Origin of the sequence: Chitinophaga chungangae (assembly GCF_017742215.1) — a bacterium.
Taxonomy (GTDB): domain Bacteria; phylum Bacteroidota; class Bacteroidia; order Chitinophagales; family Chitinophagaceae; genus Chitinophaga; species Chitinophaga chungangae.
On the sequence record NZ_JAGHKP010000003.1, the window covers coordinates 230,687 to 288,357 of the forward strand.

At 53.8% G+C, this 57,671-nt stretch carries 41 protein-coding genes (2 of these 41 running past the window's edge); 38 read left to right on the forward strand and 3 right to left on the reverse strand.

The window, feature by feature from the left end; genetic code table 11:
• From J7I43_RS15285 to J7I43_RS15355, 15 genes are all read left to right on the forward strand, one after another.
• Window positions 1-1,694 carry the 3' portion of a hypothetical protein gene (locus J7I43_RS15285; RefSeq protein ID WP_209146593.1) on the forward strand. It extends 163 nt beyond the left edge of the window, so only the last 1,694 of its 1,857 coding nucleotides appear in the window; its start codon lies beyond the left edge, outside the window; it ends in the stop codon at window positions 1,692-1,694.
• Window positions 1,695-1,709: 15 nt separating this feature from the next.
• Window positions 1,710-2,588: a hypothetical protein gene (locus J7I43_RS15290; protein WP_209146594.1), complete on the forward strand. Its 879-nt coding sequence runs from the start codon at window positions 1,710-1,712 to the stop codon at window positions 2,586-2,588.
• A 55-nt stretch (window positions 2,589-2,643) separates the two neighbouring features.
• Window positions 2,644-3,558: a hypothetical protein gene (locus J7I43_RS15295; RefSeq protein WP_209146595.1), complete on the forward strand. Its 915-nt coding sequence runs from the start codon at window positions 2,644-2,646 to the stop codon at window positions 3,556-3,558.
• A gap of 6 nt (window positions 3,559-3,564) precedes the next feature.
• Window positions 3,565-4,440, forward strand: coding sequence for a hypothetical protein (locus tag J7I43_RS15300; RefSeq protein WP_209146596.1), 876 nt, complete (start codon window positions 3,565-3,567; stop codon window positions 4,438-4,440).
• A complete protein-coding gene (locus J7I43_RS15305) occupies window positions 4,427-5,380 on the forward strand; it encodes a hypothetical protein (protein ID WP_209146597.1) in 954 nt (317 codons plus the stop codon). Before J7I43_RS15300 ends, J7I43_RS15305 begins: the two co-directional genes overlap by 14 nt.
• 9 nt (window positions 5,381-5,389) lie before the next feature.
• Window positions 5,390-6,289 carry a hypothetical protein gene (locus J7I43_RS15310; RefSeq protein WP_209146598.1) on the forward strand — a complete coding sequence of 300 codons (900 nt, stop codon included), beginning with the start codon at window positions 5,390-5,392 and terminating at the stop codon, window positions 6,287-6,289.
• Window positions 6,290-6,689: 400 nt separating this feature from the next.
• A complete protein-coding gene (locus J7I43_RS15315) occupies window positions 6,690-7,292 on the forward strand; it encodes an RNA polymerase sigma factor (RefSeq protein ID WP_209146599.1) in 603 nt (200 codons plus the stop codon).
• Between the two features lie 61 nt (window positions 7,293-7,353).
• A complete protein-coding gene (locus J7I43_RS15320; protein WP_209146600.1) occupies window positions 7,354-8,547 on the forward strand; it encodes a FecR family protein in 1,194 nt (397 codons plus the stop codon).
• 228 nt (window positions 8,548-8,775) lie between these two features.
• On the forward strand, window positions 8,776-12,426 hold the full coding sequence (locus tag J7I43_RS15325) for a SusC/RagA family TonB-linked outer membrane protein (RefSeq protein ID WP_209146601.1): 3,651 nt from the start codon (window positions 8,776-8,778) through the stop codon (window positions 12,424-12,426).
• An 11-nt stretch (window positions 12,427-12,437) separates the two neighbouring features.
• Window positions 12,438-13,874, forward strand: a complete 1,437-nt coding sequence (locus tag J7I43_RS15330) for a RagB/SusD family nutrient uptake outer membrane protein (RefSeq protein WP_209146602.1) — start codon at window positions 12,438-12,440, stop codon at window positions 13,872-13,874.
• A 12-nt stretch (window positions 13,875-13,886) separates the two neighbouring features.
• A complete protein-coding gene (locus J7I43_RS15335) occupies window positions 13,887-14,840 on the forward strand; it encodes a hypothetical protein (RefSeq protein WP_209146603.1) in 954 nt (317 codons plus the stop codon).
• A gap of 312 nt (window positions 14,841-15,152) precedes the next feature.
• Entirely contained in the window at window positions 15,153-16,082 is a 930-nt protein-coding gene (locus J7I43_RS15340; protein WP_209146604.1) for an ABC transporter ATP-binding protein, read from the forward strand.
• Window positions 16,083-16,106: 24 nt separating this feature from the next.
• Window positions 16,107-18,407, forward strand: a complete 2,301-nt coding sequence (locus J7I43_RS15345; protein ID WP_209146605.1) for a Gldg family protein — start codon at window positions 16,107-16,109, stop codon at window positions 18,405-18,407.
• Window positions 18,408-18,417: 10 nt separating this feature from the next.
• The gene (locus J7I43_RS15350) at window positions 18,418-19,761 is read left to right on the forward strand and encodes a MutS-related protein (protein WP_209146606.1); all 1,344 of its coding nucleotides are present in this window, start codon (window positions 18,418-18,420) and stop codon (window positions 19,759-19,761) included.
• Complete coding sequence (locus J7I43_RS15355; protein WP_209146607.1) at window positions 19,758-21,080, forward strand: MutS-related protein; 1,323 nt, start codon at window positions 19,758-19,760, stop codon at window positions 21,078-21,080. Before J7I43_RS15350 ends, J7I43_RS15355 begins: the two co-directional genes overlap by 4 nt.
• 115 nt (window positions 21,081-21,195) lie before the next feature.
• Here J7I43_RS15355 and J7I43_RS15360 read toward each other — a convergent pair whose 3' ends face one another.
• On the reverse strand, window positions 21,196-21,945 hold the full coding sequence (locus J7I43_RS15360; RefSeq protein WP_209146608.1) for a DeoR/GlpR family DNA-binding transcription regulator: 750 nt from the start codon (window positions 21,943-21,945) through the stop codon (window positions 21,196-21,198).
• A gap of 414 nt (window positions 21,946-22,359) precedes the next feature.
• On the opposite strand from J7I43_RS15360, the gene J7I43_RS15365 reads away from it, so the two are divergent.
• The 10 genes from J7I43_RS15365 (at window position 22,360) to J7I43_RS15410 (ending at window position 37,892) form a co-directional block, all read left to right on the forward strand.
• Window positions 22,360-25,602 (forward strand): SusC/RagA family TonB-linked outer membrane protein, encoded by a 3,243-nt coding sequence (locus tag J7I43_RS15365; protein WP_209146609.1) that lies wholly within the window; start codon window positions 22,360-22,362, stop codon window positions 25,600-25,602.
• A 10-nt stretch (window positions 25,603-25,612) separates the two neighbouring features.
• The gene (locus tag J7I43_RS15370) at window positions 25,613-27,352 is read left to right on the forward strand and encodes a RagB/SusD family nutrient uptake outer membrane protein (protein ID WP_209146610.1); all 1,740 of its coding nucleotides are present in this window, start codon (window positions 25,613-25,615) and stop codon (window positions 27,350-27,352) included.
• Window positions 27,353-27,357: 5 nt separating this feature from the next.
• Window positions 27,358-28,581 carry a YdcF family protein gene (locus J7I43_RS15375; RefSeq protein WP_209146611.1) on the forward strand — a complete coding sequence of 408 codons (1,224 nt, stop codon included), beginning with the start codon at window positions 27,358-27,360 and terminating at the stop codon, window positions 28,579-28,581.
• A 46-nt stretch (window positions 28,582-28,627) separates the two neighbouring features.
• On the forward strand, window positions 28,628-30,211 hold the full coding sequence (locus J7I43_RS15380) for an endonuclease/exonuclease/phosphatase family protein (RefSeq protein WP_209146612.1): 1,584 nt from the start codon (window positions 28,628-28,630) through the stop codon (window positions 30,209-30,211).
• 26 nt (window positions 30,212-30,237) lie between these two features.
• The gene (locus J7I43_RS15385; protein ID WP_209146613.1) at window positions 30,238-31,059 is read left to right on the forward strand and encodes an N-acetylmuramic acid 6-phosphate etherase; all 822 of its coding nucleotides are present in this window, start codon (window positions 30,238-30,240) and stop codon (window positions 31,057-31,059) included.
• 6 nt (window positions 31,060-31,065) lie between these two features.
• Window positions 31,066-32,997 carry a hypothetical protein gene (locus J7I43_RS15390; protein WP_209146614.1) on the forward strand — a complete coding sequence of 644 codons (1,932 nt, stop codon included), beginning with the start codon at window positions 31,066-31,068 and terminating at the stop codon, window positions 32,995-32,997.
• Window positions 32,998-33,003: 6 nt separating this feature from the next.
• Entirely contained in the window at window positions 33,004-34,284 is a 1,281-nt protein-coding gene (locus J7I43_RS15395) for a sugar MFS transporter (RefSeq protein WP_209146615.1), read from the forward strand.
• A gap of 24 nt (window positions 34,285-34,308) precedes the next feature.
• A complete protein-coding gene (locus J7I43_RS15400) occupies window positions 34,309-35,163 on the forward strand; it encodes a hypothetical protein (protein WP_209146616.1) in 855 nt (284 codons plus the stop codon).
• A gap of 150 nt (window positions 35,164-35,313) precedes the next feature.
• Window positions 35,314-36,171: an AraC family transcriptional regulator gene (locus J7I43_RS15405; protein ID WP_209146617.1), complete on the forward strand. Its 858-nt coding sequence runs from the start codon at window positions 35,314-35,316 to the stop codon at window positions 36,169-36,171.
• Window positions 36,172-36,257: 86 nt separating this feature from the next.
• Complete coding sequence (locus J7I43_RS15410) at window positions 36,258-37,892, forward strand: alpha-L-fucosidase (protein WP_209146618.1); 1,635 nt, start codon at window positions 36,258-36,260, stop codon at window positions 37,890-37,892.
• A gap of 4 nt (window positions 37,893-37,896) precedes the next feature.
• Here J7I43_RS15410 and J7I43_RS15415 read toward each other — a convergent pair whose 3' ends face one another.
• Window positions 37,897-39,045 (reverse strand): purple acid phosphatase family protein, encoded by a 1,149-nt coding sequence (locus tag J7I43_RS15415; protein WP_209146619.1) that lies wholly within the window; start codon window positions 39,043-39,045, stop codon window positions 37,897-37,899.
• A gap of 217 nt (window positions 39,046-39,262) precedes the next feature.
• Here J7I43_RS15415 and J7I43_RS15420 point away from each other — a divergent pair, with 217 nt between their 5' ends.
• The 9 genes from J7I43_RS15420 (at window position 39,263) to J7I43_RS15460 (ending at window position 50,732) form a co-directional block, all read left to right on the forward strand.
• A complete protein-coding gene (locus J7I43_RS15420; RefSeq protein WP_209146620.1) occupies window positions 39,263-41,875 on the forward strand; it encodes a DUF7133 domain-containing protein in 2,613 nt (870 codons plus the stop codon).
• A gap of 111 nt (window positions 41,876-41,986) precedes the next feature.
• Window positions 41,987-42,604, forward strand: coding sequence for a hypothetical protein (locus J7I43_RS15425; protein WP_209146621.1), 618 nt, complete (start codon window positions 41,987-41,989; stop codon window positions 42,602-42,604).
• Window positions 42,605-42,669: 65 nt separating this feature from the next.
• Window positions 42,670-44,211, forward strand: a complete 1,542-nt coding sequence (locus J7I43_RS15430) for an MFS transporter (protein WP_209146622.1) — start codon at window positions 42,670-42,672, stop codon at window positions 44,209-44,211.
• Between the two features lie 69 nt (window positions 44,212-44,280).
• Window positions 44,281-45,423, forward strand: coding sequence for a glycoside hydrolase family 43 protein (locus tag J7I43_RS15435; protein ID WP_209146623.1), 1,143 nt, complete (start codon window positions 44,281-44,283; stop codon window positions 45,421-45,423).
• A 35-nt stretch (window positions 45,424-45,458) separates the two neighbouring features.
• Window positions 45,459-46,454: a phytanoyl-CoA dioxygenase family protein gene (locus J7I43_RS15440; RefSeq protein WP_209146624.1), complete on the forward strand. Its 996-nt coding sequence runs from the start codon at window positions 45,459-45,461 to the stop codon at window positions 46,452-46,454.
• A 205-nt stretch (window positions 46,455-46,659) separates the two neighbouring features.
• Window positions 46,660-47,553 (forward strand): aldo/keto reductase, encoded by an 894-nt coding sequence (locus J7I43_RS15445; RefSeq protein ID WP_209146625.1) that lies wholly within the window; start codon window positions 46,660-46,662, stop codon window positions 47,551-47,553.
• A complete protein-coding gene (locus J7I43_RS15450; protein WP_209146626.1) occupies window positions 47,550-48,722 on the forward strand; it encodes an enolase C-terminal domain-like protein in 1,173 nt (390 codons plus the stop codon). The genes J7I43_RS15445 and J7I43_RS15450 overlap by 4 nt, the downstream gene beginning before the upstream one ends.
• Window positions 48,723-48,742: 20 nt before the next feature.
• On the forward strand, window positions 48,743-50,305 hold the full coding sequence (locus J7I43_RS15455; protein WP_209146627.1) for a sodium:solute symporter family transporter: 1,563 nt from the start codon (window positions 48,743-48,745) through the stop codon (window positions 50,303-50,305).
• Between the two features lie 16 nt (window positions 50,306-50,321).
• On the forward strand, window positions 50,322-50,732 hold the full coding sequence (locus J7I43_RS15460; RefSeq protein ID WP_209146628.1) for an L-rhamnose mutarotase: 411 nt from the start codon (window positions 50,322-50,324) through the stop codon (window positions 50,730-50,732).
• Between the two features lie 6 nt (window positions 50,733-50,738).
• Here the strand turns inward: J7I43_RS15460 and J7I43_RS15465 are convergent, their stop codons facing one another.
• Window positions 50,739-51,611, reverse strand: coding sequence for an AraC family transcriptional regulator (locus tag J7I43_RS15465; RefSeq protein WP_209146629.1), 873 nt, complete (start codon window positions 51,609-51,611; stop codon window positions 50,739-50,741).
• Between the two features lie 291 nt (window positions 51,612-51,902).
• Between J7I43_RS15465 and J7I43_RS15470 the strand changes: the two genes are divergently transcribed.
• From J7I43_RS15470 to J7I43_RS15485, 4 genes are all read left to right on the forward strand, one after another.
• Window positions 51,903-54,497 (forward strand): DUF7133 domain-containing protein, encoded by a 2,595-nt coding sequence (locus J7I43_RS15470; protein ID WP_209146630.1) that lies wholly within the window; start codon window positions 51,903-51,905, stop codon window positions 54,495-54,497.
• Window positions 54,498-54,815: 318 nt separating this feature from the next.
• On the forward strand, window positions 54,816-55,367 hold the full coding sequence (locus J7I43_RS15475; RefSeq protein WP_209146631.1) for a sigma-70 family RNA polymerase sigma factor: 552 nt from the start codon (window positions 54,816-54,818) through the stop codon (window positions 55,365-55,367).
• A 61-nt stretch (window positions 55,368-55,428) separates the two neighbouring features.
• On the forward strand, window positions 55,429-56,577 hold the full coding sequence (locus J7I43_RS15480) for a FecR family protein (protein ID WP_209146632.1): 1,149 nt from the start codon (window positions 55,429-55,431) through the stop codon (window positions 56,575-56,577).
• A gap of 282 nt (window positions 56,578-56,859) precedes the next feature.
• Window positions 56,860-57,671, forward strand: the beginning of a protein-coding gene (locus J7I43_RS15485; protein WP_209146633.1) for a SusC/RagA family TonB-linked outer membrane protein. Its footprint extends 2,389 nt past the window's final position; 812 of the gene's 3,201 nt are visible here — the first part of the coding sequence; it begins with the start codon at window positions 56,860-56,862; the stop codon falls past the right edge of the window.

A 57,671-nucleotide genomic window follows, 5' to 3' on the forward strand; every position in this document is an offset into this window, starting at 1 on the left:
CCCCTAATTCCATCGAGAACGGGAAAAGGGTGACCATCGGAGACGGAGACCATGCTGAAGTGGGCATGGTGGGGGAAAACACCATCCTGGACCACCTGTCGCTAAATCTCGTGTCTTCGCGGTTGGTATTCCTGAACTGGGAAGGGTCCCCTGTGATCGAAAGCAGGATACTGGCCATGGCGAAAGCGGCGAAAGACAAAACAGCTTATCAGCAAACGATCAACGAGGCCGATGCCGCTTTTAACGCAAAAAACTGGAGCGGGGCGCGCTCGTTGTATGGGAAGGCGGCCGTACTGATGAGCAAAGAACAATATCCCAAAGACCAGATCGCCAAAATCGATAAAATACTCGCGGAAGAAAAACAAACGAAAAACACAGCGGCCAACGCAGGCGCCGCTCAAAAATCCCAGGAAAACACGGCTTCCGCGAAAAACAACAACGACGACGATTACTGGGGGGCCGGGAAAAAGAGCGCTTCGGCTTCCGCCGCCACGCAAAACAACAGGCAGGCCGCCGCTTCGGAAAACTCCCAGCCCATGGCGGTAGATAAAGAGGGGAATTATTATGTGAAAGACAATTCCGGCAATTATTACAAAACCAGCAAAGAACATTTCGACCGGGTAAAAAACGATTACAACGAACAAAGGAACAAACCCGCGAGAGACGCTTACCTGGCGCAAAAGGCGCAAAACGAGCGGGAACTTATGGGGCGCCTCGATTCTACCATGAACAGTTTTACGAACCATATGAACGCGCAGCGGCAGAAAGACGAACGCGACGGAGAGCTGGCGGCCAGCAGTTTTTATGCACGGCGGGCGGTAACGGAAGCAAGGTCAGGCATGCAGGAGCTTTCTCATCTCGAGGGCACGTTTGAATCGCTGGAAGAACTGGAAAATGCGTTCAGCCAGCAATATGCCGCCATCAGCGGTCAGCGGGAGCAAATGGCCAGTGCGAGCCGGAACCATAATGCCGCAGCGATGGATTATGCTTTTAAGGATGCGAATGCCAATGTTGCCGCCTTCAAAGGGGCCGCTACCGCCGTGAGCAACTGGGCGACGGATGCCGCGGCCGCGCGCCGCGCCCGTGAAGCGCGCGAGCAGCTGGCACGGGAAAGGGCAGCTGAAGAAAGGCGCATCAGGGAACGGAAATGGCAGGCTTTGCTCACGTTGCGCAAAGGATTGCTGAAAAATTTCCCCGAAGGCGGCGTGCCGCTGTCGTCGCACAAGGTGACGGCAGACAATCTCTATTTCTTCGGCTACGTAATGGATTCGGCGGCGGTTACTGAACAACGGCCCACCATGCTGATTAGCAATGTTTATAGGATACAGCGGTATGGCGACGGCTCCTGGCCGTTCAAAAATTCGATCCTCAGCGAGTTGAAAAAAGCTTCCGGCGCGCAGAAAAATATCGTAATGGTGGGTTATTACACAGACGAAAATCAGGCTGTAAAAATGCAGGAAGCATTCGTGTCTATCGCAGCAAAGTCTGAAATGAACACCCAAACATTCACTTACAAAGGAAAAAAATCATCTGGAAGCGGCGGTAACGCCAATTTCTGGGGCACCGGAAAGGAGGATAAAGCCACTCAGCCGGCCGGCAAAACCGTCAAAAACGAGGATGATTTCTGGGGCAAGCCCGCTGAAAAAGAACCGGTGAAAGACAGCACGGCCAAAAAGAACGATTACTGGGATTAAACTCAAATGCAGTTAATGAAAAAATTTTTATTGCTGGTTTGCCTGGGCATGGCTCTTTCCGCCATATCCTTCGCCCAGTTGGGCAAAATGCAGTACGAAGATGCGGAAGAACAATTCGCGGCGGGAAAATTCAAAGAAGCGCTCAGCCTGCTGGATGAATCCGAAAAAACGATGGGCAAAAGCAACCCGATGATCGATTACCTGCGCATCATGGCGCGCACGGAATTGTTGAAGAAAGACCTGAAAGCTAATATCGGCCAGCTGGAGACCGCGCAGAACGAAGCAAAGGCCTTTCTGGCGAAATACGACAGCGATGCGCGGGTCGAAGAGAAATACCGCGAGGTGTACAAAGCCTCCAAAACGCTGGCGGCATTTCCGACCAGGGAAAAACTGGAAAAACAGGCGGCTGAAGAAAAACGAAAAAAAGAAGAGGAAGAACTGCGAAAGAAAGAAGAAGCGGCTACGAATTTTTTGCCTGGTTACAGGGACGGAATGAGTGCGGAAGAAACCAAAAAGGAGATCGCCGGGTTCCAGGCCCAGCAAGCCGCGACCACTGCGCAATTGCTTTATTTCAATAATTATCAGCATGTGGTGTTCATATCCCCGAAAACCGGCCACAGTTTCGGTTATACGGTGAGTTATTCGTTTCTTAAATCCGATAAGGAATGTACCGACGCATGGTCTACCTACGATGAGAAAAAAAAGGAGATCACGCGGGTGTTAGGTGTAGAGCCGGTTGAGGAACCCGGGCAAAAAAGAGCAGGCAGGAACACGCTTTCCTCTAAATGGACGAAGGGGACAAAAACCGTTACGCTTACGCTGGTTTGCATCACGATCAGGCGTTCTACCACTGCTACCGTCATGCTTCTCAGCGATAACGCTCAATACAGATAACAGTATGCTGCTGCCGGTGTTCAGCAGCTGAAATTCCAGATACAAATAAACGAACATGAAGAATCTATTACTGATAGTTATGCTGATGACCTGTTTTTCGGCCGTTTCTTTCGCTCAACTTGGTAAAATGCAGTACGAAGACGCGGAGGAACAGTTCGCCGCAGGGAAATTCAAAGAAGCGCTCAGCCTGCTCGATGAATCCGAAAAAACGATGGGTAAAAGCAACCCGATGATCGATCACCTGCGCATCATGGCGCGTACGGAGCTGCTGAAGAAAGATCTCGCGGCTAATATCGGCCAGCTGGAGATCGCGCAGAATGAAGCCAAGGCGTTCCTGGCCAGGTACGACGGCGATACGCGGGTCGAAGATAAATACCGCGAGGTGTACAAAGCTTCCAAAACGCTGGCGGCATTCCCTTCGCCGGAAGAACTGGAGAAAAAGATCGCGGAAGCGAAGCAAATAGAGGAGGAAAAAAAGCGCGACGAGGCGGCGAATTTTCTGCCTGGTTATAAAGATGGCATGACCGCCGCGGATGCAAAAAAGATCCCCGGTTTTATGACGCAGCATTCCTCGGATACATTACAAACGCTGTTCTTCAATAATTACCGTGATGTGGTATTTGTATCCCCCAAAACCGGGCTATGTTTCGGATATATGGTGCATCATCAATATCCCAAAACCGATAAAGCATGCACAGGGGCGATGTCCAAATACCACGAAAGAAAAGCCGAGGTCACGCGGGTGCTGGGCGTGGAACCTTTCGAGAAAAAGCCCTCCCAGACCACGCCCTCTCAGGCCGGCGCCGGCGGCTTAACGGCGCTCGTCACGGCGATGGCGGAGCGGAACACGTATGTCTGTAAATGGACGAAGGGAACGAAAACCATCACCCTGACTATGATCTGCCAGCAGTTAAAACGTTCTACCAATGCTTCTGTTATGCTTATCAGCGACAATAACAAATTCAGATAAAGAAATATGAAAAATCTGCTACTGTTTGTCATCATAATGACCTGCTCGGCGGCATCTTTCGCGCAACTCGCCAAAATGCAGTTTGAAGATGCGGAAGCCGCCTACGGCGAAGGGAAATTCGCCGAAGCCGTGAAATTGCTTGACGAAGCGGAACAGTCGAACAAAGGCGCGAACCCGCCTATCATGCACCTGCGCATCCTTGCGCGTGTCGAACTGATCAAACAAAACCCGGATAGCGATTTTGATATCATCGACAAGGCGAGGAAAGAAACCGGTCTTTTTCTTAAACAATACAACGGCAACGCGCAACTGGAGGATAAATACCGCGAAGTGTACCAGGCGTCGAAAGTATTGAAAGATCTACCGCTTACGCGGGAGGCATTCGAGGAAGTACGCGCAAAAGAAAAGAAGGCCAATGCGGAAGCCGAGCTGGCAAAGAACGAAAAGAAGAAGCAGTTTTTGCTGTATAGCCTTATCGGGGAATTTCCCAAAGGCACTACCCTGGAAGCATTTAGGAAAAAACACAAGTTAAAAGACTGGCGGTTTACAACCGAACCGAACGGAGACAGAAGGATTGGCATGGGGGAGTACAGCCTGGTATTCCGCGGAGGGAAGATAATAGGGTACGTAATAGGGGAATTGGGGGAGAACGATCAGGGACATGAAGACGCAAAAGCGGACCTTGCCAATAAGGTGGCTTATTTTACGAACCTTTTTGGATTTGAACCGGAAGTAAAAGACGCGAAATACACTGCTCCCGCTTCAGGCACCTTTTATACCTGGGCGTACGAAAAGAAAACATTTATCGTCGAATCCAGTTTTACCCTCAGTGGAAACATGTACAAATGGTTTTTTTATTACTACGACTATGATGAAAGCTAAGCTGAACGATCTTTTTCAAAAACGCCGGGATATTTTTCGTGGAAAAGGCAATTGCCTTTTGCTGTTTATCCTGCTGTCAACATTTTTTGTAAAAACATCTTTCGCGCAACTCGCGAAAATGCAGTTCGAGGACGCGGAAGCCGCTTACAACGAAGGCAAATACGCCGAAGCCGTGAAGTTACTGGACGAAGCGGAACGGTCGAATAAAGGGGCAAACCCGCCCATCATGTACCTGCGCATCCTTTCGAGAGTGGAACTGATCAAACAAAACCCGGAAAAAGATTTCGACCTCATCGACAAAGCAAGGAAAGAGAGCAATCTTTTTCTGAAAACATACAACGGCAACGCGCAGTTGGAAGATAAATACCGCGAGGTGTACCAGGCGTCGAAAGTATTGAAAGATCTGCCGCTTACACGTGAAGCGTTCGAAGAATCGCTGGTAAACAAGAAGCAGGCTGCGGCGGAAGCGGAGCGTATCAGGAAAGAGAAGCTGCGGCTTTTCCATTCCGATGATCTCACGCAAGGCTTTAAGAAAGGGTCACTGGAAGAGTACAGGAAGATCTATCAGGTAAAAAAAGCATCAGTATTCAAAATGCCGAACGGCGACAGGCAGATCTACGTTAGACACGAAGGCCGGTACTATTACATATATTTCCGGAATGGGGAAGCTTACGGCTACTCTACAACAGAAGAATTTAAGGATGACGAAGCTCACCAGGCGGGGAAGCGCATTCAAGCCAAAAAGATAGCGCATTTCAATAACGCGTTTGGTTTTGCACCGGAGAGCGAAGTACAGAAGTATGTAAAATCCACGACAACCGGTACGAAATACAAATGGGCACACGGGAATACCGTTTTTTATATGGAGGTTGTGTTTTATGTATCCGGCGGAGCGTACAAATGCTCTATAGACTACTATAATTTCGATAAACGGGATTAAGCAAAGAATATGAAAAACATACTGCTTTTTACGCTACTGATAATCTTTTCCATCCCCGCATCTTTCGCACAGCTTGCCAAAATGCAGTTTGAAGACGCTGAAGCGGCTTACAGCGAGGGTAAATTCGCCGAAACCGTTAAATTGCTGGACGAAGCGGAACAGTCGAACAAAGGCGTAAATCCGGCCATCACGCACCTGCGCATCCTCGCCCGAACAGAACTGATCAAACAAAACCCGGACAAGGATTTCGATATCATCGACAAAGCAAGGAAAGAAGCGGAGCTTTTTCTTAAACAATACGACGGTAACGAGGAGCTGGAGGATAAATACCGCGAAGTATACCAGGCATCGAAATTGTTGAAAGACCTGCCGCTTACCCGGGCTCAGTTCGACGAAAACATCCGGGGAAAGAAAGAAGCTTCGGAGAAGATCCGGATGGAAAAGATGCGTAAGTTCTTTTCATATGGTTTTATTAAAGACTTCGAAAAAGGATATACACTGGAATCGTTTAGAAAGAAAAGCAAGGCGAAGGATAAATACTTTGATTTGTTAGACAACGGGGATAAGCAGTATCGTGCCGACAACGTTCATGTTGATCCTCATTACATCATTTTCCGTAAGGATATTGCCATCGGGTACAGAACCTGGGATTCGTTTTTTGATAACCAGGCGCATGAAAAGGGAAAGCGTTTGCTAACCGAAAAAATAGAAGCTTTTAAAGACCTGTTTGGTTTTGATCCGGAAATTGAAGAAAATAAATATAGTGTATCCACGTCCAGCGGCACTACGTATACATGGAAGCTTCAGCATAAAACGATTATAGTACAGTCGGAATTTTATATTTCCAGGGGTTATTATTCCACGATCATTTATTACATTGATTATGACGAAAGTTTTATTCAGATGTAGACGGAACCCATAACCCATAACATAAAGCCCGCCCTTACCAGCGGTTTTTTTATTATTTTCTCAAAACCATCGCAAACAATAAACACATCCCCGCCAGGTTCAACACCGGCCTCGCCATATGCGAATACTCCCACCGCGCTCTTAACATTTGCCAGTTATCCGGCAGGAATGTCCAGTTGCGCGTAGCCTGGTTCGCCGGGAACGTATATAGAAAAAACAGCAGCAAACTTACAGTTGCAGGATAATATCCTCAAAAATTATACAAATCCCGTATGAGTATTATTGGTAATATTTCTTATGGGAAGAATCCCCGCAAATCCTCTCTCCGCGCCGCCTGTGGCCTTCGCCTTTTTAATTTCTGCCAGATTGTTTACATTTACCGGCATTGGAATCAACGAATTTGTCAACCGATCCGTCATACGAGGACGCCGAACTGATCATTTTATTTCAGCGGGGAGAACGGGTAGCCCTGCATGCGGCCTACGAACGTTTTTTCCGTCCCCTGTGTTATTTTGCCGATCAGATGGTGGAAAACACCATGGCGTCCGAAGACATCGTTTCCGAATGTTTCATCCAGGCTTTCAAAAGAAAGGAAGATTTCCCCTCCATAGCTCATCTGAAATCATTTTTATATACGTCTGCCCGCAACGCCGCCCTCAACCATCTGAAGGCGCAAAAACGGCACGGTGATGTTCATCACTCGCTGGAAAACGCTGCGGAGCGGCTGGACACGGACGTGGAAAAAGCATACATCAAGACCGAGGTGATGCAGCTGATCTTTTCCGAGATCGAAAAGCTGCCGCCCCGTTGCCGCGACGTGGTGCGCCTCGCAGTAATCGACGGTAAAAGCGCCCAGGAGATCGCCACGGAGCTGAATATAGCCTACCAGACGGTCTTAAATCAGAAAACAAAAGGAGTGGGGCTGCTGCGCGTCGCCCTGCTGAAAAATGAACTCATTTCCCTGCCCGTGCTCATCGCAGCCCTTTCGTTGCTGCGTACCTGAAATTTTTTTTCGAGACGGCCGGTAGAATTTGACGCGTTAGTTGTTTTAGGGGTATATGGGCATGATAGAGAACAATGACCAGATCATCCGGCTGATAGGTAAATACCTGGAAACCAGCCTGGATGACGGAGAGCGACGCATATTGGACGAATGGCTGAACGCTGCCGAAGATAACCGCAGGCTGTTTCGGGAACTCACCGATCCGCAACAGGTATCGCGGGAGCTGCGCCGTTTTTATGCCTATAACTCTGAACGCATTGCCCAAAAGATCGGGGGAGAAATACCGGCATTCGCCGCTCCCGCACCCGCACCGGTGCACCGCCTGCATTTCCTGCGCCGCTGGGGATGGGCCGCCGCCGCGGTGTTGCTCCTGGGCGCCGGTACCTGGTATTTTACCACGCAACAACAAACAAATCCTTCTCCTGCAACCGTAGCGGCAGCTGAAATTTCTCCCGGCCGCGAAGGCGCCATCCTCACCCTGTCAGACGGCCGCCAGGTGGTGCTGGACAGTCTTGCCAACGGTACCATCGCGCAGCAGCAGGGCACCGATGTAGTGCTTTCCAACGGACAGCTTACCTATAACGACGATCGCAGCGATGCTCCCGGCATCGCGTACAATACGATGACCACGCCCCGCGGGCGGCAGTTCCGGATCACGCTTCCGGACGGCACGAGGGTCTGGCTGAACGCCGCCAGTTCCATCCGTTACCCCGTCGCTTTTACAGGTAAAGAGCGCAAAGTGGACATTACCGGCGAAGTATTTTTTGAAGTGTCGAAAGACGCTTCAAAGCCGTTCCTGGTGAACGCCACGGATGAAGTCTCCATTTCCGTGCTCGGCACCTCTTTCAACATCAATGCTTACGACAACGAAAAAAATATAGCCGCCACGCTGCTGACAGGCGCAGTGAAAGTAACCGTACCGGGAAACAGCAAAGCGCCCGTGCTCCGGCCCGGCCAGCAGGCCAGCATAAACAGGGCCAGCGGCCAGATGCAGGTGCTTCAGGCGGAGCCTGATAGGATCATGGCCTGGAAAAACGGTCTATTCAATTTCGAAGGGGCCGGTATCGAAGACGTGATGCGCCAGCTGGAACGCTGGTACGACATCCGCGTCGTTTACGAAAACGGCATACCAGACATTACATTCCTCGGGGAAATAGACAGGCAGATCGCATTGCCCGACCTGCTGGAAATATTAAGAAGAACAGACGTGGACTTTAGAATTGAGGGGCGCACATTGATCGTGCTCAACAACTAGCATACATAGGCATAACTATAGGCTAAAAGAAATCGAATTAAGAACCAGCCAAAAAAGAGAACCGTCACGGGTTGCAGCCGTGACGGTCTCACATGATCCGGTTGAGGCTTAAACGGACTTGCTATTCTCATTTATTAACAACCAAATCGCTTGCAATTTATGCAAAAAAAATGCTATTGGCCGCCCGGTGACCGGGGAAAAAACGGCCTGACCAAAATCACCCTGGCTATGGGACCGACCAAAGGAAGATCCCGTCACGCCAACCTAAAAATGATCATAAACGCGATGAAACTGACTGCGATCCTTATGGTGGCCGCAATTTTACAGGCATCCGCTTCCGGCCATGCACAAACTGTCACCCTGTCTGCTAAGACTATACCTTTAAAGAACGTATTTGCGGCTATCAAGGCGCAAACCGGCTACGTGGTGTTCAGCAATGCCAATACCATCAACGAAAACCAGCAGGTTTCGCTGTCTGTGAAAGACATGCCGCTGGAAGACCTGATGGACCTGGTGCTGAGAGACCTTCCGGTTACTTTCCTGATCAGGGGCAAAACTATCGTATTGTCGCGCAAAGCGCCGGTGGCAGAGCAACCGTCTGCCCCGCCGCCCGTTTCCGTGAGCGGCAGCATCCGTTCCCGGTCGGGAGAGCCTTTGCCGGGCGTGTCTATCCGTGTGAAAGGCACCAATATCGGCACCGTTGCCGCTAACAACGGGAATTTTTCCCTCCCCAATATCCCGGAGAATGCCGTGCTGGTGATCTCCATGATCGGTTTTGAGCCGGTAGAGATCCGCATCAGGCAGGCCGCCAACGGGTATACCGCTTCCACCGTCAAAACCGATCAGGCCGGCCTTGTGCATGTGATCGACGGCGGCGCGCCCGTACTGAACATCACCATGCGCCCCCGCGACCTTTCCATCAACGACGTGGTGGTGACCGGCTATTCCACCGTCAATAAAGGCAGCTACGTGGGCGCTGTATACAGTACGCGCGCAGACGATATCAAGATCGCCGGCGAAACCAGCATCGACCAGATGCTGCAGGGCGTGGTGCCGGGCATGAACGTAATGGTACAGTCCGGCCAGGTGGGCGCAACGCCCAAGATCCGCATCCGTGGTACTTCTACGCTGCTGGGCAACCAGGAACCTGTGTGGGTGGTAGACGGCATCATCCAGCGCAATCCGCTGCCATTGCCGCCAAACAGCGGCAGTCTTGCAGGCGATCTGAACGACCTGCGCCTCATTGCGTCCAACGCCATCTCCTGGCTGAACCCGAACGATATCGAAACGATCACTGTATTGAAAGACGCTTCCGCTACCGCCATCTACGGTTCGCAGGCGGCCAACGGCGTGATCGTGCTCACCACTAAAAAAGGAAAGCCGGGCCAGATAGCCGTTTCTTACAGCACCAATCTTTCCATCGGCCAGCGCCCCAAATATTCACAATATGATCTCATGAATTCCCAGGAGCTCATGAAGTTCTCCAAAGAAGTGTACGAAGCCCGCGACGCCTATACGCAGAGCGTGATGCCTATCGGCTACGGAGAGCTGATCCAGCAGCTGCAGAACAAAGAGATCACCGAAGCGCAATACGAAGCAGGTTTCCGCAAGCTGGAAAACCAGAATACGGACTGGTTCAAATATCTTTTCCGCAATTCTTTCAGCCAGAACCATAGCGTGAGCATTTCCGGCGGTACGGAAAGACTGATGAACCGCACTTCGCTGAACATGCAGCGGCAGATGGGCGAAGCGAAAGGTAACGAGGTGAGCAATTTTTCCGCTACTTCCAACACCACGCTCCGCCTGGGAAGCCGCCTTACGGTGAACCTGCTGCTGAACGGGAGCGTGAACAATACCGAAGGTTTCGCTTACGGCGCAAGCCCTTTCGATTACGCCTACAACACATCCCGCACAATTCCGGCGTATAATGAAGACGGTACTTTATTCTACCACGAAAAACGGGGTACCACCAGCACCGCCCTTCCCGGTGTGATGAGCTATCATTACAATGTGCTGAACGAACTGGAAAACACCGGCAGCCGCAATACCAACAGCACCCTCAGCACGACGGCAGACGTGCGTTTGCAGCTGGCGAAAGGGCTGGAATACCAGGGCCTGCTGTCTTATTCCTCCGCTACAACCGGGCAGAAGTCGTATGCAACGGAATTGTCCTGGTACGTTACCAACATCCGCGGCTACGAGTTCGGCAGCGTGCCTTCCAACTCCCCGCAGGAAAAGAGCAGCCGCCTGCCTTTCGGCGGCCTGGCGGCACTGGAGAGCTCTTCCAACAAAAGTTATACTTTCCGGAACAGCCTCGTATTTAACCGCACTTTTAATAAAAAACACTCCGTAACCGCGCAGGCCGGTATCGAAGCGCGCTCCTCCAACCTGGAAGGCGACCTCGCCACCCGCTTCGGTTACCTGCGTTACCGCGGCGAAAGTTATGCGCCCGTGCCGCTGAAACCGGTACTGACCAACAACGGCAACGTCGAAGACCTGCACGAAGCCATGCGCCTGAACTCCCGCATCATCACGCAGCAAAGCAATTACCTGAGCGAATACTTTTCCGCATTTTACAACTACGACCAGCGTTACGTATTTAATTTTAACGCGCGCGTAGACGCCTCCAACCGCTTCGGCCAGGACAAAAACAAACGTTTCCAGCCTACGTGGTCCGTTGGCGGTAAATGGCGCGTTGCGAACGAAAAATGGTTCGGCAACGTGGCCTGGCTGAACAACCTGGACCTGTCCGCCACCTATGGCTACCAGGGTAACGCGGTGGAAGAAGTATCGCCTTATCTCATTGCCACCGATGGCGGCCTGAGCAGCGAGTACAATCAGTACATCCTCAACATCAAATCGCTGCCTTATTTCGACCTGGGCTGGGAAAAGACCCGGAGCTGGAACGTCGGCATGGACCTTTCGCTGTTCAACGGCAGGGTGAACGCCACGGCCAACTATTTCAGGAAAGTGAGCAATGTGCTGGCGCCGAGGGACGTGCCGGTGGAAAACGGGATGGACGCGGCGATCGTGTTCGGTTCGCAGATGGAGAACTACGGCTACGACTTCATCGTGAACATAGTGCCCATCCGCACGAAAGACTTCACCTGGCAGCTGTCGGTTAACAGCGGCCGCACGCGCAACGTGGTGAAGGATAACCAGAAGGTGAACCTGTTGGAAGATTACCTGAACGGCACCGCGGTGCTCAACGGCAAGCCGTACTCCACTTTCTATTCTTATTCCTTCGCAGGCCTGAACCACAGCAACGGCGTGCCTTTGTTCAATAACCTGGACGGCAAGCCGAGCGACGACTATACGAACTTTCTGGTGGAAACCGGTAAACTGGAGCCGGACTTTACGGGCGGTTTCAACACTTCGTTGCGTTACAAAAACTTCTCGTTCTCCGCCATGTTCTCCCTGGCATTCGGGGCAGACAAACGCCTGCCTGTGTATTACAGCACGTCCGGCGCGCCCACGCCCGAGCAGAATGCGCCGCGCATACTGGACCAACGCTGGAAACAGCCGGGAGACGAACAGTATACGAACATTCCGGCCGTGCCGCCGGGCAATCCGCGCAGGTTCGAGATCGAGCTGCCGCTGCTGACGAGCAGGCTGCCGGTATCGCCTTACGATCTGTATAATGTTTCGGATTACATGGTGGCCGGCGGCGATTTTATCCGTTGCCGTTCGCTGGCGCTCAACTACCAGTTCGGGCCGTCTGTGCTGAGAGCCCTGCATGTGAGGAACCTTTCTTCCTCCTTCAGCCTCACCAATCCTTTCTTTATCGCCTTCGACAAGGCCTGGAGGGGTTACGATCCTGAAACAGCGGGCTGGCCTGCACGCCGGGTAACTTCCATATCATTTAACATGACCTTCTAACACTGACGCGCATGAAATATAAATTCTTTGCAATACCGATGATCGCCGCCACCCTTGCGCTGGGCGGATGCTCTAAGTTCCTGGAGGAAAAATCACAGAGCGATGTGATACCGAAAACCGTGGTGGATTTCCGCGAGCTGCTGCTGGGGTCGGGTTATCCCGGTAAAACCAACCCGGCGGCGATGGTGTATCTCATGGACGACGACGTGGACCTTAACTGCGAATCCGGCGTAAGCTCGGGATACCCGATCGTGGGTACGGACCCGGTAAAGGAAGACTACCTGCTGTATACCTGGCAGCCCCGCCAGGCGGAAGAAAATGGCCTCGGCATCCGTATCGGCGACCAGGCCGGCAGTACCGCCTATTTTAAGGTATACGAACGCATCAAAGGCTGCAACGCGGTGCTGGATTATGTAGACGATGCCATCGGCACGCGGGAGGAAAAAGACCGTGTAAAAGCGGAAGCGCTTGCGGTGCGTGCGTTCCACTATTTCACATTGGTGAACCTGTACGGCGATCCTTACAACCAGAACCCAACCGGGCCGGGCGTGCCGCTGAAGATGACCTCCAGCGTGGAGGCCGATTCTCCCGCGCGCAATACCGTGGCGGAAGTATATGACGCCATCGTGAAAGACCTGGACGAAGCCGCGCGGCTGATGGACCCTTTGCCTATCGTGCGCAAAGATTTCCATATCAACCAGCCTGCTATTCACATCCTGCTGTCCAGGGTATATCTCCATATGGAAAAATGGGAAGACTGCGTGGCGGAAGCCGACAAAGCGTTTGCGTTGGGGGCTACCGTGCCGGACCTTACCAACATCACCGCCGGGCGGTGGATCAGCTACGACAACGCGGAGGTGGAATGGATGACCGGCAGCACTTACCAGGAATACAACCAGACCGATTACGCACCCTCCCGTCAGTTTATGGCGAGCTTCGGGGCAGACGACGTCCGCGGAAAATTCGGTTTCTCCAGGCCGTCTAACAGCGAAAACTCACCGCTGCTGACAAAGTTTTTGACCAACGGCACGGAAGCCATCTCCCAGGCCGTGCGCGCCTCCGAAGCAATGATGAACCGCGCGGAAGCATATGTGCAGCTGAATAAGCTGGGCGATGCGCTGAAAGACCTCAACGCGATGCGCCGCCGCCGCATTATCGGTTACGCGGACGTGAGCATCGGCGACAAAGCCGTATTGCTCGCGGAAGTACGCGAAGAGCGCCGCAAGGAGTTCTGCTACGAAGGTTTCCGCTGGTTCGACCTGCGCCGCTACGGCAGGCCGTCTATCACGCACCGTTACCAGCACGAGCCAACCGAGCAGATATTGCAGTATACCCTGAAGGAAAAAGACCCGGCGTACACGCTGCCTTTCCCTTCGAGCCTGCTGCTGCGCAACCCGAAACTTACCCAAAACCCTTCGGCGTCTATACCGAACCGCGTTGGACAATAAATTTCTGAACTCATGATACGCATTCACATGAAATATATTTTCTTCCTGGCCATCGCCGGCAGCCTGTTCCTGGCCGCCTGCAAAAAGGATACGCCCATTGGGCCGCCGATAAAGCTTGAACCGGACTATGCGCTGCCGCAGGGCAACGCGCCGAAAGAAGCGAACGACAAGATCCAGCAGCTGTACGACAAGTACGGTTCCTATTTCCTGTACAACTTCACCCAGAAGGATTTTGAATGGATACAATCCTCCGGCAACAGCAACAGCAAGATCGATACCGCCGTGCTGGGCAACCCGGAGTATACTATGGATATGCTCGCTTTGCTGGAGGATGTATGGCTGAAATTCCTGCCGGAAGACTTCAAGAAAAAAGGCGGCATTCCTTACCGCGTATTCATCATGGACAGCATCAAGCAGTTCCGCGGCGCCGGTTACCCGCCCGGATTTGAATACCTGAACTTCGAGTATAAAGTGATCGGGAAAGCCATTGCCTTCAGCGGCATGAACGCCAACCTGCGAACGATGACGCCCGCGCAGAAACTTGCGAAAAAGAACCTGATCATCGGCGTGATGTGGAACTATTATGTGAACAGCGGTTTCCTGGACGTTCCGGCCGCCTTTTATAACGTTTCCGACTATGTGAACCAGCCGCAAATGCCCATCAACGCCGCCAACCCGGCGAACGTGGAGGCGTACCGCCAGCGCGGGTTCCTGCCCGAATCGTACAACATCGTTACCGGCGCGCCCAGCGAATGGCTAAAAAGCGCGTATTTCTGGACCAGCACGCCGAAGAACTACGACCTCAGCTCGTATATCTATCACATGCTGCAATGCTCAGACGAGAAGATCGCGCCGCTGGTGAACGACAATTACCCGCTGATCAAACAAAAGTTCGACATACTGGTGAAACACTTCAGGGATAAATACGGCATTGACGTGAGGGCGATCGCCAACGCCACCTATTGATCCATGTTTACGGCTGCTCTCCGGCAAACCGGCGAAGGGCGGCTGTTTTCACCCTGTTACCGTTTGTAACGCAAACAAACCGCCGCCGCTCCTTCCGCCAATGTAGCAGCAAAAAAAATCAGGCAACAATGTCCTCGTCATAAGCATCAAACAAGGCCCCGATGTTCATCGGGGCTTTTGTTTCGCTTTGTCCCGGCCGTTCGCGGGCCGCATTTGCCTTTCATCAATAATCGGGTCGGAGGCAGGTAGAAGAGAGCGGGTTGGTTGTTTCAGAGAAGGCCTTCAAACAATTATGAAAACAATACTTACTGAATGGAAAACGCCATTGTAAAAGTTGAAAATCTGTCTCACCGCTACACCTCGCAATGGGCGGTCAGGGATATCAGTTTCGAGATACGCAGCCAGGGAGTGGTAGGGCTGCTCGGCTCCAATGGGGCCGGTAAATCCACCACCATGAACATTATCTGCGGCGTGCTGAAACAAACCAAAGGCAAGGTGTTCATCAACGGCATCGACCTGGATAAAAATCCCGTGGAAGCGAAAAAGAACATCGGTTTTATGCCGCAAAAACTGCCGCTTCACCTCGATTTTACCGTAGAGGAATACCTGACCTATTGCGCCGACCTGCGGCTGGTAGATAAATCGCAGGTGAAAAACGCCGTGACCGCGGCCGCCGAAAGATGCGGCGTGCTGCATTTCAGGGACCGGCTGCTGCGCAATCTTTCCGGCGGTTACCAGCAACGCGTGGGCATCGCCCAGGCTATCGTGCACAGCCCGCGGTTCGTGGTGCTCGACGAGCCCACCAACGGCCTCGATCCCAACCAGATCGTGGAAGTGCGCCACCTGATCCGCGAAATAGCGAAAGACAGGTCGGTGCTTCTGTCTACCCACATCCTCTCCGAAGTACAGGCCACCTGCCAGGAGATCAAGATGATAGACCAGGGGCAGCTCGTGTTTTCCGGCACCATGGACATGTTCGATAATTACATCGAGCCGAACAGCCTCATTCTTTCGCTGGACGAGCCGCCCGGCGAAGAAGAACTGATGCGGCTGGAAGGCGTGCGCTCCGTGGAACAGATCGGGCCGTACCGCTTCCGCCTCGGGTACGACGGCGATAAAGGCACCACCCGGCGCGTAGCCGCCACCAGCGTGGAACGCGGCTGGGGCCTGATGGAGCTGGTAGTTGAAAAAAGCTCGCTGGACGCAGTGTTCGCAAGACTGTCCGGGAAGGCCGGCAAATAATGCACTTTAAAAAGACATCAATCAATGAGACAAATATATAAGATCGCGAAAGCGGAGCTCTATACGTTATTTTATTCGCCCATTGCCTGGATGATCCTGGTGATCTTCGCCTTCCAGACCGCCTTTGTATTCAGCGGCGTTTTGCAGGAGCTGACGCGTTACCAGGAACTGGTAGACGGCGTAGGCGCGGGCACTTACGGCCTTTTCGGCTCGCAGGTCGCGCTGTTCCCCGCCGTGCAGGGTTACCTGTACCTCTACATGCCTTTGCTCACTATGGGCCTGATGAGCCGCGAGCTGAGCAGCGGCTCCGTGAAACTGCTTTATTCCTCACCGCTCACTTCCTCGCAGATCATCGCCGGGAAATTCCTGGCCATGATGTTGTACAGCCTGCTGATGATCGGCATTTTGCTGGTGTACGTCGTGTTTGCGGGAACCAGGGTGGAGAACTTCAGCTGGCAGGAAGCGTCTTCCGGTTTGCTGGGCCTTTACATGCTGATGTGCGCGTATTCGGCCATCGGCCTGTTTATGTCCTGCCTCACCGGTTACCCTGTGGTGGCCGCGCTCGGCACGCTGGTGCTGCTGGCCCTGCTGAACTACATCGGCAAAGTATGGCAGAGCGTTGAATTCGTGCGCGACCTCACGTACTGGCTGTCTATCTCCGGCCGCTCCGGCACGCTCATCGCGGGGCTGATCGGTTCGGAAGACGTGCTGTATTTCCTGATCATCATGGGATTGTTCCTCAGCCTCGCCGTGCTGCGCCTGCAGGCCAGCCGCGCACACGCTTCCTTTGCGTCTGTATGGAGCAAATATTCGCTGGTGTTGGTCATTGCGCTCGCGCTCGGGTATCTTACTTCCCGGCCGGTGATGAAAGTGTATTACGACGCCACCGAAACGAAAAGGAACACGCTCACGCCTAACAGCCAGGACGTGGTGCGGAAAATGACCGGCGGGCTCACCATCACCACTTACGTGAACCTGCTGGACCGCGAAGCCTTTAACGGCCTTCCCGCGCAGGTGAACGAAGACAAAGACCGCTTCAGTCATTACCTGCGTTTTAAACCGGAAACCAAATTCCGTTACGTATACTATTACGATCAATCCGTCAACCCTGCCTTCAGAAGCCCGAAAGAGCCGAAAGACCAGCCGTTGGCCGAGCAGGCGAAGAAAAGAGCCGAAGTGATGGACATTGATGTTGACATGTTCCTCACACCGGAAGAGATCAAAAAGAAGATCGACCTCAGCGCCGAAGGCAATACTTTCGTGCGCGTGATCGAAAGGGAAAACGGCCAGAAATCTTTCCTGCGCCTGTACAACGACATGATGAAATTCCCCAACGAAGGAGAGATCACCGCCGCGTTCAAACGGATGGTGATGAAACTCCCCCGCATCGGCTTCCTGGAAGGCGGCCGCAGGCTGGAAGGCGACCGGGCGAAGGATTACACGCTTTTCTCTTCCGAAAGGACCTTCCGTTATTCGCTCACCAACCAGGGCTCAGACGTGGAAACGCTCGACCTTTCCGGCGATAAACAGATCCCGGAGGATATGGACATCATCGTGATCGCCGATCTGAAAGAAGCCCCGGATTCCAACGTCCGCAAAAAGATCGACGCCTACATCGCCGCGGGCGGCAACCTGGTGGTAACGCTGAAACCCGGCTCGGAAGTGATGGAAGACTTCATCGCGCAGTTCGGCCTCAAAACCGTTCCCGGCCAACTCGTACAGCCGAAGCTGGACGTAGCCGGCAACGTGGTGATCTGCGTGCCGACCAAAGAAGGCAAAGCCATGGCGGAGATATTCGACAACATGGACAAACGCGGGCAATGGGTAGGCATGGTCAATTCCGCCGGTCTCGAAAAAGCGGAAGACAAAGGATTTAAATTCACGCCGATCATTTCCAGCAGGGACACGATGAAGACCTGGAACGAACTGCAAACGATCGATTTCGTGAACGATTCCGCCACGCTGGACCCCGCCACCGGTGAGCATCAGGGCACATTCGTGACCATGATGGGCCTTTCCCGCCAGGTGGGTAAAAAAGAACAGCGCATCGTGGTGCTGGGCGACGCGGATTGTATCAGCAACGCCGGTATGACCCCGCCGATCCGCCGCTACGGCGCTTCCAACTTCACGCTCATCCCCGGTATGTTCCACTGGCTGTCTTACGGCACCGTACCGGTAGACGTAAGCCGTCCCGCGCCGACGGACAACCAGCTGCATATGAAGAAAAACGGCGCGAAAGCCGCCAAAACGATATTGATGTGGGTATGGCCCGGCATCATCCTGCTCGCGGGCGCCATCCTGCTGATCAGGCGCCGGAGAAAATAAAAGAAGTGTTATGATCCTGATGACCGATAAACAAACGATCAATGACCTTAACCTCTTTGGTAAGGGAGGTAATGATGGCATCTATGCGCTGTTTAACCGCACGCATACGAAAGGCGGCTCGGAACTGTTGGAACACATGTTCCGGCGCCCGCTGTCGGACGAGCGGATGATCAACGCGCGCAGCTCCGTGATCCGGTATTTCGCCGGCAACGAAGTGCGTTTCCCCTACGAAAGTTACTGGTTCGACGCCGCGGAGCAATACCTGTCCGATACGGACGAGCGCACGCAGCTCAGCCGGCAGGAAGACAACCTGGCCCGGAAATTCAACCAGCTGATCGCGGCGGATACCGTTTATAAAACGGTGGAAAAAGGCGTTGCCAGCCTCATCGGCATCCTGCAGGCGACGCGCGGTTTTGTGAACGCCACACGCGGCAAGGTGGCTGAAATCCCTTACAGCGCGGAAATTTCCGCGATGGAGCAATTGCTAGCCCATCCCGCATTTCAGCCGGTGTTGGCGGAAAATTCGAAACAGAAATTATCTTTCGCCACGCTTTCCGCATACGACCAGTTGCTTCGTTTCCGCGAGCGTGATAAGCTCCGGCAATTGCTGGACCATATCTATCTCGCCGATGTGTACCTGTCCGTCGCCAAAACGGGCCGGGAGCGGGGTTACGCTTTCCCTCACGCCGTGGCGCGGGAATTGCAAACGGTGTCGCTGGAAAATTTCTGGCATCCTTCACTGGAAAAACCAATAAAAAATTCGCTGGAGATCACGCGGGAAGGCAATGTGCTGTTCCTGACCGGCGCGAACATGGCCGGCAAATCCACTTTTATGAAATCCCTCGGCATTGCGATGTACCTCGGGCATATGGGTTTTCCCGTACCTGCGTCGAAGATGGAATTTGCAGTGAGGGACGGTATTTATACCACCATCAACCTGCCCGATAACCTCAGCCAGGGCGCCAGCCATTTCTACGCGGAAGTGCTGCGCATAAAAAACGTGGCACGCGAGCTGAGCCGCGACAAATACCTGTTCGTGATCTTCGACGAACTGTTCCGCGGCACGAACGTAAAAGACGCCTACGAAGCCACCATCGCCGTTACATCGGCTATCGCGCGGAGGAAGAACTGCATGTTCGTCGTGTCTACGCACATCATTGAAGCGGGAGAAGTGCTGAAGGAAAAATGCGCGAACATCCGTTTTATGTACCTGCCCACTTTGCTGGATAACGGCAAACCCGTATACACGCACAAGCTCAGGGAAGGCATTACAGCAGACAGGCACGGCATGGTGATCATCAAAAACGAGGGCATCCTGGATATTTTGTCCAGAAAAAAAACAAAAACGACATGAGTTTTATTGCCGATAAACAAACGCTCGACGACCTGCAGCTGCTGGGGAAATTCAACAGCAGCTCGATATTCAGCCTGTTTAACCGCGTGAAGACAAAAGGGGGCGAGCAGGTGCTGGACCAGATGTTCCTCCGCCCGATGACGGAGGTAGGGGCCATCAACGCCAGGAGCGAAGTGTTCCGTTATTTCCGCGACCATGCGGCGGAGTTTCCGTTCCGGAACGATGCCATCGCCGCGATGGTGGCTTACCTGGAGGAAAACAGGGAACAAAGCGCCGGTCTTTCTTTCTTCAGGATGGCGCGGAACAAGACCATGGCTTCCATCACGCGCGATGAAACGTACGAACGCGAGCAGCAGGGTTTGCAGGCATGCCTGGTGATCCTGCGCGAATGCGGCGCGTTATTGCGCCGGCTGGAACAGGATGGCCTGCATACCGGCACGCCCTGGGCGGCCTGGGCGCAACAGGCGGGGCTGGTGCTGCGTCACCCGCAGGCGGCGGCTTTCCTGGAGATGCCGGCGAACGAAGAGCTGTCGCTTTCGCAGTCGGCGAAGCTGCGCCACCTGGTGGCAGGCGTTTGGAAAGAACAATTGCTGGCGCTTATTATGGCGACCTACGAGCTGGACGTATACATTGCCGTGGGAACGGTGGCGCGGGAAAAGAATTTTTCATTTGCGGTCGCGCGGCCGCGCAGCGCCAATATGCTGCATGCGGTAGACGTAAAACATCCGCGGCTGGACAAAGGCGTGACCAATTCTTTTTCTTTCAGCAAGGAAGGAAATGTGCTGTTCCTCACCGGCGCGAATATGGCGGGAAAATCCACGCTGATGAAATCTTCCGGGATTCTGCTCTATCTCGCGCACATGGGCTTTCCCGTGGCTGCGGGCGAGCTGGAATTTTCCGTCATGGATGGCATTTATTCCTCCGTGAACGTGCCAGACGATCTCAACAAAGGATACAGTCACTTTTATGCGGAAGTGCTGCGCGTGAAAAAAGTCGCGGAAGAAGTGAGCGAAGAAAAAAAACTGTTCGTCATTTTCGACGAGCTTTTTAAAGGCACGAACGTTAAAGACGCGTACGACGCCACGTTGTCCGTCACTGCAGCGTTTGCCGGGTTTACGGATTGTTTCTTCATTATCTCCACGCATATTTTTGAAGTGGGAGAAGCGTTGCGGGAAGAACCTTCCGTGCGTTTTGTGTTCCTGCCGACGGTGATGGAAGGGCATGTGCCGAGATATACCTACAAACTGCAGGAGGGCATAACAACAGACCGCCAGGGGATGATCATTATCGAGAATGAAGGGATATTGGACATGTTGTAAAATTGCTATAAATCCTAACCAACCCATAAAGACCTGCCGTGTTTTGCGGCGGGTCTTTTTTTCTTTCCAGACTACATCGTGACCAGGTGTTACCTACATCGGAATTTCCCGGTTCCTACAAAACTGTCAGCCCTTCTTTATTGTAAGCCGCCATCATAGGATGATTGGGGGCAAGCTCCGTAACAAGGTAATCCACCTGGTTCACGTCGCAGATCTTTAACCGGCGGCTGCTGTTCAGTTTTTCGCTGATGCAGAGCACGGCGGTTTTGCGCGCGGAGCGTACGATCGCTTTTTTTACCTGCACGATCTCCCAGTCTACGTCCGTCAACCCCTCTTCCGCGGAAAAACCGTTGGCGCCCAGCAGGCAGAGGTCGGCTTTGATCTCGGACAGCTGGTTGATCACGCTGGAGCCGGTATGGAGATTGGCGTTCTTGCATAATTTCCCGCCGATGGTGATCACTTCCAGGTTGCTTTTTTCGGAGAGGGTAATGGCTACCTGCGGGCTGATGGTAAAAAAGGTGACCGTGAGGTGCTCCGGGATGGCTTTGGCTACCTCGAGCATGGTGGTGCCGCCTTCCGTGAGTATCACCATATCTTTTTTGATGAGCGACAAAGTTTTTTCAGCGATCGTTTGTTTGTAATCCTGCGCATACACGGTGCTGTCTTTCATGAACGGGGTGGCGAGCGATTTGCTGATAGCCCCGCCATGCACTTTGATGATATACCCTTCTTCCACGAGCTCTTTCAGATCGCGGCGCACCGTGTCTTCGGACACGTCCAGCAATATGCTGAGGTCGTTGGATAAAACCTTGTTGTGCAGGTTGATCTCCCGCATGATGAGCTTTTGGCGTTCTTCTTTGATCATTTTTGCGCGTATAAACCAGTTCGAAATTAACCCAAAAAGCAATTGCCGGTATGCTGCTATTTGCGTTTTTGTGCCGAAATTGGAATAAACCCGCAAATCGGCATCAATGGAACGTTAAGAGATGGTTATGTTATTGTTAAGTTGGTGCAAAAATACGATTTATAGTCTATTTATGAACATTTTGTTGTGAAAATAGTGCAATTATCCCGGAAAACTTAATTAATGAAGATTTTCGTTCATGTGTTTATTTGCGGGTTTTTATTTAAAAAAAATGCAGAAAAATTTTGAATTTGCGTTTTTGTGCCGTTATATTTGTTCTGATAATCGACCAAAAACGCAAGTTTGCAATCTTCAGGCTTTCCAAAAACAGGCAAATACGCAGCATTTATCATTAGACAATTTTAAACCGGAAATATGCAAAAGACATTTCTTGTATCTATGACAGCTCCGGCCCACAGGCTGTGTTTTATCGCAGGTGTCCTTTGCCTGCTGGTATGCAACTCTATCTATGCCGCAGCCGCCAGCCCCGCCGGTAAGTTCTCCGCCGAACGGCCCGCGGACATCATCGTCCGCGGAACGGTCACCGACAGCGACAACGGCGCCGCATTGCCCGGCGCACAAGTGCGGCTCAAAGGCTCCAAAACGGGCGCCGCATCAGACGGCGAAGGCCGCTTCACGCTCACCGTGCCGGACAACGGCGGCACGCTCATCGTCAGTTTTATGGGGTATACCACGCAGGAAGTGGATATCGCCGGGCGCACGGAGATCAACATCCAGCTGAAACCCGACGCCCAGAAACTCCAGGACGTGGTGGTGGTGGGCTACGGCACGCAGTCCAAAACAAAAGTGACCGGCTCCGTGGCGCAGGTGGGCGAAGAGGTGTTCAAAAACCGCCCCATCGTTAACATCGCGCAGGGCCTGCAGGGCGCCATCCCTAACCTCAACATCTCCTTCGGCGACGGCCAGCTCAACCGCGGCGGCACTTTCAACATCCGCGGTTTTACGTCCATCAACGGCGGCGCCCCGCTGATCCTGATAGACGGCACGCCCGGGGAGATCAACCTCATTAACCCGGAAGACGTGGAAAGCGTGACCGTGCTCAAAGACGCCGCTTCCGCCGCCATTTACGGCGCCCGCGCCGCCTTCGGCGTGATATTGGTCACCACCAAAAAAGGCAAAGAAGGCAGACCGCTCGTGCGTTATACGAGCAATTTCGGATTTGGCAAACCGATCGGTATCCCCAGCGTAGTGAACGACGCGCTGGAAGCCGCTACCGTGCAAAATGAAGCCTACCGCGGATATGCCGGCACCGACGCACCCGGCATGCCCGCCATTATCGATTATCTCAAACAGCGCCGCGACGATCCTTCGCTGCCCGAACTGGGCACAGACGCCAGCGGCAACTTCATCCGCGGCGCGAATACCGACTGGTACGATGAATTTTACCGCGACAAGGCGCCCTTCTCCAAAAACTACATCAGCATTTCCAATTCTAAGAATAATACTTCGTATTATCTCTCGCTGGGTTACGAAAAACAGAAGGGTATTTTTGAACAGGCCACCGATTCGTACCAGCGCATCAGCTCCCGCCTCAAAGTGGATACCCGCGTTTGGGAATGGCTGCAGGTGTTCGACAACATCGAGTTTAACCAGGGCCTGTACGATGCGCCCAATAAGTTCGTGACAGACGGCGGCTACAACGTGTACCGTTATCTTTCCCTCTACGCCAACCCCTACGAAGCGATCAAAACCGCCAATGGCAATTATACGCTCGCGGGCATGTCTGTTTTCGGACAGCTGAACGACGCGGGCCGCACTAAAAACAAAGACCAGGTGTTTAAAAACACGATCGGTTTCCGCACGAATTTCTTTGGCAACCGCTTGCGGCTGAACGGCGATTACACCTACTTCCTCACGCAAACCCGCGACGACATCCAGTATTTCCGGATGAAGTACGAGAACAGGCCCAACAGCATCGTGAATTTCACGAACCCCGATTATTATTCTTCCGGCGCCGCGGACAGGGCGCATCACATCATCAACCTGTACGCAGAATACGAAGAACGTTTCGGCAAACATCACCTGAAAGGCATGGCGGGCTTCAACCGCGAGCTGAACCAGCTCAGTTCCTTTATCGCGCGCAGGGATGAGAATATCACTTCCAGCCTCGGCTCCGTCAACCTCACCAACGGCATCCCGACTTTGTCCGCCAATAAATCCGAATGGGCATTGCAGGGCATTTTCGGCCGCGTGAACTACGATTTCGATAATAAATACCTGCTGGAATTCAACGGCCGCTACGATGGCACTTCCCGCTTCGCGAAGAACGACCGCTTCGGTTTTTTCCCTTCTGTTTCCGCGGGATGGGTGTTGTCTAACGAGGCATTTTTCAGTCCGCTGAAAAGAACTGTCAACAGTTTCAAGATCCGCGGCTCTTACGGCTCGCTGGGCAACCAGCTGGTGAGCAACTATGCTTACATCAGCACCATGTCTCCCTATTCCGCCTCCGATCTGCTCGACCTGAACGGCCAGTTGCCGCTCGCGGTGCGCGCTCCCAACCTGGTGCCTTTTAATCTTACCTGGGAAACGGCCAGCACGCTGAACCTCGGTTTTGATATGGCTTTGCTGAAAAACAGACTGAACGTGGGTTTTGACTGGTACGACCGGCAGACCAAAAACATGCTCACCAAAGGCAGAACATTGCCCGCGGTATTGGGTACCGCCGAACCAAAAGAAAACGCGGCCGATCTTTCTACCAAAGGATGGGAGCTGTCGCTGAAATGGAACGACGAAACGCAGCTGGCGGGCAAACCGTTCTCATATTATGTTTCGGTGGTATTGTCAGACAGCCGTTCGTTCATCACGCGTTTCAACAATCCCAGCAGGTTGCTGACCGATTTTTACGAAGGAATGGAAGTGGGAGAGATCTGGGGATACACCACCCTGGGCTTTTTCAAAACAGACGACGAATCCGCCACACATGCCGATCAGTCGAGGCTGCACCTGTTCCCCGGCCTGCCTAAAGCGGGAGACATCAAGTTTGAAGATACGAACGGCGACAAGGTGATTAACTTCGGGAAAAACACCGTAGACGATCCGGGCGATCTCTGCAAGATCGGCAACACCACGCCGCGTTACGCATATGGCGTGAACATGGGTTTTAACTGGTACAACTTTTCGCTGGACGTGTTCCTGCAGGGCGTTGGCAAACGCGACTTCTGGCCGGGCACCGAAGCTGCAGTGTTCTGGGGTTTCTACAACCGCTGGAACCAGCCGGTATACGATCATATCTACGGCAATTACTGGACGCCCGAAAATCCCGATGCGTATTTCCCGCGCCTGCGCGCTTACGAAGCGCTCACGACAGACCGTTCACTGGGCGCCGTGCAAACGCGGTACCTGCAAAATGCGGCATACCTGCGCCTGAAGAACCTGAGCGTTGGTTATACCATTCCGCGCGCCGTTACCGATAAAGCGAAGATCTCGCTGGCAAGGGTGTTCTTCTCCGGGCAAAACCTGTATGAATGGACGCGCCTGTCCAAAGCATTCGATCCCGAAGGGCTGAATGACGAAGTGGACGCTTCCCGCTCAAACGGCGCCGGTTTCGTTTACCCGCTGCAACGTACGTTCACATTTGGTGTAGAGCTCAACTTCTAAAAATTATTTTATGCAAATAAGATCACTTTTATTGCTGTTGCTGACAGGTTGCTGTTTTGTCGCCTGTAAAGATGATTTCCTGGAGCGTTACCCGCAAAGCGAGATCAGCCCGCAGCAGTTCTTTAATACGGAAAAAGACCTGGAATTGTATACCAACGGCTTTTACGCCAGCCTGCCCGGCGAAGGCGTTTTTACGGCGGATTTTTCCAGCGATAACGTAGACGTTTCCGCGATCGACGAAGTGGTGACCGGAAGAAGGAGGGTGTTCACGGACGCGGCTTCCGCCGGCTGGACCTGGACGGCGCTGTACAATATCAATTATTTCCTGGAACAATACGACAAACCGGTGATCCCCGCCGAAGCGAAAAATCATTATGCCGGTGTGGCAAGGTTTTTCCGCGCATGGTTCTATTTCGATAAGCTGAAACGTTTCGGCGACCTGCCCTGGTACAGCCAATCGCTCAACGCGGGCAGCCCCGGCCTCTACAAAGCGCGCGACCCGCGCACGCTGATCGTGGATTCCATTATTGCCGACCTCGATTTCGCGGCCGCCAACCTGCGCCCGGCCAAAACGCCCGCGCGCATCAACAAATGGACGGCGCTTTCTTTCAAATCTACCGTTTGTCTTTTTGAAGGCACTTTCCGCAAATATCATCCCGAGCTCCAGTTAACGGCCTCGGCGGACGGACTGCTGCAGGAAGCCGCGGAAGCGGCGGATGCGGTGATGAAAAGCGGGCAGTACAAACTGGCCACAGGAGACGCCAGTAATGTGTACCTGAATCTTTTCGCTGCGCAAACGCCCAATGCGAACGAGTTTATCCTTAGCCGTTTGTACGGCCTGGCAGTGAATAAATCGCACGCCGCCAACCAGATCTTCACCTCGCCCACGCGCGGCAATCCCGGGCTGACCAAATCGCTGATCGAATCTTACCTGATGGCGGACGGCTCGCGTTTCTCCGCCGCGCCGGGATCGGCTACCATGCCTTTCTGGGAGGAAGTGCGGAACAGGGACCCTCGCCTGGCGCAAACCATCCGCACGCCGGGTTACCGCCGCATCGGCGCCACGGTGAACCTTGTGCCCGATTACGCCAATGCTTTCACGGGTTACCAGAATATAAAATTTGTGTCCACCCCCGACCAGGACGCCGCTGCTTACACGCCGATGCCCATTATCCGCTACGCGGAAGTGCTGCTGAACTATGCGGAAGCCATGGCGGAGCGGAACCAGCTCACGCAGGAAGAAGCGGACCGTTCCATCAACCTGCTGCGGGCGAGGGTGAACATGCCGAAGCTGACGATCGCGGGCCTGACGGCCGATCCGTTCCTGCTGGCGCAATATCAGCATACTTCTAACGCCGTGGTGCTGGAAGTGCGCCGCGAGCGCCGCGTTGAGCTGGCAATGGAAGGTTTCCGTTTTAACGACCTGATGCGCTGGAAAGAAGGGCATTTGCTGAAAGAAGTTTTCTATGGCGCGTATTATCCCGCCAAAGGCACGTACGACCTCGACCAGGACGGGAAAGACGATGTAGCCGTTGTAGACGTGAAACCTTCGCCTTCCGTACCCGGCCTGCAATACCTCGTATTGGCGCCGGATAAGGCGCTGAGCGAAGGCGACAAAGGAAAGATCATCATTCACAGCAAAGTGACGAAAACGTTCGACGAGGAAAAGGATTACCTGTACCCGCTTCCGCTCAGTGAACTGTTGCTGAACCCGCAACTGAAGCAGAATAATAAATGGCCCGAACAATAAGGAATATGATGAAATACCGTGGATGGATATACGTTTTCGCATGGGTGCTGTTTGTTTCGGCCATACCGCCGAAAGGAGACCCGGCTGTGCTGCGCAGCAAGCTGTTTTACCTGCCTGTTCAATTGGATGCGCATGCCGGCACACGGCACGCATTAACGAACGACGCCGCACTGCGGCAGCTGGGCCGTTCTTACCAGGAACGTGTGCGGGGGGCGCGCAGCGAATGTAAAACCATGGCCTGTTATGCAGCGGCGCTGCACCTGCGCGAAGACGAAGTGCGCCAGGCCGGCGACCGCCTGGTGGCTGCTTACGGGCAAAATAACGAGATGAAGAACGTGGTAAATGCGGTGAAAGCGGCGGGGTATTACGACAGGAATATCCCGCTCGCCGACACCGCATTGCTCCGCTTCGCATGGGAACGCACCGCCGAAGGAATGAATTACATTTTCGATACCTATCTCGCCGGCAAACGGCCGCGATATGCCATCATCGATTCCATTTCCTTTAACGTAAACGATCCCGCTTTTAAAGCGGCCACGGAAAAAATGCTGGACGGGCTGCTGAAAAAACAAAAAATTTCCGGCCCGTATTACGCACTGCCGCTGGATGCAGCCATCGAAACGCTGCTGCTCAACGGCCGCGACGAGGCAGCCCGCTACGAACCGCTTACGGCCGGGCAGAACGCCGCCGCTTATGCCGCAGTGGCCCGCACCGAATGGGAGAAATATCCTTACACTGCCCTGCTGGTGCCCGGTTTCGGGCCGGATTCACCAGGCGTGCGCATCGATCACCGTGGCGTGGCGAGATGTAAGATGGCCGCCGAAAGGTTCAACCGGAAAATGGCGCCTTTCATCATCGTGTCAGGCGGGCATGTGTACCCGCACCGCACGCCTTACAGCGAAGCGGTGGAAATGAAAAGATATCTCACGGAGGAATTGAATATTCCCGCATCGGCCGTCATTATCGAGCCGCACGCAAGGCATACCACCACCAACATGCGCAACGCCGGAAGATTGTTGTACCGCTTCCACATGCCGGTGAACAAACCGTCGCTCGTGGTAACAGATTCCGCGCAGATACTGATGGTCGCCAATCTCGACCAGCGCTGCATGCGGGAGCTGGGAATCGTGCCGTACCGCAACGTGAGAATATTGACCGGGAACGAAGCGGAGTTTTATCCCGTGAAACATTGTTTTTATATCAACGTGCAGGATATTTCAGATCCCTGATAATTATAGTGGAGGATGGGTTTAATCAAAACTTAAAATCATTACCATGAAACACACCGTTCACCGTTCGTTTATTTTGCTGGTTTTCCTCTGCGGCGCCAGCCTGCTATTCTCCTGCCACAAAGTGAAAGAGATAACGGAAAAGCCCGCCAAAGCCGGTCTGGAAAGCAATATGCAGCTCTCTTCGCTGGCAGATTTCAGGGTGATGCAATACAATATCCACGGCGGCATTAACACTGCCGGCTTTTACAACCTGGACAGCATCGCGGAAGTGATCAGGCAGGCCGATCCGGATGTGGTGAGCCTGAACGAAGTGCAAAAGAACTACGAAGCCGCCACGAATTACGACGACCAGGTGGCCCTGCTGGCCGATGCGCTGGATATGCACGCCGTGTTCCTGAAAACTACCTGGAAATCGCCAGTTCCCGAAAACGGCAACAAACCGCGCGAGTTCGGTCATGCGATACTCAGCAAATACCCGATAGAATTGCTCAATGCCCGGCTGTACGACGATCATGACAGTCACTACTTTGGCCTGCTGGAAACGCGCATCGTGATAAACGGTCACCCCGTACTTTTCTACGGCACGCATCTCGCGGCGGACACCGCGGTTTTAAGAAAACAGCGGCAACAGCTGAGAGCGTGGATGGACCAGACCTACGGCACCAAAATACTCATGGGCGACCTCAACGAGATCCCCAATAATTTTAATATCGAAGCGATCAAAGAAACGATGGTGGATGCGTTTGAAGGGCAGGATACCGCGTATACTTTCAAATCCACCAATCCCACCAAACGTATCGATTACATCCTGGGTACTTCCAACATCACGTTTAGCAATACCGATGTAAAACGGAACCGGCATTCCGATCATCACGCTATCGTGGCGGATGCTTCCGTGGGCACTTCCAAACTGAAACTGATGCAATACAACATCCGTCATGGCGAGGGAACGGACGGGGTGGTGGACCTGCAGCGCATTGCCGGTGTGATCCGGGCATCCAAAGCCCAAGTGGTGGTATTGAACGAAGTGGACAGGAATTACGACGCGCGCAGCAACTACGTCGACCAGCTGCAGTGGCTGGCAGACGAACTGGGCATGTACTGGGAGTTTCAGAAAACCACCTGGAAGTCTGCCATTCCTGAATCGGGCAACAAACCCAGGGAATTCGGGCATGCCATCCTGAGCAAGTATCCCATCACAAAGTCATCTACTGAAAGCTGGCTATACGCCAGTTACACCACGCATTACATGGGGCTGCTGAAAGCGAGGATCAGCGTGAACGCGAACCCATTGTACGTGTATGTCACCAACTTTGGGCCCACGGCGGCGGAACGTTTGTCACAGGCGCAGGAAGCGGATTCGCTGGCCGGTCTTGGCAACCATACCTGGAAAGTATTTGCCGGCACGCTGGCCGATATACCGGGCAGCGCTCCCGTCAACACCATGCTTACCAGCTTCACGGACGTTTTTTCCGGGCAAACGGCCTACACCGTTCCGGCGAACGCGCCGACATCGCGGGAGGATTATATTTTAGTGAAAAGTCCTGTAGCGGCGGGAAATACGGCCGTCATTTCCTCGACCGCGTCCACGCACAGGCCCATTGTTTGCGACATCGATATGCAATAAAACCAGGATCATAATAAAACAAAAACATGAACATGTTAAAAGTAACGGAAGAGCCGTCCAGGTACAGGCATCTTGAGAAAATGACCATTGAAGAGATCACGGCCAGCATTAACCAGGAAGACCAGCTGGTAGCGCTGGCGGTGGAAAAAGCATTGCCGCGTCTCAACCAGCTGATCGGCGCCGCGGTAGGAAAATTGCGGCAAAGCGGAAGGTTGTTTTATCTTGGGGCGGGCAGCGGCGGCCGTTTGTCCGTGCTCGACGTGATTGAAATGCCCACTACCTACGGCGTGCCGAAAGGAATGCTGAATGCGGTGCTGGCGGGCGGTACAGACCATCTCGTGGAAGCGTTGGAAGAAAAAGAAGACGATACGGAAGACGCATGGAAGCAGTTGCAGGAACTTCAGATCGGCAAAGGCGATATCGTGATCGGTATTTCGGCGAGCGGTACCACACCCTTTGTGCTGGCGGGTTTGCAGGCATGCCGCAGGCACGGGATCACTACCGGCTGCATCGTGAGCAATCCGGGTTCGCCCATTGCGGCGGAAGCAGACTTCCCGGTGGAAGTGATCACCGGGCCGGAATTCGTTTCCGGCAGCACGCGCATGAAATGCGGCACTGCGCAAAAAATGATCTTCGATATGATCAGCACTACCACCATGATCCAGCTGGGAAGGGTGGAAGACAACCGCATGGTGAACGTGGCATTGATCAACAACAAGATCATCGACCGGGCGGTGAAAATGCTGATGTCGAAAGCAGGCATCACAGATTATGAGAACGCGAAGGAACTGCTTATCGCTCACGGCAGCGTCAGGAAAGCGCTGGACCATCTTTCAGAAAGAATATAAGACCATATGAAAATGCGCTTCATTACCGGGCTGGCTTTGCTTTTTAGTACTACGGGCTTCGCACAGAACGGGTTCAAAACAGGAACGGCCACCGTGCACATCGATCCGGATACCAATGCCGTGTATTCCGCCGCATTGGCGGGTTACGGCGTGCCCAGGGAAGGGCGTTTCAGCCTCACCTGGCAACCGGTGCAACCGCTTGCGGACATTACCGCGCTTACCTCGGCGAACGGCAGATTGTATGCCGCCACTTCGCGGGGCGAATGGATCACGGCGGCTCCCGCGGCGGATACCTTTCAGTGGAAAGCCGCGGGCAAAACCCCGGTGCTGAAAGCCCTCACGGCTATGAACGGGAAGTTTTACGCGGCGGACGCCGCCGGTGAAATATTCGAAGGCGCCCCGTGCAAAACCGGCGTACGCTGGAAAAAACGCGGCAACGCCGGCCCGGTAACCGCGCTTGCTTATCTGAACGGCAAACTATACGCCTCTGTTGGGAATACTTTGACGGAAGGAACCATTACCGCGGGGAAGATCAGCTGGCGGACATTGGATAACGCGCCTGCTTTCATCAGTATGACCAGCAACGGCCGCGAACTGTACGGCGCAAACAGCGGCGACAGCCTGTGGACGGGCGTTCCAGGCCCGAAAGGGGTTACCTGGCGCCAGATCGGCCGGAAGAACGACATCACGTACAAGGTCGCCGTCAGGCAAATGGCGGTACTCGGTCATGTTTTATACGCGGCAGACGATGCCAATGTATTGCATAAAGGCAGCCACAAAACGATGAACAACCTCACGGCCCGCGCCCTTGCCATCAGCAGGAACGGTAAAACGGCGGTGATCGTCGGCATAGACGTGTGCGGCTTTAACGCTACACTGGGCACTGCGGTAAAAGAAGCGGTTTCCAAAAGCAGGAACATACCGCCATCCGCCATCCTGCTCAACGCATCGCACACGCATTTTGCGCCGGTTACCCAAACCTGGATCACCTGGGGCGATTTTTATCATTTCCCCGATAGCAATTATCTCAACAAAGTCGTAAAACCCGGCATCGTCCGCGCGATCGAAGAAGCGGTGGACAATCTATCGCCGTCAAACCTTTACTTCGGCCGTGGCTTCACCAACATCGGGCATAACCGGAGAGCGGGCGCCAATGCGGAAAAACCCTACGACAATGTGGTCGATGTATTAAAGGTCACCGATGCGCAGGACAAGCTGAAGAATGTGCTGTTCCTCACCGGCTGCCATCCCGTATTTAAAAATGCGGACGAAGAATCGTTCACGCTCAGCGCCAATTACCCGGCTGTAGCGAGAAAGCTCGTGGAAGAGCGCACCGGATCGGACAACGCGGTGTTTATACAGGGTTGCGGCGGAGATATCAATCCCCGCAGCGCCGATCACCGGGAAACGGGAGCGGAGCTGGCGGCGGACGTGATACATGTGCTGGATGCAGGGCTGCAGCGCATCGAAGGCGATATCAGCTTTTTTATGGACACGGTGAACATTCCCGTGCAGCCCTGGAGCGTGGACAGCATCGTCCGTTTCAGAACGGCGAATGAAGGGAAGCCCGGCGACGTGGAAGCGGAAAAAAATGTGCGGTGGGCCAACCTGATGCTGCAACGGTATAAAAATAACACGGTGGAAAACATTCTCCCGGAATACGTGCAAACGATCAACATCGGCGACTGGAAATTCGTGGGCATTTCCCGCGAAGCGGTTACCGAATACGGCAAAGGCATCCGCGGCATATGGCCGGGGAAACGTGTGTCCGTAGCCGCGTATTGCAACGATGTGGCCAGCTATTTGCCGGTGGCCTGGCACATTCGCGCGGGCGTGTACGAGGGTTTCGGCTCTTTTCTCTGGTATGGCCAGCCGGGCATTCCCCCGCTGGATGTTTATGAACGGCTGATCGAATCCATCAGGGCGAAAAACAGGTAGTGCATTATGACAGAACGGAACCATCCGAAGGCCGCCGATACCGGCAGGGCCATCGTTATCATCGGGATATTATTTTTCGTATTCGGCTTTGTGACCTGGCTGGGATCGGTGTTGATCCCGTACCTGCGCATCGCCTGCCAGCTGACCAATTTTGAATCTTACCTCGTCACTTTCGCTTTTTATATTTCTTACCTGGTAATGGCATTGCCGGCGGCGGGCGTTTTAAAAATCACCGGCTTCAAAAAAGGAATGGCGGCGGGTTTGCTCATTATGGCGCTGGGAACGTTGCTGTTTATCCCTGCCGCTTTAAGCCGGACTTACGGGCTTTTCCTCGCAGGGCTGTTCGTGCAGGGCACCGGCCTTTCCATCCTGCAAAGCGCATCCAACCCCTACATCACGATCCTCGGCCCGAGAGAAAGCGCGGCCCGGCGCATCAGCATCATGGGCATCTGCAACGGCGTGGCGGGCATTATCGCGCCTATTGTGCTGGGCATGATGGTGCTGCAGGATGCGGACGCGCTGCAGGGGAACCTTAAAACCATGAGCACCGCCGCGCGCGAAACCGCGCTGGACGGACTGGCGCATAAAGTGATCGGCCCCTACGGCCTGATGGCGGCAGTGCTGGCGATCCTGGCCGTCGTGATCTATTTTTCTTCCCTGCCGGAGGTGGATGCGGAAGAAGAGGCAACAACAGGCGGAGAGCTGCCGGAAAAGAACAGCATCTTCCGGTTTTCGCACCTGCTGCTCGGCGTGGTGGCTTTGTTCCTGTATGTGGGCGTGGAAGTGATCGCGGCGGACACGATCATCAGTTACGGCGCATCGCAGGGCATTGTATTGTCTACCGCGAAATTTTTCACCAGTCTTACGTTGAGCGGTATGCTGGTCGGTTACCTGGTCGGGATCATCTGTATTCCCCGGTACATCAGCCAGCGGCAGGCGTTGGTCATTTCTTCCTTTTTAGGGATCGCGTTCGCCCTGGCAGCGCTGTTCCTGGAAAACACGGTATCGGTATTTTTTATCGCCATGCTCGGTATCGCCAATTCGCTGATGTGGCCTTCTATCTGGCCGCTGGCCATTCACGGCCTGGGCCGGTTCACACGCATCGGTTCGTCGATGCTGGTGATGGCCATCGGCGGGGGAGCGGTGATACCGCTGCTGTACGGGTATCTTGCCGATGCATGGAGCCCGGGAAAGGCCTACTGGATTTTAATCCCCTGTTATGTATTCATTACGTTTTACGCATTGAAAGGATACAGGGCCGGCATGCCAGCGAGGGAAAAGGCCTGATTTTTTATACGTTAAAATTTAAGCATGAAACTGATTGCAGACGGCGGGTCTACCAAAGCCAGCTGGTGCCTGGTGAGCCAGGGAGAGGAACCGTTATATTTCAGCACGGAAGGGTATAACCCGTATTATGTAAACAGTGAATATATTCAACATTCGTTGCACAAAACATTGCCGTCGGCAGTACCGCGCATGGCGGTAACGGAAGTGCATTTTTTCGGCGCAGGCTGCGAGCCTTCCACGGAAGCGGTGATCGCAAAGGCGCTCCGCGCGTTGTTCGTGAATGCCGCTGTTTCGGTAGGCAGCGATCTGCTGGCCTCCGCCAAAGCGTTGCTGGGCAACAAGCCCGGTTTCGCGGCTATTCTCGGAACGGGCACGAACACTTGTATGTACGACGGCGAACAGGTCACGCATTCCATCGATCCGCTCGGCTATATGCTGGGAGACGAAGGCAGCGGCAGTTACATCGGGAAAAAATTATTGATCGCCTATTGCCGCGAATACCTTCCACCGCATCTTCGCGGCCGGTTTATGGCCGTGTACGGTTTAACGAAGGAGCAGATCATGGAGCGGGTGTACAAAGACCCGCTGGCGAACCGCTTCTGCGCGGGTTTTGCGAAATTCGTAAAACAGCACCTCGACGATGCGTTCATATACCAGCTTGCCTCCGATGCGTTCCACGATTTTTTCCGCGCATTGGTTTGCCAATACCCCGGTTACGCCGATCATACGCTGAATTGCGCAGGCTCTATCGCTTTTCATTTTGAAGACATCCTGAAAGAAACCGCTGCATCGTACGGCATGGTTACCGGCAGGATCATACAAGACCCGATACAAGGGCTGGCCGGGTATTACCGGCAGCAGGAAGTTATTGGCCAGTAAATAACCCGTTCCATCGCGTTTTATCCCTATGCCATGGCCGTGCAGTGTTTGCACGGCCTTTACGGGCTGCTGTTTCCGCGGTTTGTTAAGTCCCGGGAGTTTTTTATTTTGTCAGCCCCGACCCGGGGAACCGCGATTATGCCTGTCCGTTTGTTAAAACAGTCCTTTTCGCTGCTTCATGCCAGCCGTGTAAAACTTGACCGCAAGTGGAACTACCGGAACGTGATCAGCCCGTACTACCGTCTGTATTTTATAGACGAAGGGGAAGGCGTGGTTTCGGGCGCGGGGCACGAACTTAAGCTGGAAGCGGGTTTCATGTACCTGGTGCCGAGTTTTACCTTGTGCAGTCTTTATTGCGAAGAATACCTCAGCCAGTTTTTTATACAATTCTTTGAAGAATCGCCGGACGGCGCTTCCCTGTTCCAGCATCACCGCGCCCCGATGAAAGTGCAGGCTTCGCCGGCAGACAGCGCGCTTTTCCAGAGAATGCTCGCCATCAATCCCGGCAGGGGGATCAGCGGGTCAGACGATCCGCGGGCGTACGAAAAAAGCGTGTATTACCGGCAATGCCAGGAATTGAATAACCACCAAAGCACGGCGGCCTTTCTCGAAACGCAGGGCATTATCCTGCAGCTGCTTTCCCGTTTCCTGGACGCGGTAGACCAATACCAGCCGGCCGAGCGCATCCCGCTGAAAGTACTGGAAGCCATGCGGTATATCCAGCTTCATCTCGATCAGCCCGTCACCATCGCGCAGCTGGCCGGCAGGGCCAACCTGCACCCGGATTATTTTTCCCGCCGTTTCCTGGAACATACGGGGGAAAGGCCGCTGGCCTATCTTCACACCAAACGGATCGAACGCGCGCAATACCTGATCGCCAGCACTGAATTGCCTTACGCACAGATCGCCGCGGAAACGGGGTTCGACAATCTCCCGCATTTCTCGCGCGTCTTCAAAAAGATCACCGGTTTTACCCCCGGCCAATACCGGAAACAGGATTTCCGTTAGTCGGATTTATATAAAACAAAGTCTTATTCGGGCATGGGCGGCGGCCGCCCGCTGGTTACCTTTGAAGAAGCTAAAAACGACCTGTCATGCACAGAAGGGACCTCGTAAAACAACTCGGTTTGTCATTGCCGGCATACCTGCTTTCAAAAAACAGCAGCGCATCGTTCCTCCGGGCTTTTGCCCCGCCGGGGCCTTTTACGGCGTCCTGGGAATCGTTGCGGAAATATACGGTGCCCGATTGGTACCGCAATGCCAAGTTCGGCATCTGGGCGCATTGGGGGCCGCAATGCGAGCCGGAATACGGCGACTGGTACGCCCGCGGCATGTACCAGGAAGGCAGCGGCCAGTACAAATATCATCTCGGGAAATACGGCCACCCTTCGAAGTTCGGTTTCAAAGATGTGATCCATCAATGGAAAGCGGACAAATGGGAGCCCGACGAACTTGTTTCGCTTTACAAACGCGTAGGCGCAAAATATTTTTTTGCGATGGCCAATCACCACGATAACCTCGACCTGTGGGATTCTAGCCACCAACCCTGGAACTCCGTGAAAGTAGGGCCGAAAAAAGACATCATCGGCGGATGGGCGAAAGCTGCCAAAAAACACGGTCTTCCTTTCGGCGTAAGCGTACATGCCGCCCATACCTGGACCTGGTTTGAAGTGGCGCAGGGCGCAGACAAACAGGGCGCGATGGCAGGCATCCCCTACGATGGCCGGCTGACCAGGGCGGACGGGAAAGGGCAATGGTGGGAAGGCCTCGACCCGCAAGACCTCTACGCGCAAAACCACCCGCTCAGCGAAAGCGGCGAAAACAAAAATTCCGGAACACAATGGGCCTGGGGCAATGGCGCGTCGATCCCTTCGGAGGCGTATTGCCAGCGGTTTTTACAAAGAACTATGGAGCTGATCGACAAATACGAGCCGGAGCTGCTTTATTTCGACGATACGGTGCTGCCTTTGTATCCTTTCAGCAATGTGGGATTGCAGCTCGCTGCGCATCATTACAATAAAAGCATGCAACGCAATAAAGGAAAACTGCAGGGCGTGGTGAACGGAAAAGTATTGAATGAAATGCAGCGCCAATGCCTGGTGTGGGACATTGAAAGAGGCCAGAGCAACCGGATAGAGCCGTTTACCTGGCAAACGGATACTTGCATCGGCGGATGGCATTACGATAAAAGGGTGTACGACAACAAACGGTACAAAACTGCCAAAACGGTGGTGCAAACACTGGTGGATATCGTGAGCAAAAACGGCAACCTGCTGCTGAATATACCGGTGAAAGGAGACGGCAGCATCGACGACCAGGAAAAAAATATCCTCGAGGAGGTAGCCGCCTGGATGAAGGTCAATTCCGAATGTATTTACGATACCAGGCCCTGGAAAGTGTTCGGCGAAGGCCCGGCCATGGAAGGCGCCGCGCCGATCGCGGAGCAAGGCTTTAATGAAGGGAAAGGAAAACCGCTGGGCGATGCGGACATCCGTTTTATCACGAAGGGCGACGTGCTGTACGCCGTGGTATTCGGCTGGCCCGCAAGCGGCGTGGTGGAAGTGAAAAGCCTGGCGGCCGGCAATACGCTCAGGCCGCAGGCTGTCAGCAAAATAAGTTTGTTGGGAGGCGGGCCATTATCTTTCAGCAGCGGCAACGATGCGTTGCGCATCACGCTGCCGGGCAACCGGCCCGCACTGGATTATGCAGTAGTGCTGAAGATCGTATAACCGTTTATTTCGACGGCGAAAGCGTGACCGCATCGATCTTTTTCCCTTCGAGATTAAACACTTCGATCTGCAATTGCTGCTTGTCCGCTTTCGCTTTGATGATAGAAGTATTACTGTTCACCAGCACCGGGAAACGCCATGCGCCCGCTTCGGGAGCGCGTTTTACGTTCCTGTGCAAATGCCCGCACAGCATGATCTGCGCGCCGGCTTCATTGAGCAGCGGCACGAATTTTTCCGCTACTTCTTTTTCGCCGTGCCAGCCGCCGAACGGCGGAATATGCCCCACCACTACTTTGTACGGCGCCTCGGTGTATTCCGGCCGTTTGAGCGCTTCTTTCAGCCAGGTGGCCTGTTCCGTGCGGTATGCGTCGTAATCGGCGATGCCGGTGTATTCGATGTCTGAATCGGGTTTGTCTTCGCCCGTGTCCAGCACTACGAAACAAACCGGCCCGGTGCGGAGGAGATAATACAGTTTGCCGGTTTCGGTAGGGAAGTAACGGGGAAATTCGGCGGCGAACTCACCCCGCGTTTCATGGTTTCCACGGGCGTAATACATGGGGATGCGGCCCGCAAAAATGCTGTCTGCCGTGTCCATGAACGAAGTGAAGATCTGTTCTTCGCTGCGGGAGTTGTTTTGCATATCGCCGTTGAAGAATACCAGCTGGTTGTTTTTCCAGTCTACCTGGCCGAGCAGCGTTCGGATAACGTCGTTTTTCTGGTGCATGTCGTTGATAATGGCGAATTGCACCTGTTCCGCTTTGGTATCGTTAGTAGCGAACACGGGGAGCTGGGCCCTGAAAACCTCGCTGGCCGCGATGTTTCCGTATTTAACGATGTAACTCTGGTGGCTGAGCACTTCCTGCGTATAAACCCTGTAACGGTACCTGGTGGCTGGTTTCAGGCCGTCGATCCGTACGTTGTGAACGGTCGATTCGGTTTTGATGCCATGTTCGGCCGCAAAATATTTCGGGCGTTCGGTGGCGTAGAAGTGCGTGCTGTCCGCCGGCGCCAGCTCCACCCATGCGATGGCTTTTTTGTTGGTCGTCCAGACGATATTCACGCCGGTTTCGCCTAAAGCCTGCAGGTATGGGCCGTGCGTGATTTTGAAGTTTTCCTGGGAATAGGAGAATAACGGCGTTAATGCGAACGCCATGAGTAGCAATAAATAATTTTTCATCACCGGAATATTGGTTCGTAATGGAGCAAACAAGATAATACATAATCCCCTGGAATCCGAACATCCGGCAAACAACCGGTTGTAATAAGGGCTAAATGCGCCGTCCTTAAAATATTTCAGCCGCAAAGTTTTTAATTTTTTAATATTGACCCACTCTTTGATAAGCGCGAATATTAATATAACAGTAGAACAAATGATTAAATTTCCTCTTGCCCTGATCTCTTCAGTATCATTATTGATCGGGGCAACCAGCTACTTTGGAGACAACGGGAACGATACTTTGCCCAACCCGCCCGACCTGACCATCACACGTTTTTCCGGCCCGGATGTAACGCCCAGCCCTGCCTGCCTGGCGGTGGCGCCTACCGGCGAAGTGTTCGTAGGCGTGGATATGATCGGTTCCCTGGGGAAAGACCCCGGGAAAGGCCGCGTGCTGAAACTGATCGACCGGGACAACGACGGCAAAATGGACGAACATACCGAATTTGCGGTGGTAGACAATCCCCGCGGCATCCTGGTGCTGGGCAGCAAAGTGTATGTGCTGCATACCACGTTTTCCCCTGAAAGCGGCAAAGCTACCGGTATGGCGCTCGTGGTTTTTGAGGATAAAGACGGGGATGGAAAGGCTGACGGGCCTGCCCAGCCGCTGATCGAACATCTCAGCAATACCAAATACATCCAGGAACGTGGTACCGACCATGCCACCAACGGCATCCGGATGGGCATCGACGGCTGGATCTACATTGCCGTGGGTGATTTCGGGTTTCACAACGCCACCGACCGCTCCGGCCAAAAACTGACCATGCTGGGAGGCGGCATCGTAAGGGTACGCCCTGACGGTACCGAAATGGAGATCTATACGCATGGCACGCGCAACGTGTACGATGTGGCCATCGATCCTTACATGAACGTTTTTACGAGGGAAAATACCAACGACGGCGGCGGCTGGAACGTGCGGTTCTCGCATCATATCCAGACCGGCGAATATGGTTATCCTGTATTGTTCCAGCATTTCACAGACGAGATATTGCCCGCACTGGTAGACGTTGGCGGCGGATCGGGCACCGGCGCGCTGTTTATGGCGGAGCCGAACTGGCCTGAGAAATACAACAACGTTCCCATGATGGCGGACTGGGGCCGCAGCATGTTGTACATGCACCGGGTAACACCCGATGGGCCCACCTTCACCCAGAAAGAAGAAGAATTCCTGGCCCTGCCGCAGATCACCGACCTCGACGTGGACGGTTCCGGCCGGCTTTTCCTTTCCGCATGGGACGGTGCGGGATATTCCGGCAGCCCCAGCAAAGGATATGTGATCCGCGCGGTGCCTGAAAACTGGGCTTACAAAGCGTTTCCCGACCTGGCGAAGGTTTCGGTGGAAGAGCTCGCGCAATTATTGTCTTCCGCAAGCGCGGTGGCACGGCTGAACGCTTCGCAGGAACTGGTTTCGCGCAACAACGCACAGGCAGCCTCTGCTGCGCTGGCAGTCGCTTCCGATGCAACGTTACCGTTATACGCCCGCGTGGCCGGTATTTACACTTATGCGCAGGCCACGGGAGCAGAAGGTATTCCAGCACTGACGGCGCTCACGAAAGACGCGGCTGTAAAAGAACACGCATTGCGGGCCTTGACGGACCGTAAAGCCATACTTGCCGGTGTTTCCGAAGATCTTTTCCTCGAAAGCCTGAAAGATTCGTCTGCACGCGTCCGCGCCGCCGCAATCATCGGGCTGGGCCGTTTGGGCCGCGAAGAAGCGGCGCAGGCATTGCTTCAAACCAAAGTACCCGCTTCGTTTGCAGCGCCCGCCAAAAATGTGGAAGGCCCGCACGCTACGCCCAACGCCGCTATCGTGCTGCCGCACCTGGCCGTTCGGGCATTGGTGAGCCTTCATGCCGTAGACGCCGCCGTAACGGGGATCAGCGGTGAAAATGGAACGCTCGCATTGTGGGCATTGCGTTACATGCACGATACAAAAGCCGTGAATGGCCTGATCGCCGCTTACGGACAGTCAAAAAATGAAAAACTGAAAAGACAGATACTGGTTACGCTGGCGCGCCTCTACAAAAAAGAGGACGCTTACGACGCTTCCTGGTGGTGGGGCACACGGCCCGATTCGCATGGCCCGTATTATAAAGCCGTGCTGTGGGAAGGATCGCCCGCCATCGAAAAATTCCTGAAAAAGGAAGCCCTGAAAGTTCCCGCGAAAAAGCCGTTCTTCATCGACCTGAACGAACGCAACAGGATGGAGATCGCGGCATTCGCGGCGCCAAAGAAAAAGGAAACACCGGTAGCCAAAGAGCCGAAAGTAGACCTTGAAAAAATAAAAAGCAAAAAAGGCCAGGTCGGCAAATCCTCTATCGAAGACGTATTGCTGGCGATCAACAAACTGAAAGGCGATCCTTCCAAAGGCAAGCTGCTTTTCACCAGCCAGGGCTGCGTTGCCTGTCATAGCATCAACAAAGGCGATAAAATGAAAGGGCCTTTTATGGGGCAGATCGGATCGATCATGAACCGCGAGCAGATCACCGAATCCATCCTCAAACCCAACGCTTCCATTTCCCAGGGTTTCGCCACGGTAACGATCACCGCGAAAGGCAACAAAAGCTACATGGGATTTGTGACGGAAGAAACTGCGGCGCGCGTGGTATTGAGAGACATCGGCGGAAATGTGTACACGGTGAAGACCAGCGACATTATTTCCCGCAAGGAAATGAAAAACTCGATGATGCCGGCGGGCTTAGCCAATGCATTGTCTTACGACGAACTGGCGTCGCTGGTTACTTTCCTGGCCCAGCAGAAGAAATAGAACGACTTTTTTAAAAATACGAGAGCCATCAAATGCCTTACGGGTGTTTGGTGGCTTTTTTATATGGAAACCGGGTCGTAATTTCAATTGGACTAACCAATACAACTATCCATGCAAAAGACCGGAACGATACGCCACATGGCAATTATTATTGTACTGAGTGTAGTGAGTATGATTGCAAAGGGTCAAAATGTAAAAGACCGCGTGTTTAAATTTATGACATCTCGGTATCAGGTATCGTTTTCTATCCCTCCGGATTATGTTGAAGCTGATTCGGGTTTTCGTTTTGTGTGCAGTGATTCGCAACTAACTAATGCGATAGTTTATTCCATTATCAGGAAAGACAGTTCAGTGAAAATCGGGTTTTCGTTCGTTGAGGTGCCGGATAACAAAACGTATGAAACTTTAAAATTGCGCTATCCTGGCATGAGCAATCACCCTCCAAATAAAAACTACCTGAGATCAGCGCTGGTTAAGGCGGATACGATAGGTTCAGCCATAAAATATTACGATGATGCTTATGCTAAAAATGCGTTTAATGCCGATCACGCCCTTTCGCTTTCCAGGGCCTGCATTGTTCCGTATCTTATCTGGAATCACAATAGGATCGTTCATATAGCTAAAGACGATAGGTGTCATATCGAGATATCTTATTTTTTTACGGAAGCGGCATCTAAAACGATGTATGAGGAAATAGAAAGAACCGAAAAGATGATACGATTCGATTAACAGATGATCGTTGCTGAAGTGGTTTGTGCTGCTGGTCTCAATCTGTTTTCTTAACTTCAGACACTATGGGAACAGTCGCACTAAAAAGCGCTGAAGGCCGGTGGCTGATGGTACCCGTCGTGCTGGCGTCCGCCATGGCCTTTATCGATTCCACGGCGTTGAACGTGGTGCTGCCGTCGCTTCAGCAAGACCTGGATGCTTCCGGGGCCGAACTTTTCTGGATATTGAACGCGTACCTGCTCATGCTGGCCGCGCTGATATTGGTCGGCGGCACGCTGGGCGACAGGCTCGGCCGTAAAAAAGTGTTTATGGCGGGGATATTCATTTTTATCCTCGGCTCCACGGCCTGCGGCCTGGCGGGCAGCGCGGAATTGCTTATCGCGTTCAGGATCGTCCAGGGCATCGGCGGCGCGCTGATGATACCGGGCAGTTTATCGCTGCTGTCTTCTTCCATCCACGAAAAGGAAAGAGGCAAAGCCATCGGCACCTGGTCTGCCGTTACTACGCTGGTGACCATGGGCGGGCCGGTATTAGGCGGGGCATTGGCGGATGCGGGCCTTTGGCGGTATATATTTTTTATCAACGTGCCGATCGGCATTATCGCATTATTGCTGCTTTGGAAAAAGGTAAAAGAAAACTTCGATAAGGGCACGCGGCAGCGCCCTGATTTCGCGGGTGCGGTGCTGATCGCTTCCGGATTGGCGATGATCACCTTCGGCTGCCTGCGTATGCCCGATGTGGGGCTTCGTCACCCGCAGGTATATCTGTCGCTGGCGGCCGGGCTGTTGCTGATCGCCGCGTTTATTGTGGTGGAAAAGAAAAGCGCTTATCCCATGATGCCGCTGAACCTGTTTGCCAACCTGGCTTTCAGCGGCGCGAACCTGCTCACGTTTTTCCTGTATGCGGGCCTTGGCGCGGGCATGTTGTTCCTTTCGCTGAACCTGGTGCAGGTGCAGGGTTACAACCAGCTGCAATCGGGGCTTACATTTTTGCCTTTTACGGTGCTGATGATCCTGATCGCGCGTTTTGCGGGCAACCTCGCAGACAAATACGGCCCGCGGCTTTTCCTGGTAGCGGGGCCCTGTATTGCGGGCGCCGGCATGCTGCTATTGTCTTTTGTAAAACAGACGAACGGCCCGTCCAGCTACTGGACGACCTTTTTCCCGGGGATCGTAGTACTGGGGCTGGGCATGTCTTTCACCGTGGCGCCGTTAACGGCAACGGTGATGACCGCATTGAGCGACCGCCTGTCCGGCACCGCATCCGGCATCAACAACGCCATTACCAGGATCGCGGGAGTGTTTGCCAATGCGATCTTCGGAGCGCTGGCGGTGTTGTTTTTTACGGCTTCGCTGCAGAACGATATAAGACCGTTGCCGGTGAGCGTGGGAGAAAAACAGGAGATCGTTGCCCAGGCGGTGAATCTCGGCAATGCGAAGACGCCCGCAAACATTGGCGCGGAGCATAAAGACGCGGTGATGAAAGCTTATCATCACGGGTTTATCGGCGCTTACGGCAAGATCATGCGACTGTCTGGCGCACTGGGCATTTTAGCGGGACTGATGGCTTTGGTTTTTATCAGGGGAAAGGGAGGAAAGAAAATGTAGCATAATATGTCATTTCCCGCGATTATATTTGAAAGCCAGAGGCTGTTCCCTCCAGGTAAATATTGAATCATGAAAAAGATCATAAAAGCTGTAACCGGGTCTTTCCTGCTGACGGCCATGACCCATGCCACGGAATTGTTTGCCCAGGCCAGCGGGCCGGCTACCTACCGGAATCCATTGCCCGTTGCGTTCGGCGATCCGTATGTGCTTCACGTAAAGGGCGACAGGTATTACATGTACGGGACGGGCGGTGCCGCGAAGAACGGGTTTGCCGCTTATTCTTCGGCCGACCTCGTGAACTGGAAAAATGAAGGCCAGGTGTATTTCGCCGGCAACAAAAACGGCTGGAGCGATTCAACGGCCGCATGGAACGGTGCATATTGGGCGCCGGAAGTATACGAATACAAAGGCCGGTTTTACATGTTCTACAGCGCGCAATGGGGAAAAAATCCCGCCAGGGAGCTGGAGAATTTCCGTATCGGCGTAGCCGTGGCAGACCGCCCCACCGGGCCGTTCACCGATATCAGCAACGCGCCTGTTTTTGATCCCGGTTATCCTGTTATCGATGCCAATGTACTTTTCGATAATGGCCGGGTTTATTTGTATTATTCCCGCTGCTGTTACAAACATCCCGTGGAAAGCGAAGTTGCGAGCTGGGCGAAACAAAAAGGCTGGTTCGATACGATAGAAGAAAGCTGGGTGTACGGCGTTGAGCTGAAACCCGATTTCAGCGGCGTGATCGGCGAACCGGTGCTGTTATTGCGCCCGCCGGTGAAAATGGACGATAAACAGGCGGAATGGGAAAGCCGCTCGGTTACCTCGAAGGAGGTCAACCGCCGGTGGACGGAAGGCTCCGTTGCTTTTAAAAAAGGAGATACTTATTACATGATGTATTCCGCCAATTATTTCGGCGGTAAAAATTATGCCGTTGGATATGCGACTGCCAAAAGCCCGCTGGGCCCCTTCACCAAAGCCGCCAACAATCCCGTGCTGCAGAAAAACACGGAAAAAGGCGGGGTGGTCACCGGAACGGGACATAACAGCATCACCTATTCGCCGGACGGAAAAGAAATGTTATGCGTGTATCATGCCCGCACATCGGCAACGGGAGACAAACGCGTCGTTTTTATCGACCGGATGAAAATATTAAAGAACGGAACGCTCGTGGTGGAAGGGCCTACTACCGCACCGCAACGGGCGCCCGGGAAATAGATCTGTATACTTGCTTATTCCTAAAAATACCTACCATGAGCTTTGCGAACATCATCAGGGATACCTTTCGTGTAATGAGAGGATATTCCCAATACCGCAAAACAAAACGAACGCCCGAGTTTGCCTACTACAGCATGCGCAGGTTGTTCACCGGCACAAACGGCCGGTTCAATAACGTTGCCGCCAAACTGGAAACCGTCTTCCTTTCTCCCTACAACTTCGGTAATGAAGTGAACGGTATACTCGGAAAGCTGAGCCGCGCGGAGGTAAAGCAGGTCAGCCGCGCCGTACAGCGGGATGGCTTTTACATCTTCCCGCAACCGTTGCCTCCCGAAAAAGTAACGGAGCTGGTGAAGTTTTCCCGCAGTACGCCCGCCATTCCCCGCATGATGGACGATAAAACGCCACTGGTGTACGATAGCGCCGCTCCTCAAAGCCCTATCTACGATTTTCCCGCGCAATCCCTTTTTGAATCGCCGCTGATCCAGTCCCTGCTTACGGACGAAAGCGTGCTGGCCGTTGCGCAGGAATATGTCGGCCCCCGGCCGGTGCTGGACCTCGTAACGATGTGGTGGAGCACCGCCGTTTGCGGCAAGGTAGACCTTTCACAGGCGGCGCAACTGTATCATTTCGATATGGACAGGATCAAATTCCTCAAGTTTTTTATCTACCTCACCGATGTGGATTCGCAGAACGGCCCGCATTGTTATGTAAGGCAGTCGCAGCGCATCAAACCCAAACCCGTCCGGAAAGACGGCAGGATCAAAGACGAGGAGCTGATGGCGAATTATCCGAAAGAAGATTTTGTGGAGATCACCGGCAAAGCGGGCACCATCCTGGCGGTAGACACTTCAGGCTTCCATAAAGGTAAACCGCTTGAACAGGGCGAACGTCTGCTGTTCCAGATGGAATTTGCAAGCAGCATGTTCGGTCAGTATTACCCGCCGGTAAAAAGCAATGAAGAGATCGAAGCGTCTTTCGGTGAAATGGCGAAAAAATACGACCGGACCTACAAAGAAATACTGCAATAACATTATTTACCGCATAATAGAACGAGCTGGCCATACAGACGGCCGGCTCTTTTTGTTTGCGGGTATTTATTGCCGGCTGAGTATGCCTGCGGCGCCGGTCAAAAAAACATGTAAATTAGTCAAAATGCATCTGGCCGGGCTGCCCGGCGCGGGGCTACATTTGGGGCAGACTGATAATCGGCATGAAAAGAAGAAAATTCGCTGGATGAAACTGGGACGGCTCATTTTAGGCACTGCCGGCATAGGCGGTATTTGGGGAACGGTAGATGCGGTGGCGTCCGTTGAATGTGTTTTAATGGCGCTGGAGCAGGGCGTGGAGGCGATCGATACCGCACCGGCATACGCCCATGCCGAAACTTATGTGGGCGAAGCGTTGCGCCAGTGGAAAGGGCGGGTTCCTTCGGTAAGCTCCAAGGCAGGCCGGTTGCAGGGCCTTACGGCATCCGATGGGCGGTACGACTATAGCCGCGACGCCATGTTCCGCAGTGTGGAAACCTCGCTCAAAAAACTGGGGCTTTCCGCATTGGATGTGCTTTTTCTCCACGATCCCGCACATATCCCGCAATCGATATTCGGTAAAACGGTGGATGTGATGACGGAATTGAAAGAAAAAGGTTACGCCAAAACGACCGGGCTCGGCGGCAACCCGCCCGGTTGGGCCTGGCCCTGGTTGCGCGAGGGCGTTTTCGATGTGTTGATGGAATATAACCGTCTTAACGCCTGCAACACGGCGGCCATCGAAACTTCCCTTCCCGCCAGCCTGTCTGCCGGTATGCGGTATTTTGCGGCAAGCCCGCTCAATATGGGCGTGCTGGGCCGGTCGTTCCATGATTTTTCCCTTCTTCCGCCGGACTGGTTGCCTGAAGCCGATGTGGCCGTTGCCCGGAAGCTTCATCAGCTGGCAGCGGAAGAAGGAATGGAATTGCGCGCCATGGCCCACCGTTTCCTGCTTTCGATCCCATATCCTTTCAACATCGTTATCGGTCCTTCCAATCCGCGGGAACTCAGCTCCACCCTCGGCGATTTTGCCGCCGGGCCGCTGCCGGAGCCGTTGTTTGGAAAAATTTTGCATTACAGCAAGGACATAATATCAAGATGAAAGCAATCAACGACCAGACCTTCAATATCACCCGTGTGCGGCTCAACGTGCTGGAGCCCGTTCCCGTGGTGACGCCTTTCCAGGACGCCACCATGGGCCCTTTCCTGACTTTCGGCCTCGCCATTATTACACTGGAAGACGAAAACGGCATCCTTGGCGAAGCGCCGGTATACAGCAGCTATACGAATATCCTCGAATCCTGTTTTTTACCGATCCTTCTCCACAGCAATGGCATGCCGTACGAAGAACTGTACAGCAAACTTTACTGGTCGATCCGCAACGAAGGTTTCCGCGGTGCGGCGGCAGCCATGCTCGGGCAGATCGATTTTGCCCTGCACGACATTGCCGCGCGCCGTGCCGGCAAACCTTTGCACAGGTATCTCGGCGCAGAGCGGGATTTCGTGAAAGTATACGGCAGCGGCGGCGGAACGAATTATTCCTATGCCCAGCTGGAAACGGAAGTGGCCTATTTCCTCGATAAAGGCGTGGAATGTTATAAAATGAAGATCGGCAAGGACTTTGGCTGCCGGCCGGAAGAAGATGCCCTCCGCGTGAAGTTCGTGCGCGGTTTGCTCGGGCCGGGCGTGCAGCTGGCGGTAGACGTGAACCAGGTATGGAATAGCGAACAAACACTGCGTTTCCTGGATCTCACGGCCAGCCAGGATATCGCCTGGATCGAAGAACCGGTTCATTCCGCCGGCATGGAACAGATCCACCGCGTATGCGACGCTTCGCCCGTAAAAGTAGCATTCGGAGAATCCGAGCGTACCTCGCGTGTATTTCCTACCTTGCTGCGCCTTGGCGTCAGGCATTTGCAGCCGGTGCCCACACAGATCGGGGGCGTGCGCGAATGGGCGGAAGTGCGCGACCTGGCGCAGGCGGCGGGAGCGGATTTTTCGTCGGGTGGCTATTCCTTGTACACTTCCGGACTGATGGCTACCGCTGGGGAAAACTGCCGCGTTGAGTATCTTTATTCGATCATGTCCGGCCTGGAGCGATATTTAAAAGTGAAGCCCGAATGGAGCCATGGGGGATGGGCCTTGCCAGCCATCGAAGGAGCGCCGGTGCGGGTAGACTGGGAATATTGTAAACGCGCCGATAAGATCACGCGTTCCGCGGAATGGGACACGGCAAGCATGGCGGCTTACCGCCCGAACGTTATTCTGTAATCACCAAATACCTAGGATACTTGAATATTACGCTGGATGCATTAGACTATGCCGTACTGCTGCTTTACGTAGTGGCGCTGCTTGCCACTGGTTTTTATCTCAACAGCCGGAATAAAGCCGCCGGCCGCGACATCTTCCTGGGCGGGCGCTCGCTGAGCTGGTGGCAGATCGGTTTTTCCCTGTTCAGCGCCAACGCCGGGCCTTCCATGCTGGTGGGCTTCGCCAGCATCGGATTTACCCAGGGGATCGTAGGCAGCAATTTCGAATGGATGGCATGGGGATGCATTTTCCTGATGTCCATGTTTTTCCTGCCGCATTACATTTCTACGAAAGTATACACCATGCCGCAATTTCTGCTGGCCCGGTTCGGCAAGCCTTCCTATAATTTCCTCGTGATCTACAGCCTTATTTCCATCCTGGTGGTATGGCTGGGCTGCGCGTTGTACGCCGGCGGCCTGATCATTTCACAGGTATTCGAAATCCCGCTCATGCGCGCCGTGGCAGTGGTGGCGGTGATCGCCGCGAGTTTTACCGCGGTGGGCGGTTTGAAGGCCGTGGTGAGGACGGGCATCTTTCAATCGGCCGTCATCATTCTTTCTTCCGTCATTCTCGTGTACCTGGCGCTGAAAAAAGCGGGCGGCATGCAGTCGCTGGTCGATGCCGCGCCGGGCAGCTACTGGCAATTGTTTCGCCCGGCGTCGGACCCGGAATATTCCTGGGTGGCGATGGTGCTGGGCTATCCCGTGGTGGGGATCTATTACTGGTGCACGGACCAGACGATCGTGCAAAAAGTATTGGCGGGCAAGGATATGAAAGAAGGGCAGTACGGGGCGATATTTATTTCGACGCTGAAGATCCTGATGCCTTTTATCTTTATTTTTCCCGGCATCATTTGTTTTGTGCTGTATAAAGATATCGCGCAGCCGGATAACGCATATATCACGCTGGTGAGCCGGGTGATGCCGCACGGTTTTCTCGGCCTTTGCATCGCCGCGCTGATCGCGGCTTTGATCGATACGGTGTCTTCGGGGCTCAACTCTTTCAGCACCGTGCTCACCCTCGATGTGCTGGCCCGTTTCCGGGAAATGGACGACGCCGCGAAACGGAGAACAGGCCAGTGGGCTACCGTGCTTGCAGCCGCGCTGGCGGTTGGCGTGGCGTATTTGTTTTCACATTCGGGGAAAGGTTTTTTCGAGCTGAGCCAGGGCATGGTGTCGATCCTCGCGCCACCGCTGTCTGTAGTATTCGTAGGCGGAATTTCGTGGAAACGCGTAAACCGCGCCGCGGCGGAAACCGTGCTGTACGGCGGCGGGCTGGTATGCCTGGCGGTGGGCGCATGCCACGTGCTGAATTTTCCGTCGAAGGAATACTGGCCGCATTTTTTGCTGTTGTCTTTTTACCTGTTCATGGCCATGTCGGCGGTGCTGGTGGTGGTAACGTTGCTGACGAAACCCCCAATGGTCCAGGCGCTACCCTCGCTGGCCGAATCGTGGCGCCGCGGTGGCCGTACCAGCAGGGGAGTATGGGTGCTCTGGGGAGTGCTGGCGGTGATAATGTGCGCCATTTATATTTATTTTGCCTGATCCAAAACGCGATTGTATGAAACGTTTTTTACCGATATGCATGTTTGCCGTCTGTATGTTTGCGGCTTGTAAACAGGAAGAACGCCTGATCGAAAAAGTTTTCGTGGTAAACATCAAACCCGGTGAAGACACGCTTCGTCAATACCTGCAATATCATGCGGCCGTATGGCCGGAAGTGGAACAGGGTTTCCGGAAAGCCGGTTACCGCAGCATCCGTATGTTCCGCAGCAATCATACGCTGGTGATGACGGTCACGGTGCCGGAAGGCGCTGATCTGGATGCGATGGGGAAAACCGCGGAATCGTACAACCCGCGCTGCGCGGAATGGAACCGACTGATGGCGGGATACCAGGAAGGCGTTGCGGGTACTGCCGCCGGGCAAACGTGGACGGAAGCGAAGCCCTTTTATACTTTCAGCGATCGGTAAGCGGCATTAACGGCTTTCGGGCATTTCGTACTGCCGCATAAAATCCCTGGGCGAAAGCCCCTTCACTTCTTTGAAATGTTTATTGAAATTTGAAATATTGTTATACCCGCTCATGTAACACGCTTCCGTTACATTATGTTTCTTTTCCAGCAGCAGCTTGGCGGCATGGCCTACCCGCACTTCCTTCACGAAGTCGATGAGCGTGCGGTTGGTGCGCGCCTTGAAAAAACGGCAGAACGCCGCGGGCGACATCGGCAGAATGTCCGCCACAGACTTCAGCGATATCTCTTCCCGGAAATTCCGGAAAATATAGTCGAACACTTTATTGATCTTCTGCGCTTCGCCGGAAGAACTTACCGAGTTGTAATAAGGTGATGAAAGCACGCGCGCCTGGTCCGCATTGGCGAGCATATCGAGCAAGTTGAGCATGAGCGCCACGCGCGCCATGCCCGTTGAAAAAAGCATCTGCTGCATGATCAGTTTCGCGTTCTGGATCGTATAGCCGGAAAACGAAACGCCTTTCGCCGCGCGTTCGAACAGGTAGTTGATCTGCCGGGCCTCCGGTTTTTCAAGCAGCTGCTGCCCCAGGAAATCGGGAAAAAAATGTATGATGGTAGCCTGCGGCGGTATCATCGGGTCCAGCGTGGTGTAATACTGCCAGCAATGCGGCAGGTAATTACCCAGCAGCACCAGCTCGGTGCCTTCGAAGTCTTCGATATGGTCGCCGATAAACCTTTTCCCGCTGCAATTTTCCAGCAATGCGATCTCGAAATTGATATGCGCCCGCAGCGTGGCGTATTTTTTTATCTCCAGTATTTCAGAACGGATGGTGAACGACTGGTCTGGAGGAAAAGTGAAATTTTCATATATGTATTGCATATAAGGCAATCTTCTTGGTTGATACTATCCTGGAATGTGTCACTGTTCGGAACGTGGAATGCTGAATACCCAAATATAGTGAATTGCCCGCTGATCTACGCACCCCATCAGCTTGAGGTCAAAATTAACCGCCCGGCAAAAAATGAACGTATCCCCCGTCTTGCACGGGGCTTTTTTACAGGCGGGCCGTTTAAATTTTATTGCCGGTGGAGTAGTGCTTTGCCGGTTTTCGGCAGTCTTATAATTACACAGGTTATCATTCAGCTGATAAAAAGACTACCCAATCCACATATGAAAAGGAAATTGTTTTTTTCTGTACTCATTGCCGCTTCCATTCTGCTCGTATATCGCTGCAGCGTTCCGCGGCACAGCGCTTCGCGGGTAACGCCCCTGCAAAAGCCCCTGCCGAGGGATTCCGCGGGGAAGATCATCGTACGTACGAACCCTGACGGGGCCTATTTATCGCCGGAGGAAAGCCTCGCCTCCATTTATCTTCCCAAAGGCTATCACCTGGAACTGGTGGCCAGCGAACCGATGGTCAAAGAGCCGGTCGCCATCGCCTGGGACGGCAACGGCCGCATGTTCGTGTCTGAAATGCGCACTTACATGCAGGATGTGGACGGATCGGACGAAAACGCGCCCGTATCGAGGGTTTCGCTGCTGGAAGATACGGACGGCGACGGCGTAATGGACAAAAGTTCCGTGTACATAGACAGCCTGCTGCTGCCGCGCATGATCCTGTGCGTGGGAAATAAGCTCCTGGTCAGCGAAACCTATACCAACAATATCTGGTCGTACGAAGATGCGGACCACGACGGCAAAGCGGACAAAAAAACGCAAGTGTACGGCAACAGCACTCCCCATAAAGGAAATCTCGAGCACCAGCGAAGCGGCCTTATCTGGAATATCGACAACCGCATCTATACCACCTACGAAAACCTGCGCTACCGCTATACCGGCGGCAAACTCACCGCGGATACGATGTTTACGGGATACGGCCAATGGGGCGTGGGGAACGACGATTACGGCCGGTTGTTTTTTTCCGCGGCCGGAGGCGAAGTGCCCGCTTACGGATTCCAGATCAACCCGTTTTACGGGCGGTACGATGTGCCGGGGCAGCTGGACAAGGATTTTAACGCCGTGTGGCCGGTGATCGCCACGCCAGACGTACAGGGCGGGCCGGTAAGGCTGCGGCCGGACAGTACCCTGAACCATTTTACCGGTTGTTGCGGCCAGTCCGTTTTCAGGGGAGCCGCGCTGCCGGCCGATCTTAAAGGAGACCTTATCATTTGCGAGCCCGTAGGCCGGCTGATCCGCCGGGCGAGGGTGAGCAACCGCAACGGTATCCGGGTGTTAGGGAATGTATACGACAAAGAAGAATTCATCGTTTCCACCGACATGAACTTCCGCCCCGTGAATACCGCCAACGGGCCGGATGGTTGCCTGTACATCGTAGACATGCACCGCGGCATTATCCAGGAAGGCAACTGGACGCGCAAGGGAAGTTACCTGCGCCCCGAAATACAAAAACGCGGATTGGATAAAAATGTGGGTCACGGAAGAATTTACCGGCTGGTGCATGACGGCTTCAAACCCGCTGCCAGACCCAATATGCTGCAACGTAAAAGCGGCGAACTGGTCGCTTACCTGGCGAATGCCGACGGCTGGTGGAGAGACAATGCGCAGAAAGAACTGATCGTTCGGGGAGACAGGTCGGTGACGCCCGCGTTACAGCAAATGCTGAGCACGCATCCTTTCGAACTGGCCCGTCTTCACGCGCTCTGGACGCTCGAAGGCCTGGACGCCGCGGATAAATCGATCGTCGAACTGGCGTTGAAAGACACCAGCGCGCAGATCCGCAAAGCAGCGGTGGTTATCAGCGAACGGTATCTTAAAACAAAGGATGAAGGCATGTTGAAACTGCTGGCGGACCACGTTAACGAACAGGATGCGGACGTGCAGTCGCAGCTGGCCGCTTCGCTTTCCTATTACGCGTTCGGCGATTCGAAAATGATTGTGGACAGGTTGATCAGGACTGCCGGCAATGTTAAAAATGTTACCGAAGTAGCGGCGCTGGTGGAGAAAAATAAAAGCCAGAAAATGTATGGCATGGACGTGACGGGTTTATCTGCCGGCGACAAGACCGTTGTGTTGAAAGGCCGTGAAACTTTCCAGCAGGTGTGCGCCACTTGTCATGGTGAAAACGGGAAAGGTGTGTCTGTTGGCGGAAACCCAATGGCAGCGCCGCCCTTGGCCGGTTCCAAACGGGCGGGGGACAGGGATGCGCTGGTGAAGATCCTGCTGCACGGTTTGTCCGGCCCGATAGACGGGAAAATTTACCCGGACGTAATGGCCCCGCTGGGCATTTCGAACAGCGACGAATGGGTGGCGCAGGTGCTGAGTTATGTGCATTACCGCTTCAGGCCGGCTGGCAGTAATTTTACGGCGATCAGCATCGAAGAGGTGAAGAAGATACGCGCGGCTACCGAAGGCCGTACCGACCTGTTTACGATTTCGGAATTGGAAAGGAAGGAGGAAACGCCAAAACCGTCATCTTCTTCCCCCAAAACAACTGCGCCGGCGAAAAAGACAACCGCAGGCAATAAACCCGTTGTGGTGGAAAAAACGAAAACATTTGCGGATGAAAAACGAATATTGGCAAAACTGGATTGCCAGGCTTGTCATAAACCGGATATGAAGCTGGTGGGCCCTTCGTATAAAGACATTGCGCGGAAATACAAACGCACGGAGGTCAATGTCGCCAGGCTGGCTTCGAAAATAATTTCCGGCGGCTCCGGTACCTGGGGCACTGTGCCGATGACGGCCCATCCGACCCTGGCGGTTGCCGATGCGCGGAAGATCGTTCATTATATATTGTCCCTATAAAAGGGGAAGAGACGTTTATAGAACCGGAAGCCCGCCCGCAGAGCGGGCTTCCGTGTTTACACGAAACCGCCTGCTGACATCTTTATACCTGCCGCATACCTGCAGAGTTGTTCGCGGAAGGAGACCAAAGGGGGGAAAACTGGGAAATTTCATTTAAACTTTTACCTTTGCCCCCGATTTGCCGTTTCATCCACGGGAATTAACCATTTAAACCGACGATTTTCCGTTCCTGTTCTATCCTGCCGCCCCCGAGAGAATTAATATTTAACCAGGAACTCTTAACAAGTGCCGGCTGAACCGCTACATAATGATGAGACAGTGCTGCTCCTGCGTATCGCCGAAGGCGACGAACAGGCTTTTGCGTCCCTGTTCATGACCTGGGCTACACCGCTGGCTGCTATTGCCATGCGGATACTGAAGAACGAATACGCCCGCCAGGAAGTGGTGCAGGAGGTATTTATCAAAGTATGGCTGAACCGGGACAAGCTGGGCAAAGTAGAGCACCTGGGCGCCTGGCTGCGCAAGATCACCATCAACCAAAGCCTGCTTGCATTGCAGCGGCATGCGGCGAGCGATAAACGCCTTGCGGAGCTGCGCCTTACACAGGACGAGCTGCAGGAACAGGCCAATACCCTCGAACTGAAAGAAACCCGCCGCCTCGTGCACGAAGCCATCGAATCGCTGCCGGCGCAGCGGAGGACCATCTACCGGCTGAACCGCGTGGAAGGAAAAACCACGAAAGAGATCGCCCAAGAGCTGCAGCTCAGTCATGGTTACGTACGCAACGCCCTGAGCGCCGCCCTGGCGGCCATCCGCGACCGGCTCGCCGGTTCGGGGCTGCTGGTTTTACTGCTGTTAGTACACCACTAGAAAATTTTTTTCTTACCATGATGACATTTTTCCCCGTTCCCTGATCTTATACTTGAACAGCATGGAAAATACCCGGTTACAACAAATAGTGAAGAACTTCCTGGACGATAAGCTGGACGCGGCAGGCCAGCGGGAATTCTACGCATTACTGGGCGACCCGCGACAACGGGAGGCCCTGGCGGAAATATTCATGGAACTTACCGGGCAGCCCGATATGGGCCTGTCTTTCGACGGATCTTTGCTGCCTTTGCTGGAAAAAGCGACGGCAGTGGACGTTCCGCGTACAACGCCCGTGCGGCGCATGCGTTACTGGAGCTGGGCCGCGGCCGCGGCGCTGCTGGTGATTGCGGCGGGCGTTTACCGGCTCACGGAACAACGCGCGGCCCAACCGGCCGCAACCGTACAACGCGCGGACAAGACCGCGCCCGGCAAACAGGGCGCCGTGCTCACGCTGGCAGATGGTTCCACCGTGATGCTGGACAGCATGGGCAACGGCGTGGTGGCCAGCCAGGGCGGCACCAGCGTGGTGCTCAATGAAGGCCAGCTGGCATACGATCCCGGGGAAAACGGCGATGCGGGCAATACCTTCAACACCATTTCCACGCCCAGGGGCAGGCAGTTCCGCATCGTATTGCCGGATGGCACAAAGGTGTGGCTGAATGCGGCTTCCTCCGTACGTTACCCGGTTGCGTTCACGGGAAACACGCGCGAGGTGAGCATTACCGGCGAAGCTTATTTTGAAGTGGCGGCGGACGCAACCAAACCATTCAGCGTGCATTTCGCGGAAAAAGGCGTGGTGGAAGTACTTGGTACCGCGTTCAACATCAACGCATACACGGACGAGCCGTCGGTAAAAGCCACGCTGCTGCGCGGAAGCATCCGCGTGAACCGGCAGCGGGTATTGCAGCCGGGAGAACAGGCGGACATCAACGACAACAACGATATGACCGTGAACAGCGACGAGGACGCAGAGAACGCCATCGCCTGGAAGAACGGATTGTTTGTAATGAGCAGCACGGACCTGCCGGCACTCTTCCGGCAGATATCCCGCTGGTATGATATAGAAGTAATCATGAAAGGGCAACTGCCTCACCGCTCATTCGGCGGCACTATCGGCCGGAATGTAGGACTGGCGGACATTATAGAAGCATTGAATATATATGGGGTGAACTGCAGACTAGATAATGGACAATTGATCGTACAACCATAAAGACATTAACCCAAAAAGAAAAACCGCCCCGTCTGATCCACGGAGCGGTAATAAGGTCGGGTTAATAATAGACAATACGAGTTCTGTTTTATTTATCAACCAAAACCAACCAAATGTATGCATTTAATTGCGTTTTTGGTCCGGCATTTTTATGTGCCTGCCGGATTACTGATGAGACGTTTGCGGCGTACGAAAACAGCCGCGTTCCTTCTCCTTGTTGTGTGCCTCCTTACCAGCGCTGTTAGCGCGCAACGGGTAAGCCTGAACCTGAAAAAAGCTTCCATGAAGGAGATCTTCGGAAAACTGGAAGCGCAAACGGGCATGTCTTTTATGTGGGACGAACAGGTGATCCGCCGCACTGCGCCGCAGGACGTGCAGCTAAGCAACACCACGCTGCCCGAAGCCATGGACGTGGTGCTGCGCAATCAGCCGCTCACTTACCGCATTGTGAACAGGATGGTGGTGATCAATGAAAAACCTGCTGCCGTACCATCCGTTTCCGTCGCAACGTACCTTTCCGGCACCGTGCGCGATGAAGACGGCAAGCCCGTTCCTTTCGCCACCGTTCGTATCAAAGCCACCACCTCCGGCGCGGTCACTTCGCCGGACGGTACTTTCCGTTTTGCGATAAGAGGATTTCCTTTGACGCTGCAGGTAAGCTGCCAGGGCTATACGCCGGTGGAGATCAACGTAAAAACGGCAGGGCCGGTAAACGTGATGCTCAAACGTTCGCAGCAGCAGATCAACGAAGTAGTGGTAACCACGGGCATCTTCAACCGTAAGAAGGAAAGTTTCACCGGCGCTGTAACCACCGTTACCGCCGAGCAGCTTGCCGCCTTTGGCAACCGCAACCTGATCACTTCCCTGCGCAACATCGATCCATCCTTCAACATCGTGGAGAGCAACACTTTCGGCTCCAATCCCAACCGGCTGCCGGAGATACAGATCCGCGGCAATTCCAGCCTGCCGAATGTGAACGAGCTGCAGGACGAAACACGCGTGGGCATGAACACCCCGCTGGTGATCCTGGACGGTTTTCAGTCCAACCTGCAAAAGCTGCTCGACATCAACCAGAACGAAGTGGAATCGATCAC

What these genes read in the sequence shown, in the direction of transcription:
- J7I43_RS15290 (WP_209146594.1), top strand. Translation starts at nt 1,710, where the DNA reads ATGAAAAAATTTTTATTGCTGGTTTGCCTGGGCATGGCTCTTTCCGCC.
- J7I43_RS15295 (WP_209146595.1), top strand. Translation starts at nt 2,644, where the DNA reads ATGAAGAATCTATTACTGATAGTTATGCTGATGACCTGTTTTTCGGCC.
- J7I43_RS15300 (WP_209146596.1), top strand. Translation starts at nt 3,565, where the DNA reads ATGAAAAATCTGCTACTGTTTGTCATCATAATGACCTGCTCGGCGGCA.
- J7I43_RS15305 (WP_209146597.1), top strand. Translation starts at nt 4,427, where the DNA reads ATGATGAAAGCTAAGCTGAACGATCTTTTTCAAAAACGCCGGGATATT.
- J7I43_RS15310 (WP_209146598.1), top strand. Translation starts at nt 5,390, where the DNA reads ATGAAAAACATACTGCTTTTTACGCTACTGATAATCTTTTCCATCCCC.
- J7I43_RS15320 (WP_209146600.1), top strand. Translation starts at nt 7,354, where the DNA reads ATGATAGAGAACAATGACCAGATCATCCGGCTGATAGGTAAATACCTG.
- J7I43_RS15325 (WP_209146601.1), top strand. Translation starts at nt 8,776, where the DNA reads ATGGGACCGACCAAAGGAAGATCCCGTCACGCCAACCTAAAAATGATC.
- J7I43_RS15330 (WP_209146602.1), top strand. Translation starts at nt 12,438, where the DNA reads ATGAAATATAAATTCTTTGCAATACCGATGATCGCCGCCACCCTTGCG.
- J7I43_RS15335 (WP_209146603.1), top strand. Translation starts at nt 13,887, where the DNA reads ATGATACGCATTCACATGAAATATATTTTCTTCCTGGCCATCGCCGGC.
- J7I43_RS15340 (WP_209146604.1), top strand. Translation starts at nt 15,153, where the DNA reads ATGGAAAACGCCATTGTAAAAGTTGAAAATCTGTCTCACCGCTACACC.
- J7I43_RS15345 (WP_209146605.1), top strand. Translation starts at nt 16,107, where the DNA reads ATGAGACAAATATATAAGATCGCGAAAGCGGAGCTCTATACGTTATTT.
- J7I43_RS15350 (WP_209146606.1), top strand. Translation starts at nt 18,418, where the DNA reads ATGATCCTGATGACCGATAAACAAACGATCAATGACCTTAACCTCTTT.
- J7I43_RS15355 (WP_209146607.1), top strand. Translation starts at nt 19,758, where the DNA reads ATGAGTTTTATTGCCGATAAACAAACGCTCGACGACCTGCAGCTGCTG.
- J7I43_RS15360 (WP_209146608.1), bottom strand. Translation starts at nt 21,945, where the DNA reads ATGATCAAAGAAGAACGCCAAAAGCTCATCATGCGGGAGATCAACCTG.
- J7I43_RS15365 (WP_209146609.1), top strand. Translation starts at nt 22,360, where the DNA reads ATGCAAAAGACATTTCTTGTATCTATGACAGCTCCGGCCCACAGGCTG.
- J7I43_RS15370 (WP_209146610.1), top strand. Translation starts at nt 25,613, where the DNA reads ATGCAAATAAGATCACTTTTATTGCTGTTGCTGACAGGTTGCTGTTTT.
- J7I43_RS15375 (WP_209146611.1), top strand. Translation starts at nt 27,358, where the DNA reads ATGATGAAATACCGTGGATGGATATACGTTTTCGCATGGGTGCTGTTT.
- J7I43_RS15380 (WP_209146612.1), top strand. Translation starts at nt 28,628, where the DNA reads ATGAAACACACCGTTCACCGTTCGTTTATTTTGCTGGTTTTCCTCTGC.
- J7I43_RS15385 (WP_209146613.1), top strand. Translation starts at nt 30,238, where the DNA reads ATGAACATGTTAAAAGTAACGGAAGAGCCGTCCAGGTACAGGCATCTT.
- J7I43_RS15390 (WP_209146614.1), top strand. Translation starts at nt 31,066, where the DNA reads ATGAAAATGCGCTTCATTACCGGGCTGGCTTTGCTTTTTAGTACTACG.
- J7I43_RS15395 (WP_209146615.1), top strand. Translation starts at nt 33,004, where the DNA reads ATGACAGAACGGAACCATCCGAAGGCCGCCGATACCGGCAGGGCCATC.
- J7I43_RS15400 (WP_209146616.1), top strand. Translation starts at nt 34,309, where the DNA reads ATGAAACTGATTGCAGACGGCGGGTCTACCAAAGCCAGCTGGTGCCTG.
- J7I43_RS15410 (WP_209146618.1), top strand. Translation starts at nt 36,258, where the DNA reads ATGCACAGAAGGGACCTCGTAAAACAACTCGGTTTGTCATTGCCGGCA.
- J7I43_RS15415 (WP_209146619.1), bottom strand. Translation starts at nt 39,045, where the DNA reads ATGGCGTTCGCATTAACGCCGTTATTCTCCTATTCCCAGGAAAACTTC.
- J7I43_RS15420 (WP_209146620.1), top strand. Translation starts at nt 39,263, where the DNA reads ATGATTAAATTTCCTCTTGCCCTGATCTCTTCAGTATCATTATTGATC.
- J7I43_RS15425 (WP_209146621.1), top strand. Translation starts at nt 41,987, where the DNA reads ATGCAAAAGACCGGAACGATACGCCACATGGCAATTATTATTGTACTG.
- J7I43_RS15430 (WP_209146622.1), top strand. Translation starts at nt 42,670, where the DNA reads ATGGGAACAGTCGCACTAAAAAGCGCTGAAGGCCGGTGGCTGATGGTA.
- J7I43_RS15435 (WP_209146623.1), top strand. Translation starts at nt 44,281, where the DNA reads ATGAAAAAGATCATAAAAGCTGTAACCGGGTCTTTCCTGCTGACGGCC.
- J7I43_RS15440 (WP_209146624.1), top strand. Translation starts at nt 45,459, where the DNA reads ATGAGCTTTGCGAACATCATCAGGGATACCTTTCGTGTAATGAGAGGA.
- J7I43_RS15445 (WP_209146625.1), top strand. Translation starts at nt 46,660, where the DNA reads ATGAAACTGGGACGGCTCATTTTAGGCACTGCCGGCATAGGCGGTATT.
- J7I43_RS15450 (WP_209146626.1), top strand. Translation starts at nt 47,550, where the DNA reads ATGAAAGCAATCAACGACCAGACCTTCAATATCACCCGTGTGCGGCTC.
- J7I43_RS15460 (WP_209146628.1), top strand. Translation starts at nt 50,322, where the DNA reads ATGAAACGTTTTTTACCGATATGCATGTTTGCCGTCTGTATGTTTGCG.
- J7I43_RS15465 (WP_209146629.1), bottom strand. Translation starts at nt 51,611, where the DNA reads ATGCAATACATATATGAAAATTTCACTTTTCCTCCAGACCAGTCGTTC.
- J7I43_RS15470 (WP_209146630.1), top strand. Translation starts at nt 51,903, where the DNA reads ATGAAAAGGAAATTGTTTTTTTCTGTACTCATTGCCGCTTCCATTCTG.
- J7I43_RS15480 (WP_209146632.1), top strand. Translation starts at nt 55,429, where the DNA reads ATGGAAAATACCCGGTTACAACAAATAGTGAAGAACTTCCTGGACGAT.